This is a genomic window from Mesorhizobium sp. M0317 (assembly GCF_040321555.1).
Lineage (GTDB): Bacteria > Pseudomonadota > Alphaproteobacteria > Rhizobiales > Rhizobiaceae > Mesorhizobium.
Genome location: NZ_JAMYRV010000024.1, coordinates 55,066 through 95,823, shown reverse-complemented (window position 1 = coordinate 95,823; position 40,758 = coordinate 55,066). Strand labels below are relative to the sequence as shown.

Sequence of the window (40,758 nt, the reverse complement as noted above, 5' to 3'; positions counted from 1 at the left end):
CGTTCGGTCGGCTTCCGGTGCCTCGGCCATCGGCAGCATGGTCAGGTGAAAGCGCTCGTGACGTCCGTTCTGCTGTGGCCTGCCGGGTGCGATCCGCTCCAAGGTGATGCCGAGCTTGATGAAGCGCACGACAAGCGGCGTCAGCCCGGTGACGCCGGCCGATGCGAAGGGCGGGCCATTGTCGCTTCTGAAGCGATCCGGCAGGCCATGCTCTTCAAACAGCCGTTCGAACACCGGCCAGGCTTCGCTATCGGCCGTCGACCCCGTCGCTTCGAGCGCCAGAAGATAGCGGCTCGACGCATCCATCACCGTCAAGGGTTCGCAACGCCAGCCGTCGCGGGTCCGGAACCAGCCCTTGTGATCGCCAGTCCACACCGCGTTCGGTTCTTGCGGCTGTGGCCAGGGTCCATTGCCGCAGGCCCGCAGGCGGGGTCGCTTGCGGGCGCGGACAAGCCCATGCCGCGCAAGGATCGCGCCGACCGTCGAGGCTGAAGGCCACATGAACTCGGGAGCCGTGCGCCTGAGCCGTGCCACGATCTTCTTTGGACCCCAAAGCGGATGCAGCTCCTTGGCCGCCACAATCCGCTCAACCAGATCCTGAGCTGTCGCACGGCCATGATTGAGCGGTGCTCGCGGCAGGTCGTGCAAACCCTCAGGCCCAAACGTCCGATAGCGTCCTAGCCATTTGTAGCCGTTCTTGCGTGAGATCCCGTAGGCCGCACAAAGCGCAACCATCGTCTCATCCCCAGAAAGACACTCCACAACAAACCGTAGCCGCTCGTCCATGATGCCAGTCTCTCGCCAAACCATCGCCCGTCCTCCGGCGGACAAGAAAACTGTCACCCATGCTATCGGTCCATTCTGTTACCTATCTATCCGGTTCGGACAGGTCAGCCCTTTCTCCGTCACTATACGGGGAGAAATGCCAGGCAGGGCAATGAGGGGCAGCGCCTGCATCTGTAATTGGCCGATAAGAGCCTCAAACCGGCCGCTTCTTCGGTTTCTTGTTCTTCGGCGGTCCAGCCTTGTCGAATTTCGGTTTCCCGGCCCAAGGCTTTGCATCGCCGGGGGGCCGTTCCCGCTTCTCGAATTTCGGCTTGTGTGCGCTTTGCGGCGCCTCGAACGGTCGCTTGCCGCGATGCGGCTTCTTGTCCGGCTTCGGCGCCTGGTAGCCGGCCCGCGACAGGTCGGGCGTGCCGTCCAGGCGCTTCACCACGATGTTGCCCTGCAGCTTCTTGTCGGGGCCGATGGCGGCGAGGAAGCGATCGGCCCAGTCGGCCGCGATCTGCACGTAGGTCTCATCCTGTTGCATCTTGATGGAGCCGATCTCGCGCTTGGAGATGTTGCCGGTGCGGCACAGCATCGGGATCAGCCAGCGCGGCTCGGCATTCTGCTTGCGCCCGATCGACAGCGAGAACCAGACACTGTCGCCGAAATCGTCGCGCCGGCCTGGCGCTTCATCGCGGCGCTCGAATTTTTCGCCCGCCGGTTTGTCACGCGAAGGCGTGAACGGTGCGACATCCGTAAGCTCCTCGGGCGCCGAGCGGCTGGCGCGGCATTGGCGCACGAAGGCGGCCGCAATCTGTTCGGCGCCATGCCTGGCCAGAAGCGCGTCGATGAAGCCGCGCTCGTCCTCGGCCACCGGCTCGTCGAAGGCTGGATCGGCAAGGATGCGCTCGTCGTCGCGCTTGATGACGTCGTCGGCCGAGGGCGGGCTCGCCCATGTCGCCTTCAGCCCTGCATTCTGCAGCAGGCGCTCGGTGCGCTTGCGGGCGCCGTTGGGCACGATCAGCGCGCTGACACCCTTGCGGCCGGCGCGGCCGGTACGGCCGCTGCGATGCAGCAGCGTTTCGGGATTGGTCGGCAGATCGGCATGGATGACCAGTTCGAGATTGGGCAGGTCGATGCCGCGCGCGGCGACATCCGTGGCGATGCAGACTTTGGCGCGTCCGTCGCGCATCGCCTGCAGCGCGTGGGTGCGTTCGTTCTGGCTGAGCTCGCCCGACAGTGCGACGACGGAAAAATTGCGGTTGTTGAAGCGTGCCGTCAGATGATTGACGGCGGCGCGGGTGTTGCAGAACACCAGCGCGTTCTTCGCCTCGTAAAAGCGCAGCACGTTGATGATGGCGTTCTCGCGGTCGGGATAGGCGACATTCAGCGCCCGGTATTCGATATCGAGATGCTGCTTTTCCTCGCCGCCGGCCGAGATGCGTACGGCGTCGCGCTGATAGCCTTGCGCCAGCGTGGCGATCGAGCGCGGCACGGTGGCCGAAAACATCAGCGTGCGGCGCTGAGCCGGTGCGGCATCGAGGATGAATTCGAGGTCCTCGCGAAAGCCGAGGTCGAGCATCTCGTCGGCCTCGTCCAGCACCACGGCTTTCAGCGCCGACATGTCGAGGGAGTTGCGGGTGATGTGGTCGCGCAGGCGGCCGGGCGTGCCGACGACGATGTGGGCGCCGCGCTCCAGCACGCGCCGTTCGGAGCGCATGTCCATGCCGCCGACGCAGGACGCGACGGTGGCGCCGGTCGGCGCGTAGAGCCATTGCAATTCGCGCATCACCTGCAAAGCGAGCTCGCGCGTCGGCGCTACGGCCAGCGCCAGCGGTGCGCCAGCCTGGTCAAAACGTTCGGCGCTTCCAAGAAGGGTCGGCGCCAAAGCGAGGCCGAAGGCGACGGTCTTGCCTGAGCCGGTCTGCGCCGACACCAGAGCGTCGGACTCGCCGAGCTCCAGCACGGCCTTCTGCACTGGCGTCAGCTCGGTATAGCCGCGTTTTTCCAGCGCCTCTGCCAGCGCAGGAACGATACGTTCGAAATTGGACATCTCACTCTTTCGGAATTCGGGGCATGGGCTCATCATGCAGCATATGCCGGGGCTGGCGCCACGCCAGCCAAACACTATTTGGGCGTTCGTACTTCTTGCGGCCGCTATTGTACAGGGCAAGCGAGTGCCTTGCCGCAATTGACTCCTGACGCAAACCGCGTAAAAGCCGGCATCGAACGGGATCATTTTCGATGCGCGGCCTTCTGATGGCTCTTCTTGCATTCGACTTCCCCGGCCACAATCATGGGGCCGGGCGCGTTGGCGCGTCTTACCGTTCCAGCAAAACTATGGCCAAAACCACCACCAAAACGGTGTGATTCCCTTGGCCTAACCACCCTCTCCCGGGTCCGGCCCGGGGGACGAAACCCGCATTGGCCGGCGGGTTTTCTCCAAAAACCAAGCGGAGAGGGACAGGAGATTTCTGATGAGTTTCAAGGTTGCGGTAGTCGGCGCCACGGGCAATGTGGGTCGCGAAATGCTCAACATACTGGAAGAGCGCGGCTTTCCGGTAAGCGAAGTCGTGGCGCTGGCCTCGCGGCGCAGCCAGGGCACCGAAGTGTCGTTCGGCGACCGTTCGCTGAAGGTCAAGACGCTCGACCAGTATGATTTTTCCGACACCGACATCTGCATCATGTCGGCCGGCGGCAACGTCTCGAAGGAGTGGTCGCCGAAGATCGGCAAGCAGGGCTGCGTCGTCATCGATAACTCGTCGGCCTTCCGCTACGACCAGGACGTGCCGCTGATCGTGCCGGAAGTGAACCCGGATGCGATCTCGCTGTTCACCCGCAAGAACATCATCGCCAATCCGAACTGCTCGACGGCGCAGCTGGTCGTGGCGCTGAAGCCGCTGCACGATGTCGCCACCATCAAGCGCGTCGTCGTCGCCACCTATCAATCGGTATCCGGCGCCGGCAAGGAGGGCATGGACGAACTCTTTACACAGACCCGCGCGGTGTTCGTCGCCGATGGCGTCGAGGTCAAGAAGTTCACCAAGCGCATCGCCTTCAACGTCATTCCGCATATCGACGTCTTCCTCGACGACGGCTCGACCAAGGAAGAGTGGAAGATGGTCGCCGAGACCAAGAAGATGCTCGACCCCAAGATCAAGCTGACGGCGACCTGTGTGCGCGTGCCGGTGTTCATCGGCCATTCCGAAGCCGTCAACATCGAGTTCGAAAAGCCGATCACCGCCGACGAGGCGCGCGACATCCTGCGCGAAGCGCCGGGCTGCCAAGTCTTGGACAAGCGCGAGGATGGCGGCTACATCACGCCGCTGGAATCGGCCGGCGAGGACGCCACCTTCATCTCGCGCATCCGCGAGGATTCGACCATCGACAACGGCCTGTCGATGTGGATTGTCTCCGACAATCTGCGCAAGGGCGCGGCGCTGAACGCGGTGCAGATCGCCGAGCTGCTGGTCGAGCGCGGCCTGATCCAGCCGAAGAAGAAGGCGGCATAGTTTATTCGCTCACGGGCCGTATCGCCGCTGCCGCGGCGGGCCCTCCGCGGGGGCGCCGGAAAGCCGGCGGCCCGCAGTCGCGGGCTCGGCCTTCGGCCGAAGCCTTCCTTCTCCCCGTTCACGGGGAGAAGGTCCCGGCAGGGGGATGAGGGCAGCGCTGACCTTTGTTGAGAAACGCCTTTGAACGATCCCACCAAAATCGTGCTGCGCCCCGCCACGGCTTTGGATGCCGCGACCATCGCCATTGTCATGCGGGCCGCACTTGGCTCGTTCTCCTGGATGCCGGTCATCCACACGCCGGATGAGGATCTTGCCTTCATCCGCGAGATCGTGCTGTCCCGGCAGCAGGTGACGGTCGCCGAGGCCGGCACGGCATTGTCGGCTTCATTGCCCTGAGCGGCGATTGGGTGGAACAGCTCTATCTCGACCCCGCCTGGATGGGGCAAGGCATCGGCAGCCGGCTGCTGGTGCAAGCGACCGCCGCGCTACGGATCGTTAAACTGCATTGCTTCCAGGCCAACACCGGCGCGCGTCGCTTCTACGAGCGCCATGGCTTTCGCCCCGAGGCGTTCGGCGCGGGCACCACCAACGAAGAAGGCCTGCCGGATATTCTCTACGTGCGTCGAGCTTGATATTCAGCCGGCGTTATCCTTGGCCAGTTGGCGCAATAACTCCATCGCTTCCTCGGCCCGCTCAGCGGGCACGAACAGATGGTCATGATAGAAAGCAGAGACCGGATTGACGCCCATGCCGGCGGCGGCCAGCCGGGCGGTGATGGCGGCGAGGAAGCCGACGGCTTCCAGCGAGGAGTGGACGTTCAGGGTGATCATGCGGCAGCGGAAGGCGGACTGCAGCCCGGCGGCCTGGTCTTCGGGCAAGATCAGCGTCGTGCCCTCCTTCTCGCGAAACAGCATCACCGGATTGAGCGTCTCGGGAACCGGTGCACCGGGGACCAGGGTGGCGAAGACATGGACGCCGGGAAGCAGTTCCGGCGTCATCGCCGCCAGCAGCTTTTTCAGATCAGTCTCGCCGGCCATTCGCTCGTCTCTCGCCCAGCCCTATCAATAGCCGTGACTGGTGGATGTCGATAGTCCGTCAAGGTCGAGGGACAGCACCCCCCTCTGCCCTGCCGGGCATCTCCCCCGCAACGAGGGAGATCGGCGGTTTCGATGCTCCGCTCATTCATGGAACATTGCCGAAGCGGTCGAGCGTGTAATCTCCCCCCTTGCGGGGGAGATGGCCGGCAGGCCAGAGGGGGGTGTGAAGGATCGCCACGCAGCGGCTTTTGCTTGCTGCTACCCAAAAAGAATCCGCACCCTGTAGGATCGCCGCCCCATCGCTCGTCCTTGGTCCGAAGCCAGCAAACGGCTCGAACCGCTTAGGAGGGAACACCCGTGAGTATTTCTCAAACCATGCCCGTCTCATCGGGCGCCCTGTGGACCGGCCGCGTGCTCAGCGGCCTCATCATCCTGTTCATGATCTTCGACGGCGTCATCAAGCTGCCGCCGCTCGATGTCGTCACCCAGACCATGGTGCCGCTCGGCTGGCCGGCCGATGTCAATGTCGCGCGCACGCTCGGCATTATCGGGCTGATCTCGACCGCGCTCTATGCGCTGCCCCGCACCTCGGTGCTCGGCGCCATCCTGCTCACCGGCTATCTCGGCGGCGCCATCGCCACAAATATGCGCGTCGGCAGCCCGTTGTTTTCGCACACGCTGTTTAGCGTCTATCTCGGCATCATCCTGTGGGGCGGTCTCTATCTGCGCGACCCAAGCGTGCGCGCCCTGATCCCGTTCAGCCGTTAAGCGAGGAGAAAAACATGCTCAGCACCATTCTCATCCTCCTGGTCGTCATCATCGCCGCCGTGCTCATCTATGCGGCGACGAGGTCGAATGATTTCGTCACCGCCCGCACCGCCAGCATCAAGGCCGCGCCGGAAGCGATCTTTCCGCTGATCAACAATTTCAAGCAGTGGCCGGAATGGTCACCCTACGAAAAGCTCGACCCGCTGATGAAGCGCACGCTGTCGGGCGCTGATGCCGGCAAGGGCGCCGCCTACGCCTGGGAAGGCAATGCCAAGGCCGGCAAGGGACGCATGGAGATCGTCAATTCCGTGCCATCCTCGCTGGTGTCGCTGAAGCTCGACTTCGAGAAGCCGTTCCGGGCCAGCAACAGCGTCGACTTCACCCTGAAGCCCTCGGGCGACACCACCGCAGTCACCTGGGCAATGCGCGGCAGCCGGCCCTTCATTGCCAAGCTGATGGGCCTGTTCATGAGTTTCGATACGCTGATCGGCAAGGATTTCGAGGCTGGCCTCGCCAATCTGAAAAAGGCAGCCGAAAGGTAGAAAAGCCTGGATTTTCAACAAGCTCGGCGGCGGTCGGCACGAATGTGACCGGCGCGGACACCGCGATCTCTCACGTCATCGGGATCAAATCAGCCGTCTGGGAGTTAGAGCCGTGGCGGCGAGGACGGCGATCCGCGTGAGAGAGGAACGATAATGAAAAGAGCGATGATCATTCTGGTACTGGCGACCGCACTGGGTGCGTGCTCGCAAACCGAAAAGGGTGCCGCGGTCGGCGGCCTCGGCGGCGCGGCGGTTGGCGCAGCTGTGGCAAATGATCCGGTTCAGGGCGCCGTCGTCGGCGGCGCCGTCGGCGCCGTGGCCGGCGCGCTGATCGGCCGTGCCAGCGAAAGCGGTCAATGTCGCTACCGCGGCCGCAACGGGCGCACCTACATCGCCAGCTGCCCCGACGGTTATTGAACACAGCCAGGTCCAACATCGGAAACCGGCGGCTATAGATCGCCGGTTTCGCTGTTGCCTAAGGCAGCTGGACCATGGCTGCCTGCGCTACAGCAATCCCCGGATATGCTCCCAAGCCAGGCGGCCCAGGCGCGTGTCGGCGTCGTCATTGCCGCCATGGGCACGCAGCCTCGAGCGCGGCGTGATTTCGCCCGGCAGCAGAATGCGGTGGCCGGCGTCGGGCACTGAGACGAGGCAGGTGGTCATTGCGGTGTCCTGGCGACGCCGAACGATCGACTGGGCAAAATCCAGCGATGGCCATAGCGCGTCGTCGCCGCCCGCAACCAGAACAATGTCCGCTGAAATAGCTTCGGCGGGAATGGCAGCCTTGGCCGCTGCGTCCTCGAAGGTTTGCAAGGCATGCAGGAAGAGCCGCCGGTAGGACACCAGACCATCGACATACTCGGCGTTCCAAGCGGGATTGCTTGGGACAAACGGCAAAGGAATCCCCTCGATCGTCCACGACGATCGTTCCGGCCAGCTGACGCCGTCGCGGCCCGGCCCGATATTGCCCCAGACCACCGATGTCGGGCTGATCGCAACCACGACGCCGATGCGTGGACCGTGAGCCGCCGCAAGCAGGGAGGCCTCGGCGCCTTTCGAGGTCCCGACATAGACGATGCGCCGGCATCCCATCTGGACAAGATAGCCGGTCGCCGCGAAAAACGTTTCGAGCGGGATCTCGCAAATGCCGGGCACCTGACCTTCGCCGCCAAACCATTGCAGCGCGAGAGCGGATGCTCCTTCCTTGGCAAAGAGCCGGGCGCGGGTGACGTCGATGCGGCCGCTCGATCCGCTGAGCACGACGACGCCTGTCGTGGCGCCGGCGCATCGCAACAGCGTTCCGGCTACGCCGCCGAAAAGGGTCTCTTCCGTGACGGTCCGCTCAGTCATCTTTCGTTCGAACGCATATGACATCGCCGCACATAGCAAAACGGCGGGCACAGGCCCGCCGTTTTGTCGATGCGATGACGCGATGCTTATTCGGCGGTGGCGGCTTCCGCTTCGGCCGGGGCTGCAGCAGCGGCGGCAACGGCGGCGGCAGCGTCTTCCTGGGCCTTCTTCAGCAGAGAGGCGCGTTCCTGCGCCTTCTTGCCGGGCTCGGCCTTCTTCGGGTTGGAGCGGGCTTCGCGCTTGAGGAGGCCGGCCTCATCGAGGAAGCGCAGCACGCGGTCGGTCGGCTGAGCGCCGTGCGACAGCCAATGCTTGACGCGGTCGGCGTCGACCTTGACGCGCTCGCCGTCCTTGGGCAGCAGCGGGTTCCACGAGCCGATCGACTCGATGAACCGGCCGTCGCGCGGCGAACGGGCGTCAGCAATGACGACGTGGTAGTAAGGGCGCTTCTTCGAGCCCGCACGGGCCAGTCTGATCTTCAAGGGCATTTCATTTCTCCTAAATTTCTGATTTCAGTGTTGGGTTAATGGCTTTGTCTGGTGCAGGTCGTTGTCCCAAAACCGCTGCGCACTTTTGGGCGACATGCACTTTGTTAGCCGGTTCTGCTTGCGCCGTTGGACGCGGCGATCTGCTCGTGATGGCGGATCACTTCGCGGACGACGAAGTTGAGGAATTTTTCCGCGAAATCGGGGTCGAGATGAGCGTCCTTCGCCAGCTGGCGAAGGCGGGTGATCTGCTCCTGCTCGCGCGCCGGGTCGGCGGGCGGCAGGCCATGCTCGGCCTTGAGCACGCCGACCGCCTTGGTGCAGCGGAAGCGCTCGGCGAGCATATGGATGAGGGCGGCGTCGATGTTGTCGATCGAGGCGCGATAGCCGGCCAGGATGGTGCGTGCGTCGGCCATGTCTTTTTCTTCGTTCATAGCGTCCTCACTTCTTCTTTCCGAGACCGGGCAGACCACCGCCGCCAAGGCCGGGAAGCTTCATGCCGCCGGGCAGACCGGGCAGGCCACCGCCGCTCGGGGTGGGCAGGCCCTTCATGCCGCCAAGGCCGGGCATCTGCTTCTGCAAGGCTTCGAGCTGCTTGGGATCCATCTTGGAGAGGTCGGGCATGCCGCCCATCATGCCCCCGGGGCCGCCCATGCCGCCAGGCATCATGCCGCCGAGGCCCATCTTGGAGGCAAGGCCGCCCATCATGCCGCGCATCAAGCCGCCGCCTTTGCCCTTGCCGCCCATCGCCTTCATCATGTCGGCCATGCCGCGATGCATCTTCAAGAGCTTGTTGATCTCGGCCGCATCGGTGCCGGAGCCGGCGGCGATGCGCTTCTTGCGCGAATGTTTCAGCATGTCCGGATTGGCGCGCTCGGCCTTGGTCATCGACGAGATGATGGCGAGCTGGCGGCCGAACATCTTGTCGTCGAGGCCGGCGGCCGCCATCTGGTCCTTCATTTTGCCCATGCCGGGCATCATGCCCATGATGCCGCCCATGCCGCCCATTTTCGACATCTGCTGAAGCTGGCCGGCAAGGTCGTTCAGGTCGAACTTGCCCGACTGCATCTTTTTGGCCATCGCCGCCGCCTGCTCGGCGTCGATGTTTTCGGCGGCCTTTTCGACCAGCGAGACGATGTCGCCCATGCCGAGGATGCGGTCGGCGATGCGCTTTGGGTGGAATTCCTCCAGCCCGTCCATCTTTTCGCCGGTGCCGATCAGCTTGATCGGCTTGCCGGTGACGGCGCGCATCGAAAGCGCGGCACCGCCACGGCCGTCGCCGTCCATGCGGGTCAGCACCAGACCGGTGATGCCGACGCGCTCGTCGAAGCTTTTGGCGAGGTTGACGGCATCCTGGCCGGTCAGCGAATCCGCGACCAGCAGGATTTCGTGCGGGCTCGACACCTTCTTGATGTCGGCCATCTCCACCATCAGCGGCTCGTCGATATGGGTGCGGCCGGCGGTGTCGAGGATGACGACGTCGTGACCGCCGAGCTTGGCTGCCTGGACGGCGCGCCTGGCGATGTCGACCGGGTTCTGGCCCGCAATGACAGGCAGCGTCGCGACTTTGACCTGCTCGCCGAGCTGGCGCAGCTGCTCTTGTGCCGCGGGCCGCCGCGTGTCGAGCGAGGCCATCAGAACCTTCTTGTTCTGGCGCTCGGTCAGGCGCTTGGCGATCTTGGCCGAGGTCGTCGTCTTGCCGGAGCCCTGCAGGCCGACCATCATGATGACGACCGGCGCCGGCGCATTGAGGTCGATGGCGACGCCCTCGGCGCCGAGCATGTCGACCAGCTCGTCATGGACGATCTTGACGACCATCTGCCCGGGCTTGATCGACTTTACGACAGCCGCGCCGACGGCCTTCTCGCGCACCTTGTCGGTGAAGGAACGCACCACTTCCAGCGCAACGTCGGCTTCGAGCAGCGCACGGCGCACCTCGCGCAACGCCGCCGAGACATCAGCCTCCGACAGCGCGCCGCGGCCGGTCAGGCCGTTCAGGATGGAGCCAAGGCGCTCCTGAAGTGATTCAAACATTGGTCAACCCGCCGCGCGAGAGCGCCTCGGATTCATGGTGATCCCTGTCGGGCCGATGGCCCTCCACGCCTCTTGTGCGCTCCTGCAGCGATTCAAACATTCCGTTTCCTTTTTCTCAGGCACCCCGATGGTGCCCGAGAGGTAGTGCGTTCGCGCCGCTCATCCAAGCAAAGCTCAAAACCAAAAGGCACCCGGGGGCGCTCAGCGCTGCCGGGTGTTGGCCTCCAGGATCTGTTTACAGCACCCACCTCAAAAGGTTTTGGCGTCCTGGTCGGCTTGCTCAGAGGGATACTCGTCGCGGATTTCGGGGCTGTAGACAGGAAATCGGCCGAAGAGTCAAGACAAGGGCGGCCTCCCGGTCTCTGGATCGGTCCCTGTTTAGTTCACCCTGCACCCCGAGGGTCGGCCGTAACCTTCAGCGGCGAGCGCGGGTGCAGAAGCAGCAGGATCGTCAGCAAGGTGCAGACGATACCGATGGCGGCGATGATGACGGCATCCGTCGTCGTCCAGTCCGGACCTTCCAGCGGCTTGGCGTTGAACAGGGCAAAGGAATTGTAGTTCTCCTGATGCGAGATCAGCAGGAAGCCGGTGAGATTGTTGCCGAGATGGGCGCCGAAGGCGGCGCCGAGATTGCCGGTGACATAAACCACCAGCGTCAACAGCAAGGCGAAGGCGGCGATCGAGGCCAGCACGCAGGCGTTGATGGCAGGGGTCGAGCCCGGGCTCCAATGCAAGGAGGTGAACAGCAAAGCGGGCAGTAGCGCCCACACGTAAGGGCTCTCGAAGCGCTTGGCCAGGCCGCGCAGCAGATAGCCGCGAAACAGCATCTCCTCGGACGAGGTCTGCAGCAGGGTAAGCGCCACGATCGGGAGCAGGAACAGCAGCCAGGTCGACAGGTTGATCGTGCCGCGGGCGATTTCGGGCTGTAGCCAATAGAGCAGGAGTTCGGAAAGCGCCGATGTGATCAGCACCGCGATCAGGCCCTTGACGAAGCCCGACAAGGACACGCGGCGGCTGGCGCCGAAAAGCGCCGAGAGCGGCTCGCCATGGACGAAACGCATGGCAAGCCAGAGGCCGAGCCAGATGCCGGCAAACGAGGTGAGTGCGGTGAGTATGCCGATGGGCGAGGCCAGAAAACCCTGAAGCGGCCCGCGCGGATCGCCCGGCAATACATGCCAGATGATGGCGACATAGGTGCCGCCAAGCACCACAACCAGGGTGATCGCCACCCAGAACAGGACGACGACCGCCGTTCCGATTATCAGCCGCGGCAGGTTCGTCTTATCGGTGGCCGTGTTGCGATAGCGCTCGAAGGCGGTTGGATCTGATATCACGCGAGTTCCTCTGCCGAACGCATCGGGTCGCATGATCTATGGGATCGTCGGCTTTCGCGCAATTGCTGCTGTTCAGCGAGCCCTTGTGCCGCCCTCAGCCTCGGCAGGAGGGCGGCACTAGTTCACTTGTCATTCTTTCCAGGCAAAATCAGCGCACGACGTACATGATGCGCCGTGTCTGCGGGTCGACCAGCGCCTGCTGACCATTCACATAGACGTAGCGGTAGCGGTAGTCGGGGATTTCGCGCAGTTCGACCGTGTCGGGCAAGGTAGCACCGGTTACCACCTCGCCCTCGAGATAGACCGGATCGAGCCGGTGCGTGCTGACATAGGTGCCGACTTCCGCCGGTGGCCTGTCGATGGCGTCGACGGGGCCGTCGTCGGACAGAATCGCACCGGTATAGGTATCGGGATAATCATCCTGCGGCGGTGTAACCACGGTGATGGCGGCGTTGGCGGGGCGGCGTGTCAGAACGACCCGGTTGCCGCCGAAATCGGCCGTGACATAGTCGGAATAGACCCAGCCCTGGCCTCCGGCTTCGGCAATGGTGCACCATTTGCTGTTTTCGATGCAGCCATTGAGCGTCGCCGACTGGCCGGCGGCGAGCACGCCGATCACAGGATATTGCGGGCCGGGGCCGGCGCGCACATTAAGATCGGTGACGGCCGAGACGGCGGTATCGGCGAGTGCCGCACCCGACATCGCGACAAGCGCCCCGGCGACGGCCGGAAACAATATGCGTCTCATGGTTTCTCTCCCTTTCATGGTCCCTCGCGACACCAAACGAAACCAGAACGCATGCGTTCCGGCTAAAATACCGACGCCAGCTCACGATTTGTTCCGGTTTCTTTCGGCAAACCGGTCAAAAGCTCATGCACGAAGCTGAGTTTCTGCGCCGTCACGTCCGAAATGACGAAGGGATAAAGGTCGGGCAGGCCCATGCAGCGGTTGATCGAGTTGGAGGCTTCCGAGAGTACCAGCCAGCGGGCGAGAATCTTTTCGAACGGCTCGGGCACGGCGTCAGGTTCTGCGGGCGCCGCCTGCAACCGGCCGCCGGTGTCGCCTTGCGGCAGCACATTGGTCTCCATCGTCTCAAGCTGGCCGAGTGGAAAATTCAGCGCGTGCACCATCTCCAGCGTGTCGGTGATGTGGAGATGGTGCGCCCAGGTCTCGGCCCAGTCTTCCCATGGATGCGACGTCGCATAGGCGGAGATGTGGTTCTGCTGCCAGTCGGGCGCAGCGCCATTGGCGTAATAGGCCTTCAGCGCCTGCTCGTAGTCGGGGCGTTCGTCGCCGAACAGCGCCCGGAAGGCATCGAGCCGTTGCGGCTCGTCGCGGATCAGCCGGTCCCAGTAGTAATGGCCAAGCTCATGACGGAAATGACCGAGCAGCGTGCGGTAATTTTCGCCCATCTCGACGCGACGCCGCTCGCGCTCGGCCGAGTCCGCCTCGGCGACGTTGAGCGTGATCAGGCCGTTGTCGTGGCCGGTAAGGATGCGTTCGCCGCCGGGACCGCCGCCGATCGGATCGGCAATGAAGTCGAAGGCGAGGCCGATTTCGTCGCCGTGCTTGTGCTTGGGCGCGACCGGAAGGCCGAAGGCGAGCAGCGAATAGACGGCGCGCTTCTTGGCCGCCTCGACGCGAATCCAGCGGCGGCGGTTGCCGTCGACGGAGAGGTCGGGGATCAGCTGGTTCAGCACGCAGGCGCGGCAGTAGGTATGACCCGGTTCGGCCATCCAGTTGCAGGCGCATTCATCCGCATTGGTGCAGTGGAAGATGCCGTCGACGTCAGACAAGGCAAAGCGCGCATGCTCGGGATCGTAAAGCACGAGACTCCCGCAATTCAGGCACTGCGCATTCTCGAAGTAGAGGCGGTGGCCGCAATGCGGGCAGTCGAACAGTTTCATGTCGATCTCGATGCGTCAGGCGTTGGCGTATGGCGTCAGAGGAGGAATATGATGCGGAGCGGCGCCTCGCCCAAACGCCCGCCACGGGCCGCCGTTCCATGCCCCCGTCACCTCTTTTTACCCGAGCAGCGAATTCGCCTGCCCGGCACCGGGCGTTTCGGCCACAATAAGCACTTGATCGTAAGCAAATTCCGCTGCATTGGCCAGGGTAGCGCCGGGGGTACGGTGACAATGGCGCGTTTCGCTGGCAAGTTCGCAACCGGGACGTGATTCAGGCAATCAGGAGAAAAAGCATGGCATTGCTTGCCAAGGGAAAGATTATTGCTGCCGCGGTGGTCGCGGTACTTGCGCTGGCGACGGGCGCGCAGGCGGCGGCCAGCTGCGGCAAGACCGGCGCGGGCTTCGAGGCGTGGAAGCAGGACTTTGCCGCGCAGGCCAGGTCCGAAGGTGTCGGCGGGAAGGGTCTGGCTGCTCTGGCCGGTGCCAGCTACGCGACAAAGACAATCTCCGTCGACCGCGCCATCCACAAGGCGTTCAGCGGTTCGGTGGACGCCTTCATGAAGCGTCGTGGCGGAGCTGCGATCATTTCCAGGGGCCGTGCGCTGAAGAAGTCGAATGCAGCGATGTTCGACAGGATCGAGAGCAATTACGGGGTGTCGCCGGGCGTGTTGCTGGCCATCTGGGGCATGGAAACCGGCTTCGGAGCCTCCCTGGGCAACCAGAACACGGTCTCCGCCATTCTGACGCTTGCCTATGATTGCCGTCGCCCGGGCTTCTTTTACCCGCATGCCATTGCGGCGCTGAAGCTGGTCGATCGCGGCGCGCTGAGCGCCTCGTCGGTCGGCGCTGCGCATGGCGAGATCGGCCATACGCAGTTCCTGCCCGGCAATGTCCTGAAGTATGGCGTCGGCAACGGAAATCTGCGCGACAAGGCGACGGCCTTGGCTTCGACGGCCAACTTTCTCAAGGCTCATGGCTGGCGGGCGGGTGCGAGCGCGAGTGCGAATATGGGGGCCATCGCCGGCTGGAATTCCGCCAGCGTCTACCAGCAGGCCATCGCCCAGATCGCCGACGCGATCGACGGCGGCTGATAGAAACCTCTATTCGATGGAGAGCCCGGCCATGTGCCGGGCTCTTTGTTAATGAGAACGTCAGAATCCAATCGCTCGAAACGACTCCTGCACACTGCTCTCAATAATGCGCGTAGCCGCTCAACGGGCATTTTTGGGAGATGGGAACCTGGAAGGCGCCATCGACACCGCTGCAGTTGCGGTACTTGGACGTTCGCGGCGCGGTGGCTTTCGCCCTTGACCTGCCCTTAATGTCCACTCCTGTCGGTTGGTCCGCGTGCGCGTAGCCGCTTAACGGGCATTTCTGGGACGCGGGAATCTGGAAGGGGCCGTCAAAACCATTGCAGCTACGCAAGTTGGACGCCCGTGTCGTCTTGGCGCGCGTGGCAGCCTTTGGCCTGCCTTTAATGTCCACCGAGGTCGGTTGGTCGGAATGCGCGTAGCCGCTTAACGGGCATTTCTGGGACGCGGGAATCTGGAAGGGGCCGTCAAAACTTTTGCAGGTGCGCAACTGCGGTGCTGCCAGGGCCTGCGATCCGTCAAAGACGATTGCGGCCGAAAGCAAGAGAAAAATACTGGTCTTCATTGTCGAACTTCCTCTGTCCAGCACGTAATTTAGATCGGACCGCTGTCAATCGCCTTTGATGACCTTCCAGATGTCCGTGGACTGGTCGAACTGGAGGCGGTTTATGTCGGAGAAGGTCAGCCGGCCGCTCTTCATGGCATCGACAAGGCGCCGGCATAGCAAAGGCGGCATGCGTTCCAGGGAAACGCCCATGAAAGCGGCGATCTCGTGTTTGGCCGATATGTTCGATATGGCCACCTTGCTGATGCAGCGCTCGTACGCCGCCTTGGGATACTCACTCACTTGCTCCTGTCCGGTTTGGCAACCGGCAAGCATGGCGGCCATTGCAGGCAACACTAAAAACCACGGCTTCATGTCAAATGCCCCCATCGATCATGATGAGAGGCTAGATACGGCTGCGCAAATATCAAGCATTAAAAGGCGGGTACGTCTTTTGCAATAGTTGGCGCAAATAAAACCAGGCATCTCCGCCGGGTTTTCCTGGAATAGTAGTTGGGCTCAACCCTTGCGGTTGCGCGCGGCCAGCGTTCTCAGCCGCAGCGCGTTGAGGCGGATGAAGCCGGCGGCGTCCTTCTGGTCGTAGGCGCCGCGGTCATCCTCGAAGGTGACCAGCGCGTCGGAATAGAGCGTCTTCTTGGACTTCCGGCCGGTGACCATGACATTGCCCTTGTAGAGTTTCAGGCGCACCGTGCCTTCGACGTCTTCCTGGCTCTTGTCGATCATCGCCTGCAGCATCAGCCGCTCGGGCGAGAACCAGAAGCCGTTGTAGATCAGCTCGGCGTAGCGCGGCATGAACTCGTCCTTGAGGTGGCCGGCGCCGCGGTCGAGCGTGATCGATTCGATGGCTCGGTGGGCGACGATCAGGATGGCGCCGCCGGGGGTCTCGTAGACGCCGCGCGATTTCATGCCGACGAAGCGGTTCTCGACCAGATCGAGCCGGCCGATGCCATTGTCGCGGCCAAGATCGTTAAGCGCCGTCAGCATCTCGGCCGGCGACAGTTTCTTGCCGTTCAGCGCGATCGGGTCGCCCTTCAAGAATTCGATCTCGATCTCGGTGACCTTGTCCGGCGCGTCCATTGGCGAGACGGTGCGCTGATGGACGAATTCCGGCGGCTCGTTCCACGGGTCTTCCAGCACCTTGCCCTCGGAAGAGGAGTGCAGAAGGTTGGCGTCGACCGAGAACGGCGCCTCCCCCCGCTTGTCCTTGGCCACCGGGATCTGGTGCTGCTCGGCGAAGTTGATCAGGTCGGTGCGCGACTTGAACGACCAGTCGCGCCACGGCGCGATGACCTTGATGTCGGGATTCAGCGCATAGGCCGACAGCTCGAAACGCACCTGGTCGTTGCCCTTGCCGGTGGCGCCGTGCGCAATGGCATCGGCGCCGACCTCCTGGGCGATCTCGACCAGGTGCTTGGAAATCAACGGGCGGGCGATCGAGGTGCCGAGCAGGTAGGTGCCTTCATAGACGGCGTTGGCGCGAAACATCGGGAAGACGAAATCCGAGACGAATTCCTCGCGCACATCGACGACGCGGATATCCTTGATGCCCATCATCTCAGCCTTCTGGCGCGCCGGCTCCAGCTCGCCACCCTGGCCGAGATCGGCGGTGAAGGTGACGACTTCGGCGCCGAGCTCGGTCTGCAGCCATTTCAGGATGATGGAGGTGTCGAGACCGCCGGAATAGGCGAGCACGACCTTCTTGACGTCTTTTGTCTTGGGCATTGCTGGGGACATTTTGGCGGTTCCGCGCGTGAGTTTCGCGGGCGAGGTATCACGGCATTTCCGGCCAGCGCAAGGGATGAACGGGCGCCGGCCGCCGCAGCCGCTGGACCAGATGCGACGCCAGTCAGTTGCTGGCGTGAGCGGGGAGGCTGCGTTATAGACCGACGATCATTCGCCAGGGGCCACCGATGTCCTTCATTCCCGACACCACAATACTGATCCAGTTCGCCATCGCCACCATGATCCTGGCGATCACGCCGGGGCCGGATATGACGCTGTTCGTCTCGCGAACACTGAGCCAGGGCCGCGCCGCCGGCTTTGCCTCGCTGGCGGGTGCTCTGTTCGGCACGCTGATCCATACAACTTTGGTGGCGGTCGGCATCTCGGCGCTGATCGTCGCCTCGCCGATGGCCTTCCTGGTGCTGAAAATCTTCGGCGCCGCCTATCTGGTGTTCCTGGCCTGGCAGGCGATGACCAAGGGCTCGGCGTTTTCACCGCAGAAGAAGAACGGGCCGCAGATTTCGCTGTTCCGCAGCTGGGCCGCCGGACTCGGCGTCAATTTGCTCAACCCGAAGATCATCCTGTTCTTCATGACGTTTCTGCCGCAGTTCGTCTCGGCTCACGATCCGAACGCGCCGGGAAAACTGTTCTCCCTCGGCCTCATGTTCATCGTGCTGTCGATCCCTGTGACGGCGCCGATGGTGTTTGCCGCGGAAAGGTTTTCGGCGGCGATGAAGGCCAGCCCGCGCGTAACGCGGGTCGTCGACTATCTCTTTGCCGGTGTGTTTTCGGCCTTCGCGCTCAAGATCCTGACCGCTCAGGCGAAGTAGCGGCCTGCCACCAGCTTCCGGCCCAGCGGCCGGCGCTTAGCCAGTAGAAGATGCCGCCGACCATGCCGCAGCCGATCACCGCGGCGATGGCGCGCGGTTCGGTGACGTCGAAATCCACGTTCTGGTGGACGAAGCCGAGGAAGGCCGCGGCCACCAAGCCGCCCGCGAGTGCATAGAACAGCCAGTCGCGGCGGCTGAGGACCTCGGAGATCAGGATTGCGACCACCGCCGGTATGAAAGCGAAATAGGCGACAAACAGCGCCACGAACGGGATCGAAAAATACAGCGCCGCGGCCGCCGCTGGGTGCGCATCGTCCGGCATATAACCGACGGAAGCCAGGAACAGCACGTTGAGAAAGGCGCTCGCCGCCAATGAGGCGACGACATAGCCGAACAGGATGACAGCGAAACGGAGGATATAGGCGAAGAGGCGGCTCACGCCTCGCCATGCCCCGCAATCATCATGGCTTCCAGCGCCAGGCGGTCGACCTTGCGCATGCGTTCGGATTCGGATTTGAGCTGCCCGCAGGCGGCCAGGATGTCGCGGCCGCGCGGCGTGCGGATCGGCGAGGCATAGCCGGCATTGTTGATGTAGTCGGCAAACTTCTCGATCGTCTCCCAGTCCGAGCTCTGGTAGTTGGTGCCCGGCCACGGGTTGAACGGGATCAAATTGATCTTGGCCGGAATGCCCTTGAGCAGCTTGATCAGGCCCTTGGCGTCCTCGATGGAATCGTTGACGTCCTTCAGCATCACATATTCGAAGGTGATGCGCCTGGCGTTGGACAGGCCCGGGTAGGCGCGGCAGGCCTCGATCAGTTCCTTCAGCGGATACTTCTTGTTGATCGGCACAAGCAGGTCGCGCAGATCGTCATTGGTGGCGTGCAGCGAGATCGCCAGCATGACGCCGATCTCCTCGCCGGCGCGGAAGATCTCGGGCACGACGCCGGAGGTCGACAGCGTGATGCGGCGCTTCGACAGCGAAAGCCCATCACCGTCGGAGGCGATCAGCAGCGCCTTCTTCACCGCCTCGAAATTGTAGAGCGGCTCGCCCATGCCCATCATGACGACGTTGGAAACTTTGCGGCCCTCGGCCGGGACGATGGCGCCGTCGGGTGTGTCGCGGTCGGGGAAGTCACCCAGCCGGTCGCGGGCGGTGAGCAATTGCGCCAGGATCTCTTCCGCCGTCAAATTGCGCACCAGCTTCTGTGTGCCGGTGTGGCAGAACGAACAGGTCAGCGTGCAGCCGACCTGCGAGGAGATGCAGAGCGTGCCGCGGCCTTCTTCGGGAATGTAGACGGTCTCGATCTCGACCGGACGGCCGGCACCGCGCGGCGGAAAGCGGAACAGCCACTTGCGCGTGCCGTCGGAGGAAATCTGCTCCTCGACGATTTCGGGCCGGGCGACGGTAAAATGCTTGTCGAGTTCGGCGCGCAGATCCTTGGAGATGTTGAACATGCCGGCAAAATCGGAGACGCCGCGCACATACATCCAGTGCCAGAGCTGTTGGGCGCGCATTTTCGCCTGGCGCTCGGGCACGATGCCGGCACTGATGAGGGCCTCGCCGAGCTCGGTCCGGGTCAGGCCGATCAGCGACGGCTTCTCGGGCGTGGCGCGAGTGCGCAACGCGTCGCGTGCGCCCTCATTGGTGAGATCGAAGGAAAGGGTCATATCAGCGCCAATATAAGCGAATTGCGGCCGATTTCATCATCGTGCCGAAAAGAAGCGCGGCGCATAGCACAGGTTGCGGCGAGAGTCATGCGGCGGGAACCGCGCTAGCCTACTTGCACTTGGCGATCGACGTCAGCGCGGCCGAGATGCCTTTCAGCGAAAACACATAGGTCGTCGGATTGCCGCGGCCAGACTTCGCCGAGACCTTCATGTCGGTGCCAGTCTTCATGGCGGCGATCAGCACAGGCTCTTCGGCGGCGTTCTCGACCCAGGCCGACTTGCCGCGGGTGAACATCGAGAACGTCTTCTTGTCGATGGTGACGGTGGCCTTGGAGCCTTCCTGGAATGTGTAGCCGGCGATGAATTGCGGCTCGTAGGACACTTGCTGGCCCGGGCGCTGGCTGACGAAGAAGAACATGTCGCCGTGATCGAGCGTCGGCGGCTGCTTGTCGGTCGGCACGGTGAGCACATAGCAGACCTTGCCGCCCTGCGCCTGGTAGCTGTAGGTGCCCCAGGCATTGTGCTGGCCGATCTTGGTCGCCTGCTGCGCCAGCGCCGGCGCGGCAAAGGCCACCAGGACCAGGCTCGAGACTAGTGCAATCAATCCGCGCATCGCTTTTCCCGTATTCCAAATGGTGCGGGGCAGGCCGGCTTGGCGTCCTGCCCGTCGCTTCATTTTGATTTAATCTGGGTTACCAAACGGTGAATTTCCCTCGGAAAAGGACATTCACCCATGGAAACCGCCGCCATTTCCGCGCCACTTCTTGAAAAAACGGCTTTTCGCAATGTCCCTGCGGCGACTTGGAGGCCACGAAAGCGGCAAGAGTTTGACTTTTTGAACGGCCGCAGCGGAACCCGAAGCCAAGCCGCTATCGTCCTGTTTGAGCGGAGGATTTCTTCTGAACCCAGTTGTTAACGCGACCGCCGATTCAGCTCTTGTCGGCGATCGCCTCCTTGGCGGCCTTGCGGTGCGCAGGGGTGATATGGGCGCTTACGGCGGTGATCGCGGCGGTCAGCACGGCGATGTCGTCGGTGAAGCCGAGGCCGAAGACGAAATCGGGGATGACATCGACCGGCAGCACGAAATAGCCAAGCGCTGCCATCAATATGCCCTTGGCACGCAAAGGCGTCTTCCTGTCGAGCGCGCAGTAATAGCCGGCCACGACCTCTTCCATGAACGGAATCTGTCGGGCGGCCTTCTTGGCCGTGCGCCAGAATTTGGCGCGCACTTCACTTTCGTCGCCGAGCTTGCTGCCGAAGCCGAAGAAATCAAAACCGGGCTGCTGCGCCATCAATCCTCTCCTTGCCGGCCGTCGCGCTACGCGTTGCGCGCGGCCGCCACAGAAAATGTGGTGAAAGTCCCGGTCCACTGCAAGAGGATGGCGCCGATTTGGCGTTGCCGCCCCAGCGTTCAGCCGCCTGCATACCCATTCATCTTCTTGGCGAGCGCGATGTCGAGCGCGGTGACACCGCCAGCATCATGGGTGTTGAGCGTCACGTCGACAGTCTTGTAGACGTTCGACCAGTCGGGATGATGGTCCATCTTCTCGGCGGCCAGCGCGACGCGGGTCATGAAGGTAAAGGCTTCGGAAAAATTCTTGAAGACAAAGCTGCGCTTGATAGAGGCGCCATCGGCTGCCTGCGACCAGCCAGGCAGTTCGGCCAGTGCGGCGGCGATGGCGTCCTTGCTGAGTTTCTCTCTCTTCATGATGATTTCCCGTGCTATCCCAGATATCGACCCTCACCATAATGCAAGTCGCCCAAAAGTCCTTTGCGTTTTGGGCTTCCAAATGCACGAACGGCGCATATCGAATGAGCGTAAAGCCGATAAATTCCATACTCTTCGTCTGCCTCGGCAACATCTGCCGTTCACCCCTGGCCGAAGGCGTGTTTCGCGCCGTGCTGGCGGAGCGCGGCCGCGACATGGTGCTGGACGATATTGTGCTGGACTCTGCGGCGACCGGCGGCTGGAACCTCGGCGAAGCGCCCGACCCGCGCTCGATCGCGATTGCGGCCCGCCACGGCATCGACATATCAGGGCAGCGGGCACGCAAGGTCAGGCCGGGGGATTTTTCGCGCTTCGACCTGATCCTCGGCATGGATCGGCAGAATGTCCGCGACCTCAAGGCGTTGGCGCCGGCCGGTGGGCGCGAACGTATTCATCTCTTGGCAGAGTTTGCGCAGGGCAAAACCCGCGACGTGCCGGATCCCTATTATGACGGGGCCGAAGCGTTCGCTTCGGTCTACCGCATGATCCGCGAAGCGTCGGAGGCGCTGGCGACGAGATTGGTGGCGCGGGCGTCGACGCCGGAGAGCGGCCACGCCTCCTCGACAATGTAGGGACCGCCGCCGACCGAATCGCGCGACGACATCAGCACGAAGCGGCCGACGCGAAACGGTAGCGTCGCAAAATTGCCGCGCGCCGACAGGTACTGGGCGACGTCGAGCGGGCTCGAATTGCGCAAGCGTGCCAGCGTAACATGCGGGGTGAACTTGCGCGGGTCGGCGGGCAGGCCGAGCCGCTGGCAGATGCGGTCGATTTCGCTCTGCAGCGCCGAAAGGTCGGGCGAGGCGAAGACGCCGGCCCAGACGGCGTGCGGCTTCTTCTGGCCGAAAGCGCCAACTCCGGACAGGGTGAGCGAGAAGGATGGGCGGTGCACCCGGTCGAGCGCGTTGGCGATTTCGTCGGCGATATGGCCTTCGACGTCGCCGATGAAGCGCAGCGTCAGATGGTAGTTTTCGACATCGATCCAGCGGGCTCCGGGCAGGCCGCCCCTGAGCAGGGACAGCGAAAGAGCGGCGTCACGCGGTATTTCGAGGGCGGTGAAAAGACGCGGCATGGTGAGCCTCCCTTCCTCGAATCGAACTGTGCCCCTAGCGAATCATCGATAGTCAAACGGGGCAAGTGGTTTGTTGGTTGCAGGCATTTTTACGAACAGGCGCCTCCAAGCGATGAATAAGCACTATTGCCGTGCCGCTTCGGCGCTTGCATTACCCAGATGCTGCATATGCTCTTCGAGCGCAGCATGAATGACTCGGGTCATCGGCAGCCCGGTCTTTTGTTTCAAAGTTCGCGCGAGGCGAACGCCGCGTTATTCTCGTCAGGCCGGCGTTCAACCGCCACCCTGAACTGCCGCAACAGCCTTCTCCACGGCGGGCAGGATGCGCTCGACCATCACTGCGACGCCCTTCGGATTGGGATGCAGGCCGTCCTCCAACTGCAGGCCGGACTGTCCGGCGACGCCATCGAGAAAGAACGGATAGAGCGGCACATCGTATTTCGCGGCCAGCTTTGGATAGATCGCATCGAAGGCGTTCTGGTAGTCGGCGCCGAGATTGGGAGCGGCGCGCATGCCGGCCAAAAGCACCGCGATCTTGCGCGCTTTCAGCTTCGCCAGCATGTCGTCCAGGTTCTTTTCCGTGATGCTGGGCGAGACGCCGCGCAGCATGTCGTTGGCGCCGAGTTCGAGGATAACCAGCCTTGTACCATCCGGTACCGACCAGTCAAGCCGTGCCAAGCCGCCGCTCGAGGTGTCGCCTGAAACGCCGGCGTTGGCTACGGTGACGTCATGGCCTTTGGCCCGCAGCGCAGCTTGCAATTTGTCGGTAAAGCCATCGCCAGGCCCGAGGCCGAAACCGGCCATCAGGCTGTCGCCGAACCCGACGATGGTGAACGTCTCGGCGCGAACCGACGAAATGGCGCCGCAAAGGGTGACGAAAAGGACTAGCCCCGCGGCATTCAAGCGTTTGAAAGATATCTTGCGTTTGAAAGACATGTGGCAGGCCCCATATACCCGAGGAATTCTTCCGGCGACGGCTTCCGGCAAGCAGAGCCTTCATCCTGATATAGGACGCTTTAATTGTGACAGAAGCCGTCATCGAGCTGAAAGACGTATCCCTGACCCTTGGCCAAGGCGCTTCCTCAGTGCATGTGCTGAAACGCGTCAGCCTGGACGTGACGCGCGGCGAGGCGACCGGCATCGTCGGCCCTTCGGGGTCCGGCAAGTCGACCTTGCTGATGGTGCTGGCCGGGCTGGAGCGGGCCGATTCGGGGACGGTGCGGATCGCCGGCGAATTGCTGAACGGCAAAAGCGAGGACGAGACCGCATCGTTTCGGGGCCGAAACATCGGCATCGTCTTCCAGTCGTTCCATCTCATTCCCAACATGACGGCGCTCGAAAATGTCGCGGTGCCGCTGGAACTGGCCGGCCATGCCGATCCGTTCGGTGTCGCGGCGCGCGAGCTGGCAGCGGTGGGCTTGAGCGACCGCGTCACCCACTATCCGGGCGAGCTGTCCGGCGGCGAACAGCAGCGCGTGGCGATCGCCCGCGCGCTGGCGCCGTCGCCGCGCATTCTCATCGCCGACGAGCCGACCGGCAATCTCGACCAGGCGACGGGGCGGCAGGTTGCCGACCTTTTGTTCGCCAAGGCGGCCGAGCGCGGCATGACCTTGGTGCTGGTCACGCACGATCCGGCCCTTGCGGCGCGCTGCTCGCGCCAGGTGTCGATGCGCTCGGGCCGCATCGAGGATGCGCCGGTAGCGCAGGTCAAGGTGCCGGCCTGATGCCACTGTCGCAGACGCTGAAGCTCGCGTTCCGCTTCTCGCTGCGCGAGATGCGCGGCGGGTTGTCGGGTTTCCTGATCTTCCTTGCCTGCATTGCGCTCGGCGTCGCTGCAATCGGCGGGGTCAATTCGGTGGCGCAGGCGATCACCGCAGGCGTTGCAGACCAGGGCCAGACGCTGCTTGGCGGCGACTTGCGCTTCCAGCTCAACCAGCGCGATGCGACGCCAGCCGAAAACACCTTCCTCGACCGCCTCGGCACTGTGTCGCACAGCGCCAATATGCGCTCGATGGCGCGGCTGGATGACGGCTCCGACCAGGCGTTGGTTGAGGCCAAGGCCGTCGACGACGCCTATCCGCTCTATGGCGCGCTCGATACCGCGCCGCAGCTTGGCAGAAAGGATTTGTTCGACGAGAAATCAGGCGTCTTTGGCGCCGCCGCGCCCGACCTGTTGTTCGACCGGCTGAATGTGAAGATCGGTGACCGGCTGAAGGTCGGCAGCGCGACATTCGAATTGCGGGCCAGGCTGGTGAGCGAACCGGATGCGGTGTCGGACGGTTTCGGCTTCGCGCCACGGCTGATGGTCTCGACCGCGGGGCTTGCCGCGTCCGGCCTGATCCAGCCGGGCAGCCTGGTCGAGAATGCCTACAAGGTTCGGCTGCCGGCCGGCGCCAGCGAGGCCGATCTCAAGACCATCCAGGATCGGGCGGCGAGCGATTTCCCTGAAGCCGGCTGGTCGATCCGCACGCGTTCCAATGCGGCGCCGGCGCTGTCGGCCAACATCGAGCGCTTCTCGCAATTCCTGACGCTGGTCGGGCTGACGGCGCTGGTGGTCGGCGGCGTCGGCGTTGCCAATGCGGTGCGCGCCTATCTCGACGGCAAGCGCGGCGTCATCGCCACCTTCAAGAGCCTTGGCGCCTCGGGCGGCTTCGTCTTCACCGTCTATCTCGTGCAAATCCTGATGATCGCCGGCCTCGGCATCGCGCTTGGCCTCATCCTCGGCGCCGCCATGCCGTTTGCGGCGAGTGCGGCGCTTCAGTCGGTCATTCCGGTGCCGGCGCAAGGCGGTCTCTATCCGGACGCGCTGGCTATGGCGGCGCTGTTCGGGCTGCTGGTGACGCTTGCCTTCGCGCTGTTGCCGCTCGGCCGCGCCCGCGATGTGCCGGCGACCGCGCTGTTTCGCGAAATGGGTTTTGAGGGCCGCGGCTTTCCACGCCTGCCCTATCTTGCCACGGCGGTCGGCATCGCGCTCGCTTTGGCGGCGCTCGCCATCCTGTTTTCCGGCGACCGGCGCATCGCCTTGATCTTCGTCGGCGCGACGATCTTTGCCTTTCTGGTGTTGCGCCTGGTCGGTGCGCTGGTGCAGTGGGTGGCGCGCAAAAGCCCGCGTGTGCGCTCGGTCGCGCTCAGGCTCGCCATCGGCAATATCCACCGGCCCGGCGCGCTGACGCCGTCCGTCGTGCTGTCGCTGGGCCTCGGGCTGACGCTTTTGGTGACGCTGGCGCTGATCGACGGCAATCTCAGGCAGCAGATCTCCGGCAGTCTGCCGGAACGGGCGCCGAATTTCTTCTTCGTCGACATCCAGAATAGCGAGGTCGATGCCTTCTCGACACTGATCGGCAGAGAGGCGCCGAAGGGAACGCTGGTCAAGGTGCCGATGCTGCGCGGCCGGGTGATGGCGCTGAACGGCGTTAGTGTCGACAAGGCCAATGTGCCATCGGAAGGCGCCTGGGTGCTGCGCGGCGATCGCGGCCTGACCTACCACGCCAAACAGCCGGCCAATGCGACATTGACAGAGGGCAGCTGGTGGCCGGAGAACTACAGCGGCGAACCGCTGGTCTCGTTCTCCAACGATGAAGGCAAGGCGCTCGGCCTGAAGCTCGGCGATACCGTCACCGTCAATGTGCTCGGACGCAATGTGACGGCCAGGATCGCCAATTTCCGAGAGGTGCAATGGGAGACGATGGGCATCAACTTCGTCATGGTGTTCTCGCCTAATACTTTTGCAGGCGCGCCCCATGGCTGGCTGGCGACGCTGACCGAAAAGGATGCCACGGCAGCAGAGGATGCCCGCCTGCTTAACGCCGTCACCCGCGCCCTCCCGGCGGTGACGACAGTTCGGGTCAAGGACGCGCTCGATGTCGTCAACCGGCTGGTCGGCCAGCTCGGCACGGCGATCCGGGCGGCGGCCGGCGTGGCGCTGATCGCTTCGGTGCTGGTGCTGGCCGGCGCGCTCGCCGCGGGAAATCGCGCCCGCATCCACGATGCCGTGGTGCTGAAGACGCTGGGCGCCACGAGGCGCACGCTGATCGCGGCGTTTTCGCTGGAATACATGCTGATCGGCCTGGCCACCGCGGTGTTTGCGTTGGCTGCCGGCGGCATCGCCGCCTGGTACATCGTTGCCCGCATCATGACGTTGCCGTCGCATTTCATGCCGGAGGTGGCAGTGGCGACCTTGGTGTTTGCGCTGGTGATCACGGTCGGCATCGGCCTTGCCGGCACCTGGGGGGTGCTCGGGCACAAGGCGGCGCCGGTGCTGCGCGACCTCTAGGCCCCAAACGGCAAGGTTGGCCGAATCTGCCGTTTCCGATTAAATCTTGGTAATGTGCAGTCATGGAAGCCCAAGAAAACCGGCTTCCGGAGATTCACCAAGCGTTGCAGCCCGTTACGGTCTTGTTCTTGACGTCAAGAACCATCATATTTCGCCACAGGCATGCTGGAGCCCCGCCAGCGGCGCCCAGGTCCAAAAGGGCCTGACACCGTATGGGGCAGAAGCAACAGAGGATTCCAATGGCTGAGCCCATTCGCAACTACCAGACTTCGGCCGTGCCGGGCGCGCGCGCCGACATTGACCAAGGCCTGCGCACTTACATGCTCAAGGTCTACAATTTGATGGGGCTTGGCCTCCTCATCACCGGCGTCGCCGCCTGGGGCGCTTTCCAGCTCGCCGTCACCGGCGACGGACAGCTGACCGCTTTCGGCACGCTGATCTATGCCAGCGCCTTCCGCTGGGTGGTCATCCTGGCTCCGCTCGCCGCCGTCTTCTTCCTGTCGTTCAGGATCCAGTCGATGAGCGTGGCCGCGGCGCAAACCACCTTCTGGGTCTATTCGGGCCTGGTCGGCCTGTCGTTGTCGACCATCTTCCTGGTCTACACCGGCGCGTCGATCACCCAGACCTTCTTCGCCACGGCGGCCGCCTTCGGCGCGCTGTCGCTCTACGGCTACACGACCAAGCGCGACCTTTCGGCCTTCGGCTCGTTCCTGGTCATGGGCGTGGTCGGCCTGGTGATCGCCATGCTGATCAACATTTTCCTGCAGTCGTCGGCGCTCGGCTTCGCCATCTCGGCGATCGGCGTGCTGATCTTCGCCGGGCTCACCGCCTATGACACGCAGACCATCAAGGAAATGTACTACGAAGGCGATCAGGCCGACGTTGCCGGCCGCAAGGCGATCATGGGCGCGTTGAGGCTATATCTCGACTTCATCAACCTGTTCATGTTCGTGCTGCAGTTCATGGGCGATCGCCGCTAGGCGGTCTTCCCATCAGGCAACTGGACCAGCTGATATCAAGAGGGCGGCCAACGGCCGCCCTTTTCTTTTGTGCCGGCCTTTGCTGTCATGGAGGCAGATGAATCGTCTGCATAAACATGAGCACTATTTCCATCCGCGCGGCCTTGGAAGGCGACCTCGGCCGAATCACCGAGATCTACGGCGATGCCGTGACGCATGGCACCGCGAGCTATGAGCTGGAGCCGCCCAGCCGCACTGAGATGGGTGGGCGCTTCGACAGCCTGACGGCGGGGGGCTTTCCCTATCTGGTGGCGGAACGAGATGGCGCGCTGCTCGGCTACGCCTATGCCGGCGCGTTCCGGCCGCGCCCGGCCTACCGCTTCATCGTAGAGGATTCCGTCTATGTCGCGCCTGATGCGAAGGGCCAGGGCGTCGGGCTGCTGCTGATGCAGGCGCTGATTGAAGCCTGCCGTATGGCGGGCTTTCGCCAGATCGTCGCGGTGATCGGCGACGGCAATCCAGACAGCGCCTCGGTGCGGCTGCATGAAAAGCTCGGCTTTCGCCATTCCGGTCGCCTGGAAGGCTCCGGCTACAAGCATGGGCGCTGGCTTGACACGGTGTTCATGCAGCTGTCGCTCAATGGCGGCGTAACGGTTCCGCCCGATCCACATTCGCTGCCGGAGCGGAAGTTTCGTGAGAGCCTGAGGAGGGGAATTGAGGAGAACTGAAGAGAACTGAAGAATTGAGGATCCGAATAGCTGAGAACAAACCCGGCGGTATTTCGACCGTTACATCCTCTTTTTTCAATTCTTCAGCTCTTCAATTCCCCAATTTTCAATTAGGCCTGGACAATCTTCAGCTTAGCATCGAAGACGTTGAGCACGCGACCGAGTTCCTGGCCGCGCTTGAGGATTCGGCCACCGGCGGCGATGACGGCGAAGGCGCCTTGCCGGCGTGCCAGTTTCGGATCCTTGACGATCTGGAACAGCGGCACTTCGCTGGCCCGGCGGAAGACTGAAAACACAGCCCGATCAGACAGATGATCGATGGCATAGTCGCGCCATTCGTTGGCGGCGACCATGCGTCCGTACAGCCTCAGGATCTCGTCGAGTTCACGCCGGTCGAAACGGACCGGCTGGTCGAGGCGTTCGCGTCGCGCCTCGTGCAGCGGGATCAATATTGCGGATGCGTCCCCATCCTCCGTCCCACCGCTGCGATCGGTCATCCCGCGATCCCTTTGAAAATGAATCTCGCTTGCAGAAGTTGGCGTGTTCGCCGTGGAATTGCAAGGCCCGGCTAACCATCCCGGGACCGCGCTGTTTTCGCAACGTCCAGTCACTTTTATAAAACGCGGTGTTTGAATTGGTGATGCCTCGCCACATTTCCGCCTTTTTTTATCCGCGCTCATGCCCCAATGTCCGACGAATTTACCGGCGTTGCCTGAGACGGTTCGGTCCGGCACCGGCTCGTAAACCCCAAGCCCCCCGCCCACGGGTCTGCGTCGGATCGAACCAACCTCGGACTTTCCTCAGGGAGAGACCGGGTGCGACGATCCCAAAACCTAAATGACCGACGTCAGAAGCAAGCTGACGTCGGTTTTTTTGTTTTTGGCTGCTTGAAGAATTTGCCGGAGGCTGCGGTGCCCAGTTTGCGGGCGCATCCCCTCACCCGGATTGCCAGCCGAATTGCAACAGCAATTCGGGCCAATCCGACCTCCCCCGAGCGGAGAGGAGTTCGCGCCAGCGCTGATTCAGCCCCTTCTCCCCTCGGGGAGAAGGTGGCCGAGAGCGGCCGGATGAGGGGGCCTCTTAAGGCTTGTGAATAAACGCAGCGCCCAAAATAGGCCCCGGCAGGCCGTCCTTGCCGACCGACTGCAGCAGCACGGCGCAGCCGCCTTTCTTGGCGATCTCGGTCATCGGCAATTCGTAGCGCTGCGCCTTGCCGTGCCACATGCCGGCGGTCTGGATGCCGGTGACGGCGTTCCAGTAGGTCATGCTGCGGCCGGTGTTCTCGCCCTTGGCGATGGTCACCGTCTGCGGTGGTTCGAAATAGACGATGACGACATGGGCGTCGCTCGGGCCGCTACCGGCGTCGCCGGCATCGATCATGACGCGATCGCTGGTGCGGCTGACCTTGACGCTGACCCGCATGCCTTCACCGGATTTCTCCATGCGGGCAAGCGCGCCGTCGACCTCCTTGCGGCTGGCGCCGTTAACATGGCTGCGACCATTGATGACGGCTTGCGGCGTGTAGACGGAGCGGGTGCCGAAGGCGCGCATATAGTCATATTGCCGGTCGGTATTGTCCTTGCTGCTCAGCGTGTCCTGCCAGCCGAGATAGTCCCAGTAATTGACGTGGTAGGCGAGCGCGACGACGTTGTCCTTGGCCGCGAGCTCGGCAAAGAAAGCGTCCGCCGGCGGGCAGGAATTGCAGCCCTGGCTGGTGAACAGCTCGACCACGCCCAAAGGCCTGTCAATCTGCGGTTTGTCGGTCTGGGTCGTTCCCGATTCCTCGGCGAACCCGGTCCCGGCAAGCGCCGAGAAGGCCAGCGCAAAAGCCGCAAGCCGCAGAGGGTGTCGAGGTGCCATGATCGTTCCGATTCCCGCCGGTGACGCCGACCTTGTTCTGGTTGCCCAGATTTGTGGCAGAAGCGACAGTCAACGGGAAGTCACGTTGCGGTGAAATTTTTGCTGCCGCAACCATGGGTATGGCCCCTACAGGCGGAGCACTTCACCGCCCGGTTCGATCGGGAGCATGGCATCATGAGCGTGGGGCAGATCTTGCTGAGCCCAGCCGGTTTTTACTCCTGTCGTACAGGGCGGAGCTTCGATCGGGTCGGGCAATGCTTTCGAAAGACTGGGAGTAGGGAGTAGGGAGTAGGGAGTAGGGAGTAGGGAGTAGGGAGTAGGGAGTAGGGAGTAGGGAGTAGGGAGTAGGGAGTAGGGGATGTCGTTCCCCGCTACCGCCCAATCCCTACTGCCTAAGCCCTGGCCGCTACGCGGCCAGATCGCGCAGCACGTATTGCAAAATGCCGCCATTCTTGAAGTAGTCGAGCTCGTCCAGCGTATCGATGCGGCAGATGATCGGCACGTTCTTCACGGTACCGTCGCCATAAGTCACCTTGGCGATCATTGTCTGGCGTGGCTTGATGGTGCTTATGCCGTCGATCTCGACCAGCTCGTCACCCTTGAGGTTGAGCGAGGCCCATGAGGTGCCTTCCTCGAAGACGAAGGGGATGACGCCCATGCCGACCAGGTTGGAGCGATGGATGCGCTCGAAGGACTGGGCGATGACGGCACGGACACCGAGGAGATTCGTTCCTTTAGCTGCCCAGTCGCGCGAGGAGCCGTTGCCGTATTCGACGCCGGCGAAGATGACCAGCGGCACGCCTTCCTTTTTGTATCTCATCGCCGCGTCGTAGATCGATTCCTCTTCCTTCGACGGGTAGTGGATGGTGTAGCCGCCCTCGCGGCCGTTCTCGCCCAGCATGTGGTTGCGGATGCGGATGTTGGCGAAGGTGCCGCGCATCATCACCTCATGGTTGCCGCGCCTTGTGCCGTACTGGTTGAAGTCGGCAACGCCGACGCCATGGTCGGTGAGGTATTTGCCGGCCGGGGAAGCGGCCTTGATCGAACCCGCCGGTGAGATGTGATCGGTGGTGATCTTGTCGCCGAACAGGCCGAGCACGCGCGCGCCCTTGATGTCGCCGATCTTGCCGAAACCGGAGGTCATGCCGGCGAAATAGGGCGGGTTCTGCACATAGGTCGAGTTGTCGTCCCAGGCATAGGTCTGGCCTTCCGGCGCCTTGACGTTCTGCCAGTATTCGTCGCCCTTGAAGACGTCGGCATATTTGCGGGCGAATAGCTCACGTGTGACGTTCTTCTCGATGAACTCCTGGATCTCGGCCGAACTCGGCCAGATATCCCTGAGATAGACCGGCTTGCCGTCGCGGCCTTCGCCGAGTGGCTCGGTGGTCAGGTCCTTGGTGACGGTGCCGGCCAAAGCATGGGCTACCACCAGCGGCGGCGACGCCAGATAGTTCGCCTGCACGTCAGGTGAAACACGGCCTTCGAAGTTGCGGTTGCCGGAGAGCACTGCGGCGGCGATCAGGCCCTTATCGTTGATGGTCTTGGAGATCGGCGCCGGCAGCGGGCCGGAATTGCCGATGCAGGTGGTGCAGCCGAAACCAACCAGGTTGAAGCCGATCTGGTCGAGCTCCTTCTGCAGGCCGGACTTTTCCAGATATTCGGCGACCACCTGGCTGCCCGGCGCCAGCGAGGTCTTCACCCACGGCTTCTGCTTGAGGCCGAGCCGGTTGGCGTTGCGCGCCAAGAGGCCGGCGCCGATCAGCACGCTCGGGTTGGAGGTGTTGGTACAGGACGTGATGGCGGCAATGACGACATCGCCATGGCCGAGATCATGGTCGGTGCCTTCGACGGCATAGCGCTTGTGGATTTCGACAGCCTTCTTGTACTCGGTCTCCATCGCCTTGGCGAAGCCGGCCGGAATGCCTTCGAGCGGAACGCGGCCTTCGGGGCGCTTGGGACCTGCCATCGACGGCACCACGCTGTCGAGCTCGAGTTCGAGCAGGTCAGTGAAGACAGGGTCGGCCGAGCCGGCGTCACGCCACATGCCTTGCGCCTTCGAATAGGCCTCGACCAGTGCGATGCGGCTTTCGTCGCGGCCCGACATTGTGAGGTAGCGGATGGTTTCGCCGTCGACCGGGAAGAAGCCGCAGGTGGCGCCATATTCTGGCGCCATGTTGCCGATGGTGGCGCGGTCGGCCAGCGTCATGTTGGACAGGCCCGGGCCGAAGAACTCGACGAACTTGCCGACGACGCCCTTCTTGCGCAGCATCTGGGTGACGGTCAGCACCAGGTCAGTGGCGGTGATGCCTTCCCTGAGTTTGCCGGTGAGGCGGAAGCCGATGACTTCGGGCAACAGCATGGAAACCGGCTGGCCGAGCATCGCCGCCTCGGCCTCGATGCCGCCGACGCCCCAGCCGAGCACGCCAAGGCCGTTGATCATGGTGGTGTGCGAATCGGTGCCGACGCAGGTGTCGGGATAAGCGGTGGTTTCGCCGTCTTCCGTGTTGGTCCAGACGACCTGACCGAGATATTCGAGGTTGACCTGATGGCAGATGCCGGTGCCGGGCGGCACGACGCGAAAATTGCGGAACGCCTGCTGGCCCCATTTCAGGAATTTATAGCGCTCTTCGTTGCGCTCATATTCGAGCTCGACATTCCTGGCAAAGGCCAGTGGCGTGCCGAATTCGTCGACGATGACGGAGTGGTCGATGACGAGGTCGACCGGCACCAGCGGATTGATCTTCTGCGGATCGCCGCCGAGCGCCTTGAGGCCGTCGCGCATGGCGGCCAGGTCGACCACCGCCGGGACGCCGGTGAAATCCTGCATCAGGACACGCGCGGGGCGATAGGCGATCTCGACGCCGGCGGTGCCCTTGTCGGTCAGCCAGCCGGCCACAGCCTGGATAGAGTCCTTGGTGACCGAGCGGCCGTCTTCATTGCGCAAAAGGTTTTCCAGCAGCACCTTCATCGAATAAGGCAGCTGGGCAATGCCGGTGAGGCCGTTCCTCTCGGCCTCGACCAGATTGTAATAGACATAGTCCGCGCCACCCACGGTGAGGGTGCGGCGGCAATTGAAACTGTCGAGGGATTTTGACACGTGCGGTCCGTCCTTGTCTGTTCAGCCTGAAAGGGAACGGACGCCGATGGGCATGCAATCACGCGCAAAGGTGCGGGTACGGCCATTTCCGCTGTCCGTTCCCAGCCAACCCGAGCCGTTCAAGGCGGCGCGTGCGCTGGTTCGGCGCAAATTCTGTTCCCGTGCCGACCGCTGGCACGGATGTCCCGCATATAGAGAATTTTCTGGAATAGTTCTAGACAGTTGCGGAGCAAATTTGTGCGATGCGGCAGCTATCGCGCGGTAAAGTTTTCGGGACGAGCAGGCATGCGGCTGATTGCCGAAAATCTGGGCGGCGAACGCGGCGGCGAGACGGTCTTTTCCGGCATCGGTTTTGCGCTCGACAAGGGCCAGTTGCTGGTCGTCACCGGGCCGAACGGTTCAGGCAAATCGACGCTGCTCAGGGTCATCGCCGGGCTGCTGCCGAAGGCGCAAGGCGATGTGCGCATCGAGGGCGGCGGCGAGACGTTTCCGACGGTCGCTTCGGCGGTCCACTATCTCGGCCACCTCAATGCAATGAAGACGGCGCTCAGCGTGGCGGAGAATCTGCGCTTCTGGCGCGATTTCAACGGCGATGGGCAGTCGGGTGTCGGAGAGGCGCTGGAGACGGTTGGTCTCGGCGGCATCGGCCATCTGCCTTTCGGCTATCTGTCGACCGGGCAAAGGCGGCGGGCGGCGATTGCGAAATTGCTGGTCAGTCATAAGCCGCTGTGGCTGCTGGATGAGCCGACGGCTGGGCTGGACAAGGCTTCGGAGGGGCGGTTTGCGGGGCTGATGACGAGGCATTGCGCGGAGGGCGGGATTATTGTCGCGGCGACGCACCTGCCGCTGGGATTGGATGGGGCGAAGGAATTGAGGATGGGAGCAATAGGGTGATGTCGGCATTCCCGCCCACCCCCCTCTGCCCTACCGGGCATCTCCCCCGCAGGGGGGGAGATCAGATGTCATGCCGGCTTTCGCCAATCACCGGCATTGAAAAAGAGGCGTCAGCAACGGAACTGCCAATCTCCCCCCTTGCGGGGGAGATGTCCGGGAGGACAGAGGGGGGTGTGAAGGAACGCCACCTTCGGCAAGATGGCGATCAAACCGCAGGCGCGGCTCGCCAATGCTAGCCCTTTTCCTGCGCGACATCCGTCTCTCAATCCGTGCCGGGGGCGGGGCGCTCACCGGCGTCATCTTCTTCCTCGCCGTCATCGCCACCATCCCCTTCGGTGTCGGGCCGGACCTGAAGCTGCTCGCCCGCATCGGTCCGGCGATCCTTTGGATCGGCGCTCTGCTCGCCTGTCTGCTTGGGCTCGACCGGCTGTTTCAGGCCGATCGCGAAGACGGTTCTCTCGATCTTCTGGTGCTGGGCAATGACCGCCACATGCTGGCGCTGACGGTGCTGGTGAAGTGCCTGGCGCACTGGATGGGCAGCGTTCTGCCGCTGGTGGTCGCCGCTCCTCTGCTCGGTCTGTTCATGAACATGGAGCCGCTCAGCATCGGCGCCACCGCGCTGACGCTGCTGGTCGGCACGCCGGCGATCACTTTCATCGGCGCGGTCGGGGCGGCGGTGGCGGTGGCGCTGCCGCGTGGCGGGCTGCTGATCTCGGTGCTGGTGCTGCCGCTGACCATCCCGGTGCTGATCTTCGGGATGTCGGCGAGCTACGGCGCGGTGGCCGACCCTGATCCGTTCCTGCAGCCCTTCCTCATTCTTGCCGCGCTGACGCTGTTTCTTGCCGTGCTGGGTCCGGTGGCGGCGGCGCTGGCGCTGCGGCATGGAACGGATTGATATGACCGCTCCGGCGCGACGATCAATTGCGAAGCCCCAGCCGCAAAGCTAAGAAGGCCGCAAAGCTATGGGAAGGCCATGATCGAGCACGACGAAGGGACGGTGGAAGGGGAGCGAAGCGCATGAGTGCACACGCACTCTATGTCGCGGCCGCCTATGGCATCACGGCGATCGTGCTGGCCGGGCTGATCGGCTGGATCCTGTTCGACCAGCGGACCCGCAAGCGCGAACTGGCAGACCTCGAAGCGGCCGGCGTGCGGCGTCGCTCGGACAAAGCCGGTACTGGGGCCAGCACTGGGGCCGGCAGCGGGGCCAGCAAGCCATGAGCACGGAAAGCGAAACGCCGGCGTCGCCGCGCCGCCGCCTTATCGTGCTGATGCCGCTGCTGGTTTTTCTCGGCCTCGCCGGATTGTTCCTGTCGCAGCTTTTGTCGGGACGCGACGAGGCGGCAGTGCCGTCGGCGCTGATCGGCCTGCCGGCGCCGCAGACCAACCTGCCGGCACTGGAAGGGTCAAACCTGCCCGGGCTGGATTCAAAAGCCTTCGCCGGCAAGGTAACGCTGGTCAACGTCTTTGCATCGTGGTGCGCGCCGTGCCGGGAAGAGCATCCGGTGCTCTTGCAGCTGTCGCAGGACAAGCGCTTCGTCATGGCCGCGCTAAACTACAAGGACCAAGCGCAAAACGCGCGCCGGTTCCTTGGTGATCTCGGCAATCCGTTCCAGGCGATAGGTGTCGACGAGGCCGGCCGCACGGCCATCGACTGGGGCGTCTACGGCGTGCCGGAAACGTTCGTCATCGGCAAGGACGGCAAGATTGCCTACAAGCATGTCGGGCCGCTGACCGGGGAGTCGGCGAGGGATCTGCTGTTGCCGCAGATTGAAAAGGCGCTCGCGGCGCCGGGCTGACGGCGGCGCCATGCCCCCTCATCCGGCCGCTACGCGGCCACCTTCTCCCCGAGGGGAGAAGAGGGAAGGCGTCGGCGCTGGCTCCTCTCCCCTCGGGGAGAGGTCGGATTGCCCGAATTGCTTTTGCAATTCGGTTTGGCAATCCGGGTGAGGGGGTCGTGCCGTCGAACAGTCGTCTGAAATGCTCAGCCGTAGATCTGCCTGTGGACCTGGTAGAGCATTTCCGAGCGGTCGGCGCGTAGGTCGGCCAGATCGCGGCTCGTCAGGTTTTCGATTTCCGCGACGAGGCGGTTGTAGTGGCGGCGCTTGGCCATCGAGGTGCGCGCGCGGGCGAAGAGGTTGTCAAAAGCCATAGCAAGGGTCCTTTCGTGCCGCATATCAGCGGTGAATTTGTTCCTCCCTTGGTCGTTCGCACCATGACATAGGAATGGTGCGATGCAAAAAGAAGATGTTGCAATGCACCATTGCGCAGGGCGCATAGCGGGTTAATACAGCGCTACAGCACCAAATTGCGGCTGCGCCACCTTGCCATCGCGCCCGCAGGCTGGCTTGATCCGCGCGTCACGTGATGCCTGGAGGAAATGCATGGCGACCGCAGACTATTACGAAATTCTCGATCCGCGTTTCGCGCGGCTGTTCAACGGCAACGCCCAGGTGGAAAAGCTGTTCACCGGATGTCAGTGGGCGGAAGGGCCGGCCTGGTTCGCCGCCGGCCGCTATGTCGTCTGGTCCGACATCCCCAACAACCGCATGCTGCGCTATGACGAGACCGACGGCAATGTCAGCGTCTTCCGTCAGCCCTCCGGCAATTCCAACGGCAACACCGTCGACCGCCAGGGCCGACTGGTGACGTGCGAGCATTCCGGCCGCCGCGTCAGCCGCACCGAGCATGACGGTTCCGTCACCACCATCGCGGCCGAATGGAAAGGCAAGCGGCTGAATTCGCCCAATGACGCGGTCGTGAAATCCGACGGCTCGATCTGGTTCACCGATCCGAGCTACGGCATCGACACCGACTATGAGGGCGACAAGGCCGAAAGCGAGATCGGCGCTTGCAATGTCTACCGGGTCGATCCGGATACGGGCGAGGTCGAAGCCGTCATCACCGACATGGTCCGGCCGAACGGGCTTGCCTTTTCGCTCGATGAAAGCCAGCTCTATGTCGTCGACACCGGCCGCACCCATGGCGCGCAGAACCCGGCGCATATGCGGGTCTTCAACGTCGGCAAGCACGGCAAGAAGGTGTCGGGCGGCAAGGTGTTCGCCGACTGCACGGCCGGCCTGTTCGACGGCTTCCGGCTCGACGAGGCCGGCCGCATCTGGACCAGTGCCGCCGACGGCATCCATTGCTACGACCCCGACGGCACGCTGATCGGCAAGGTCAAGGTGCCGGAAGTGACCGCCAATTGCGTGTTCGGCGGCAACAAGCTGAACTGCCTCTACATCGCCGGCACCACGTCGCTCTACATGGTGCGGCTGATGGTGAACGGGGCGAAGACGTATTGAGGCTGCTGCAAACGCTTCTCTGGCGGCCCTTGATGGCGTTTCTGCGCATGTCCGCGGCGCCTGTTGCGCGGCGGCCGCCGGAACCGCCGCCAAGCGGTTCGCCGGAGCGGATTTCGAAGCCGCCCAGCGGCGGCGGTATCAGACACAATTCAAGGGGAGGACGTCATGCCATTCGTCAACATCCGCATCGTCAAGGAAGTGATCGCCGCTGATCCCGCTGGCAAGAAGGCCGACATCGCCAAAAAGGTCACGGCGGCCATCATGGACGCCACCGGGCTTAGCAATGACGACGTCTGGGTGGTGTTCGAAGAGGTCAACGCGCGCGACTGGTATGTCGGTGTGACCGATGTCGAGACGTTGCGGAAGGGGTAGCACAGCGGCACGTTGGGATGCGCCGCACCCTTTCGTTCGTCATCCTAGGGTCTGCGCCGCGTCGCTTCGCTCCTTGCTCCGCCCTAGGACGAGGCAACGTCTGCGCCTATAAAACTCGCGAAAACCTGCACCGCTTCGCGCATGGCCCGCAGGTTCTCGTCCTCTCCCAGGATCGCTTCCATCTCCGGCGGTTTCTTGCCGAGCAAGGCAATCTCCAGAACCGCGTCCTCACAAAGCGCAAACGACATCGTCCGCATGATCTCCGCAAGCGCTGCGCGGGCGTAGAGCGAGCGCGCGGAGGCGTGGGCCAGCATGGCGGGCTTGCCGACGGCGGCGTCGCGTGAGACCAGCCAGTCGAGCGCGTTTTTCATGCCGCCCGGCACGCCATGGGCATATTCGGGGCAGGAGACGATGATGCCGTCGGCGCCGGTGACGGCCTCGATCAGCCGCGTGGCCTCGGCCGGTGTGCGCTCGCCTTCGTCATCCGGGTTGAAGATCGGCAGCAGGCCAAGCCCGTCATAGACAGTTACGCGGCAATCCGAAGGCGCGTTCGCGGACAGCGCCGCCAGCAGCGCCGAATTGGTCGAGGCGGCGCGCAGGCTGCCGGAGATGGCGAGGAGTTCGATCACGGGGAAACAGGGCTAGGGAAACCGGCAAAGGACTGCAATGGCGAATCGTACCCCGAAATCTACCACAGGGTCGTGCTGTAGGCCTCGTCCAGCGAGCGGTCGAAATCGTCGGCAGTTTCGGTATGCGCCATCTGATCGGACAGGATCTTACCCAGCGTCGGCAATGTGGCGCGGTTGTGCCAGCTGTCCGGCTTCCACAATTCGGAGCGCATGAACGCCTTGGCGCAGTGCATGTAGGCGGCCTTGACGCTGACCACGACGACGCTTTGCGGTTGCCTGCCGTCGACGGCGAGGCGATCGCGCAAACCGGCGTCGACGGTGATGCGGGCATCGCCATTGATGCGCAGCGTCTCGTTCATGCCGGGGATGAGGAAAAGCAGGCCGACCGAAGGATTGAGCAGGATGTTCTCCAGCGTGTCCAGCCGGTTGTTGCCGGGCCGGTCGGGAATGGCGATGGCCTTGTCGTCAAGGACAAGGGCGAAGCCGGGCCTGTCGCCTTTAGGCGTCACGTCGGCATTGCCGGCGCCGTCGGAAGAACCGATCAGCACGAAAGGGCTCTTGCCGATGAAGGAGCGGCAGTGGCCGTCAAGCGCCTTGAGCTCCTTGCGCATCGATGCGTCGGTCGGCCGCGGCGTTTTGTAGATCGCCCTCAGTTCATCGCGCGTGGTAACGAATTCCATGGCCGTCTCCGTTTATTCGGACGCAATTCCGGACGGAAAACCGCTTCATACTTTTCCTGGAATTGCTCTACTTGCCGGCTTCTTCCACCTTCTCGGTCTTATCCTCGATCGAATGGTGCAGGATCAGCGGCATCTGGCTGAAGGTGAACAACAGGGTGATCGGCATGATGCCCCAGACCTTGAAGGTAACCCAGAAGTCGGTGGAAAAATTCCGCCACACCACTTCATTGGCAAGAGCCAGGAACAGGAAGAACAGGCCCCAGCGGAAAGTCAGCTTGCGCCAGCCTTCGGCATCGAGGCGAAAGGCCGAATCGAAGACATAGCCGAGCAGCGATCGGCCGAAATACAGACCGCCGAGCAGCACGCCGCCGAACAGGGTGTTGACGATGGTCGGCTTCATCTTGATGAACACGTCGTCCTGCAGATAGAGCGTCAGCGCGCCGAAGATGAAGACGACGACGCCCGAGACCATCGGCATGATCGGCAAGGTGCGCAGCAGCAGCCAAGAGGCGATCAGCGCGATCGCCGTCGCCGCCATGAACAGGCCGGTGGCGACGAAGATCGGCCCGCCGAATTCGGCCAGGACAGGAAATTTCTGCACCAGCCAGGCGCCGCGTGCATTGGCGAAGAAGAACACCATCAGCGGCCCGAGTTCCAGCACCAGCTTGAGCAGCGGATTGACGCTTTCTTTCTTCTTTCGCGGGTCGGACGGGTCGCGTTCGAGGATGGGTGGGTTCATGACTTCCTTCTGACGCATGATCTTGTCCAAAAAGCCGTCAGCTCTTCGGGATCATTGCCTGTTACGCTACGCCGGCGATCGCCCTGGCGAATTCGCCGGCCGAGAATGGTTCGAGGTCGTCGACCTGTTCGCCGACGCCGATGAAATAGACCGGCAGTTTGTGCTTTGCCGCGATCGCGACCAGAATACCGCCGCGCGCCGTGCCGTCCAGCTTGGTCATCACCAGGCCGTTGACGCCGGCGACATTGCGGAAGATCTCGACCTGATTGAGCGCATTCTGGCCGGTGGTGGCGTCGACCGTCTGCAGCACGGTATGCGGCGCTTCCGGATCGAGCTTGCCCAGCACGCGCACGATCTTTTCCAGCTCCGCCATCAGTTCGGTCTTGTTTTGCAGCCGGCCGGCGGTGTCGATGATCAGTACGTCGGAGCCGGCCTCCTTGGCGCGTTCGAAAGCGTCGTAGGCGAGGCCGGCGGCATCCGCGCCGATCTTCGAGGCGATGACCGGAGACTTCGTCCTCTCGCCCCAGATCTTCAGCTGCTCGATGGCTGCAGCGCGAAAGGTATCGCCGGCGGCCAGCATCACCGACAGGCCACCATCGGTCAGTTTGGCGGCGAGCTTGCCGATGGTCGTGGTCTTGCCGGTGCCGTTGACGCCGACCACCAGAATGACATGCGGCTTGTGCGAGAGGTCGAGCTCCAGCGGCTTGGCGACATGGGCCAGCACCTTCTCCACCTCGGCCGCCATGATGGTGCGGACATCCGCGTCGG

Annotated in this window: 47 protein-coding genes (1 of these 47 only partly in view); 19 read left to right on the top strand and 28 right to left on the bottom strand. The window is 63.2% G+C overall.

The genetic code is table 11. The features are described from left to right. Together NKI88_RS18085 and NKI88_RS18080 are read right to left on the bottom strand one after the other, a co-directional pair. The coding region (locus NKI88_RS18085) for a helix-turn-helix domain-containing protein (protein ID WP_352656423.1) at positions 1-810 on the bottom strand (810 nt) is incomplete at its 3' end. Positions 811-979: 169 nt separating this feature from the next. Further along, positions 980-2,821 (bottom strand): DEAD/DEAH box helicase, encoded by a 1,842-nt coding sequence (locus tag NKI88_RS18080; protein ID WP_352656421.1) that lies wholly within the window; start codon positions 2,819-2,821, stop codon positions 980-982. A gap of 424 nt (positions 2,822-3,245) precedes the next feature. On the opposite strand from NKI88_RS18080, the gene NKI88_RS18075 reads away from it, so the two are divergent. From NKI88_RS18075 to NKI88_RS18065, 3 genes are all read left to right on the top strand, one after another. Beyond that, positions 3,246-4,280 carry an aspartate-semialdehyde dehydrogenase gene (locus NKI88_RS18075; RefSeq protein WP_023671698.1) on the top strand — a complete coding sequence of 345 codons (1,035 nt, stop codon included), beginning with the start codon at positions 3,246-3,248 and terminating at the stop codon, positions 4,278-4,280. Positions 4,281-4,460: 180 nt separating this feature from the next. After that, positions 4,461-4,676: a GNAT family N-acetyltransferase gene (locus NKI88_RS18070; RefSeq protein WP_023706770.1), complete on the top strand. Its 216-nt coding sequence runs from the start codon at positions 4,461-4,463 to the stop codon at positions 4,674-4,676. An 11-nt stretch (positions 4,677-4,687) separates the two neighbouring features. Next, positions 4,688-4,912, top strand: coding sequence for a GNAT family N-acetyltransferase (locus NKI88_RS18065; protein ID WP_352652303.1), 225 nt, complete (start codon positions 4,688-4,690; stop codon positions 4,910-4,912). A 3-nt stretch (positions 4,913-4,915) separates the two neighbouring features. Here NKI88_RS18065 and NKI88_RS18060 read toward each other — a convergent pair whose 3' ends face one another. Next, positions 4,916-5,317 (bottom strand): ACT domain-containing protein, encoded by a 402-nt coding sequence (locus NKI88_RS18060; protein WP_023694551.1) that lies wholly within the window; start codon positions 5,315-5,317, stop codon positions 4,916-4,918. A 357-nt stretch (positions 5,318-5,674) separates the two neighbouring features. Between NKI88_RS18060 and NKI88_RS18055 the strand changes: the two genes are divergently transcribed. The 3 genes from NKI88_RS18055 to NKI88_RS18045 all read left to right on the top strand — a co-directional run bounded on the left by NKI88_RS18055 (position 5,675) and on the right by NKI88_RS18045 (position 7,044). Beyond that, positions 5,675-6,085 carry a DoxX family protein gene (locus tag NKI88_RS18055; protein ID WP_023687655.1) on the top strand — a complete coding sequence of 137 codons (411 nt, stop codon included), beginning with the start codon at positions 5,675-5,677 and terminating at the stop codon, positions 6,083-6,085. 14 nt (positions 6,086-6,099) lie between these two features. Continuing rightward, positions 6,100-6,627, top strand: coding sequence for an SRPBCC family protein (locus NKI88_RS18050; RefSeq protein ID WP_023706768.1), 528 nt, complete (start codon positions 6,100-6,102; stop codon positions 6,625-6,627). Between the two features lie 153 nt (positions 6,628-6,780). Then, a complete protein-coding gene (locus NKI88_RS18045) occupies positions 6,781-7,044 on the top strand; it encodes a YMGG-like glycine zipper-containing protein (RefSeq protein WP_023687657.1) in 264 nt (87 codons plus the stop codon). Between the two features lie 87 nt (positions 7,045-7,131). Here the strand turns inward: NKI88_RS18045 and NKI88_RS18040 are convergent, their stop codons facing one another. The 7 genes from NKI88_RS18040 to NKI88_RS18010 all read right to left on the bottom strand — a co-directional run bounded on the left by NKI88_RS18040 (position 7,132) and on the right by NKI88_RS18010 (position 13,738). Beyond that, entirely contained in the window at positions 7,132-7,977 is an 846-nt protein-coding gene (locus tag NKI88_RS18040) for an acyl-CoA thioester hydrolase/BAAT C-terminal domain-containing protein (protein ID WP_352656418.1), read from the bottom strand. An 86-nt stretch (positions 7,978-8,063) separates the two neighbouring features. Continuing rightward, complete coding sequence (gene rpsP / locus NKI88_RS18035) at positions 8,064-8,465, bottom strand: 30S ribosomal protein S16 (RefSeq protein WP_023671705.1); 402 nt, start codon at positions 8,463-8,465, stop codon at positions 8,064-8,066. Positions 8,466-8,569: 104 nt separating this feature from the next. Beyond that, positions 8,570-8,896: a chorismate mutase gene (locus NKI88_RS18030; protein WP_352656416.1), complete on the bottom strand. Its 327-nt coding sequence runs from the start codon at positions 8,894-8,896 to the stop codon at positions 8,570-8,572. Between the two features lie 7 nt (positions 8,897-8,903). Further along, complete coding sequence (gene ffh / locus NKI88_RS18025; RefSeq protein WP_352656414.1) at positions 8,904-10,496, bottom strand: signal recognition particle protein; 1,593 nt, start codon at positions 10,494-10,496, stop codon at positions 8,904-8,906. A gap of 383 nt (positions 10,497-10,879) precedes the next feature. After that, on the bottom strand, positions 10,880-11,830 hold the full coding sequence (locus tag NKI88_RS18020; protein WP_352656412.1) for a CPBP family intramembrane glutamic endopeptidase: 951 nt from the start codon (positions 11,828-11,830) through the stop codon (positions 10,880-10,882). A 148-nt stretch (positions 11,831-11,978) separates the two neighbouring features. Next, positions 11,979-12,578 carry a DUF1236 domain-containing protein gene (locus NKI88_RS18015; protein ID WP_023671709.1) on the bottom strand — a complete coding sequence of 200 codons (600 nt, stop codon included), beginning with the start codon at positions 12,576-12,578 and terminating at the stop codon, positions 11,979-11,981. 62 nt (positions 12,579-12,640) lie between these two features. Then, entirely contained in the window at positions 12,641-13,738 is a 1,098-nt protein-coding gene (locus tag NKI88_RS18010) for a zinc-binding metallopeptidase family protein (protein WP_023730269.1), read from the bottom strand. A 293-nt stretch (positions 13,739-14,031) separates the two neighbouring features. Here NKI88_RS18010 and NKI88_RS18005 point away from each other — a divergent pair, with 293 nt between their 5' ends. After that, entirely contained in the window at positions 14,032-14,829 is a 798-nt protein-coding gene (locus tag NKI88_RS18005; protein WP_023671711.1) for a lytic murein transglycosylase, read from the top strand. Between the two features lie 100 nt (positions 14,830-14,929). Here NKI88_RS18005 and NKI88_RS18000 read toward each other — a convergent pair whose 3' ends face one another. The 3 genes from NKI88_RS18000 to NKI88_RS17990 all read right to left on the bottom strand — a co-directional run bounded on the left by NKI88_RS18000 (position 14,930) and on the right by NKI88_RS17990 (position 17,116). Next, a complete protein-coding gene (locus NKI88_RS18000) occupies positions 14,930-15,394 on the bottom strand; it encodes a hypothetical protein (RefSeq protein WP_352656409.1) in 465 nt (154 codons plus the stop codon). A 45-nt stretch (positions 15,395-15,439) separates the two neighbouring features. Then, on the bottom strand, positions 15,440-15,748 hold the full coding sequence (locus NKI88_RS17995; RefSeq protein WP_352460998.1) for a hypothetical protein: 309 nt from the start codon (positions 15,746-15,748) through the stop codon (positions 15,440-15,442). 144 nt (positions 15,749-15,892) lie between these two features. After that, complete coding sequence (locus NKI88_RS17990; RefSeq protein WP_352656428.1) at positions 15,893-17,116, bottom strand: argininosuccinate synthase; 1,224 nt, start codon at positions 17,114-17,116, stop codon at positions 15,893-15,895. Positions 17,117-17,304: 188 nt separating this feature from the next. On the opposite strand from NKI88_RS17990, the gene NKI88_RS17985 reads away from it, so the two are divergent. After that, positions 17,305-17,946: a LysE family translocator gene (locus NKI88_RS17985; RefSeq protein ID WP_352656407.1), complete on the top strand. Its 642-nt coding sequence runs from the start codon at positions 17,305-17,307 to the stop codon at positions 17,944-17,946. Here NKI88_RS17985 and NKI88_RS17980 read toward each other — a convergent pair. The 5 genes from NKI88_RS17980 to NKI88_RS17960 all read right to left on the bottom strand — a co-directional run bounded on the left by NKI88_RS17980 (position 17,918) and on the right by NKI88_RS17960 (position 21,322). Beyond that, positions 17,918-18,385 (bottom strand): hypothetical protein, encoded by a 468-nt coding sequence (locus NKI88_RS17980; RefSeq protein ID WP_023694539.1) that lies wholly within the window; start codon positions 18,383-18,385, stop codon positions 17,918-17,920. The genes NKI88_RS17985 and NKI88_RS17980 overlap by 29 nt on opposite strands. Further along, positions 18,382-19,614 carry a dual-specificity RNA methyltransferase RlmN gene (gene rlmN / locus NKI88_RS17975; protein WP_352656405.1) on the bottom strand — a complete coding sequence of 411 codons (1,233 nt, stop codon included), beginning with the start codon at positions 19,612-19,614 and terminating at the stop codon, positions 18,382-18,384. The genes NKI88_RS17980 and rlmN overlap by 4 nt, the downstream gene beginning before the upstream one ends. Before the next feature lie 109 nt (positions 19,615-19,723). Beyond that, complete coding sequence (locus tag NKI88_RS17970; protein ID WP_023671718.1) at positions 19,724-20,227, bottom strand: invasion associated locus B family protein; 504 nt, start codon at positions 20,225-20,227, stop codon at positions 19,724-19,726. A 316-nt stretch (positions 20,228-20,543) separates the two neighbouring features. Then, positions 20,544-20,906 carry a YkvA family protein gene (locus NKI88_RS17965; RefSeq protein ID WP_023805922.1) on the bottom strand — a complete coding sequence of 121 codons (363 nt, stop codon included), beginning with the start codon at positions 20,904-20,906 and terminating at the stop codon, positions 20,544-20,546. Between the two features lie 119 nt (positions 20,907-21,025). Beyond that, positions 21,026-21,322: a 4a-hydroxytetrahydrobiopterin dehydratase gene (locus tag NKI88_RS17960; RefSeq protein WP_023698863.1), complete on the bottom strand. Its 297-nt coding sequence runs from the start codon at positions 21,320-21,322 to the stop codon at positions 21,026-21,028. Positions 21,323-21,426: 104 nt separating this feature from the next. Between NKI88_RS17960 and NKI88_RS17955 the strand changes: the two genes are divergently transcribed. Continuing rightward, positions 21,427-21,954: a low molecular weight protein-tyrosine-phosphatase gene (locus NKI88_RS17955; protein WP_352656403.1), complete on the top strand. Its 528-nt coding sequence runs from the start codon at positions 21,427-21,429 to the stop codon at positions 21,952-21,954. On the opposite strand, the gene thpR is transcribed toward NKI88_RS17955, so the two are convergent. Both thpR and NKI88_RS17945 read right to left on the bottom strand, forming a co-directional pair. Beyond that, a complete protein-coding gene (gene thpR, locus NKI88_RS17950; RefSeq protein WP_023671722.1) occupies positions 21,858-22,454 on the bottom strand; it encodes an RNA 2',3'-cyclic phosphodiesterase in 597 nt (198 codons plus the stop codon). The genes NKI88_RS17955 and thpR overlap by 97 nt on opposite strands. A gap of 273 nt (positions 22,455-22,727) precedes the next feature. Then, the gene (locus NKI88_RS17945; protein WP_488505155.1) at positions 22,728-23,390 is read right to left on the bottom strand and encodes an arylesterase; all 663 of its coding nucleotides are present in this window, start codon (positions 23,388-23,390) and stop codon (positions 22,728-22,730) included. An 86-nt stretch (positions 23,391-23,476) separates the two neighbouring features. Between NKI88_RS17945 and NKI88_RS17940 the strand changes: the two genes are divergently transcribed. The 4 genes from NKI88_RS17940 to NKI88_RS17925 all read left to right on the top strand — a co-directional run bounded on the left by NKI88_RS17940 (position 23,477) and on the right by NKI88_RS17925 (position 28,414). After that, positions 23,477-24,178, top strand: a complete 702-nt coding sequence (locus NKI88_RS17940; RefSeq protein ID WP_352656401.1) for an ABC transporter ATP-binding protein — start codon at positions 23,477-23,479, stop codon at positions 24,176-24,178. Beyond that, positions 24,178-26,727, top strand: coding sequence for an ABC transporter permease (locus NKI88_RS17935; RefSeq protein ID WP_352656399.1), 2,550 nt, complete (start codon positions 24,178-24,180; stop codon positions 26,725-26,727). Before NKI88_RS17940 ends, NKI88_RS17935 begins: the two co-directional genes overlap by 1 nt. A gap of 239 nt (positions 26,728-26,966) precedes the next feature. Then, positions 26,967-27,707 (top strand): Bax inhibitor-1/YccA family protein, encoded by a 741-nt coding sequence (locus tag NKI88_RS17930; RefSeq protein ID WP_352656397.1) that lies wholly within the window; start codon positions 26,967-26,969, stop codon positions 27,705-27,707. Between the two features lie 116 nt (positions 27,708-27,823). Further along, positions 27,824-28,414, top strand: a complete 591-nt coding sequence (locus NKI88_RS17925; protein WP_352656395.1) for a GNAT family N-acetyltransferase — start codon at positions 27,824-27,826, stop codon at positions 28,412-28,414. Between the two features lie 110 nt (positions 28,415-28,524). On the opposite strand, the gene NKI88_RS17920 is transcribed toward NKI88_RS17925, so the two are convergent. From NKI88_RS17920 to acnA, 3 genes are all read right to left on the bottom strand, one after another. Further along, the gene (locus NKI88_RS17920; RefSeq protein ID WP_023683844.1) at positions 28,525-28,911 is read right to left on the bottom strand and encodes a DUF2794 domain-containing protein; all 387 of its coding nucleotides are present in this window, start codon (positions 28,909-28,911) and stop codon (positions 28,525-28,527) included. A gap of 583 nt (positions 28,912-29,494) precedes the next feature. Beyond that, positions 29,495-30,274: a DUF1223 domain-containing protein gene (locus NKI88_RS17915; protein ID WP_023683845.1), complete on the bottom strand. Its 780-nt coding sequence runs from the start codon at positions 30,272-30,274 to the stop codon at positions 29,495-29,497. A 406-nt stretch (positions 30,275-30,680) separates the two neighbouring features. Further along, positions 30,681-33,371: an aconitate hydratase AcnA gene (acnA, locus tag NKI88_RS17910; protein WP_352656393.1), complete on the bottom strand. Its 2,691-nt coding sequence runs from the start codon at positions 33,369-33,371 to the stop codon at positions 30,681-30,683. A gap of 285 nt (positions 33,372-33,656) precedes the next feature. Between acnA and ccmA the strand changes: the two genes are divergently transcribed. The 4 genes from ccmA to NKI88_RS17890 all read left to right on the top strand — a co-directional run bounded on the left by ccmA (position 33,657) and on the right by NKI88_RS17890 (position 36,064). Then, entirely contained in the window at positions 33,657-34,265 is a 609-nt protein-coding gene (gene ccmA, locus NKI88_RS17905; RefSeq protein WP_352656391.1) for a heme ABC exporter ATP-binding protein CcmA, read from the top strand. A gap of 229 nt (positions 34,266-34,494) precedes the next feature. Beyond that, a complete protein-coding gene (gene ccmB / locus NKI88_RS17900) occupies positions 34,495-35,160 on the top strand; it encodes a heme exporter protein CcmB (protein WP_352656389.1) in 666 nt (221 codons plus the stop codon). A 122-nt stretch (positions 35,161-35,282) separates the two neighbouring features. Then, complete coding sequence (ccmD, locus tag NKI88_RS17895; protein WP_352656387.1) at positions 35,283-35,486, top strand: heme exporter protein CcmD; 204 nt, start codon at positions 35,283-35,285, stop codon at positions 35,484-35,486. Further along, complete coding sequence (locus tag NKI88_RS17890; RefSeq protein ID WP_352656385.1) at positions 35,483-36,064, top strand: DsbE family thiol:disulfide interchange protein; 582 nt, start codon at positions 35,483-35,485, stop codon at positions 36,062-36,064. The genes ccmD and NKI88_RS17890 overlap by 4 nt, the downstream gene beginning before the upstream one ends. A gap of 185 nt (positions 36,065-36,249) precedes the next feature. On the opposite strand, the gene NKI88_RS17885 is transcribed toward NKI88_RS17890, so the two are convergent. After that, positions 36,250-36,417 (bottom strand): hypothetical protein, encoded by a 168-nt coding sequence (locus tag NKI88_RS17885; protein WP_352656383.1) that lies wholly within the window; start codon positions 36,415-36,417, stop codon positions 36,250-36,252. Positions 36,418-36,649: 232 nt separating this feature from the next. On the opposite strand from NKI88_RS17885, the gene NKI88_RS17880 reads away from it, so the two are divergent. Both NKI88_RS17880 and NKI88_RS17875 read left to right on the top strand, forming a co-directional pair. Continuing rightward, on the top strand, positions 36,650-37,570 hold the full coding sequence (locus NKI88_RS17880; protein ID WP_023671738.1) for an SMP-30/gluconolactonase/LRE family protein: 921 nt from the start codon (positions 36,650-36,652) through the stop codon (positions 37,568-37,570). A 165-nt stretch (positions 37,571-37,735) separates the two neighbouring features. Further along, positions 37,736-37,942 (top strand): tautomerase family protein, encoded by a 207-nt coding sequence (locus NKI88_RS17875; protein WP_023683852.1) that lies wholly within the window; start codon positions 37,736-37,738, stop codon positions 37,940-37,942. Between the two features lie 83 nt (positions 37,943-38,025). Here NKI88_RS17875 and NKI88_RS17870 read toward each other — a convergent pair whose 3' ends face one another. The 4 genes from NKI88_RS17870 to ftsY form a co-directional block, all read right to left on the bottom strand. Then, positions 38,026-38,571 (bottom strand): NADPH-dependent FMN reductase, encoded by a 546-nt coding sequence (locus NKI88_RS17870; protein ID WP_352656381.1) that lies wholly within the window; start codon positions 38,569-38,571, stop codon positions 38,026-38,028. Positions 38,572-38,630: 59 nt separating this feature from the next. Next, the gene (locus NKI88_RS17865) at positions 38,631-39,251 is read right to left on the bottom strand and encodes a pyridoxamine 5'-phosphate oxidase family protein (protein ID WP_352656379.1); all 621 of its coding nucleotides are present in this window, start codon (positions 39,249-39,251) and stop codon (positions 38,631-38,633) included. A gap of 67 nt (positions 39,252-39,318) precedes the next feature. Beyond that, the gene (locus tag NKI88_RS17860; RefSeq protein WP_023715760.1) at positions 39,319-39,990 is read right to left on the bottom strand and encodes a septation protein A; all 672 of its coding nucleotides are present in this window, start codon (positions 39,988-39,990) and stop codon (positions 39,319-39,321) included. Between the two features lie 61 nt (positions 39,991-40,051). After that, positions 40,052-40,758, bottom strand: the 3' end of a protein-coding gene (gene ftsY / locus NKI88_RS17855) for a signal recognition particle-docking protein FtsY (protein WP_352656377.1). It continues 1,273 nt past the right edge of the window; the window shows 707 of its 1,980 coding nt (coding positions 1,274-1,980); the start codon falls outside the window, past its right edge — the gene reads right to left on this strand; it ends in the stop codon at positions 40,052-40,054.

Coding starts and splice junctions, on each gene's coding strand:
- NKI88_RS18080 (WP_352656421.1), bottom strand. CDS start 2,821: ATGTCCAATTTCGAACGTATCGTTCCTGCGCTGGCAGAGGCGCTGGAA.
- NKI88_RS18075 (WP_023671698.1), top strand. CDS start 3,246: ATGAGTTTCAAGGTTGCGGTAGTCGGCGCCACGGGCAATGTGGGTCGC.
- NKI88_RS18060 (WP_023694551.1), bottom strand. CDS start 5,317: ATGGCCGGCGAGACTGATCTGAAAAAGCTGCTGGCGGCGATGACGCCG.
- NKI88_RS18050 (WP_023706768.1), top strand. CDS start 6,100: ATGCTCAGCACCATTCTCATCCTCCTGGTCGTCATCATCGCCGCCGTG.
- NKI88_RS18045 (WP_023687657.1), top strand. CDS start 6,781: ATGAAAAGAGCGATGATCATTCTGGTACTGGCGACCGCACTGGGTGCG.
- NKI88_RS18040 (WP_352656418.1), bottom strand. CDS start 7,977: ATGACTGAGCGGACCGTCACGGAAGAGACCCTTTTCGGCGGCGTAGCC.
- rpsP (WP_023671705.1), bottom strand. CDS start 8,465: ATGCCCTTGAAGATCAGACTGGCCCGTGCGGGCTCGAAGAAGCGCCCT.
- NKI88_RS18030 (WP_352656416.1), bottom strand. CDS start 8,896: ATGAACGAAGAAAAAGACATGGCCGACGCACGCACCATCCTGGCCGGC.
- ffh (WP_352656414.1), bottom strand. CDS start 10,496: ATGTTTGAATCACTTCAGGAGCGCCTTGGCTCCATCCTGAACGGCCTG.
- NKI88_RS18015 (WP_023671709.1), bottom strand. CDS start 12,578: ATGAGACGCATATTGTTTCCGGCCGTCGCCGGGGCGCTTGTCGCGATG.
- NKI88_RS18010 (WP_023730269.1), bottom strand. CDS start 13,738: ATGAAACTGTTCGACTGCCCGCATTGCGGCCACCGCCTCTACTTCGAG.
- NKI88_RS18005 (WP_023671711.1), top strand. CDS start 14,032: ATGGCATTGCTTGCCAAGGGAAAGATTATTGCTGCCGCGGTGGTCGCG.
- NKI88_RS18000 (WP_352656409.1), bottom strand. CDS start 15,394: ATGAAGACCAGTATTTTTCTCTTGCTTTCGGCCGCAATCGTCTTTGAC.
- NKI88_RS17995 (WP_352460998.1), bottom strand. CDS start 15,748: ATGAAGCCGTGGTTTTTAGTGTTGCCTGCAATGGCCGCCATGCTTGCC.
- NKI88_RS17990 (WP_352656428.1), bottom strand. CDS start 17,116: ATGCCCAAGACAAAAGACGTCAAGAAGGTCGTGCTCGCCTATTCCGGC.
- NKI88_RS17985 (WP_352656407.1), top strand. CDS start 17,305: ATGTCCTTCATTCCCGACACCACAATACTGATCCAGTTCGCCATCGCC.
- rlmN (WP_352656405.1), bottom strand. CDS start 19,614: ATGACCCTTTCCTTCGATCTCACCAATGAGGGCGCACGCGACGCGTTG.
- NKI88_RS17970 (WP_023671718.1), bottom strand. CDS start 20,227: ATGCGCGGATTGATTGCACTAGTCTCGAGCCTGGTCCTGGTGGCCTTT.
- NKI88_RS17965 (WP_023805922.1), bottom strand. CDS start 20,906: ATGGCGCAGCAGCCCGGTTTTGATTTCTTCGGCTTCGGCAGCAAGCTC.
- NKI88_RS17960 (WP_023698863.1), bottom strand. CDS start 21,322: ATGAAGAGAGAGAAACTCAGCAAGGACGCCATCGCCGCCGCACTGGCC.
- NKI88_RS17955 (WP_352656403.1), top strand. CDS start 21,427: ATGAGCGTAAAGCCGATAAATTCCATACTCTTCGTCTGCCTCGGCAAC.
- thpR (WP_023671722.1), bottom strand. CDS start 22,454: ATGCCGCGTCTTTTCACCGCCCTCGAAATACCGCGTGACGCCGCTCTT.
- NKI88_RS17945 (WP_488505155.1), bottom strand. CDS start 23,390: ATGTCTTTCAAACGCAAGATATCTTTCAAACGCTTGAATGCCGCGGGG.
- NKI88_RS17935 (WP_352656399.1), top strand. CDS start 24,178: ATGCCACTGTCGCAGACGCTGAAGCTCGCGTTCCGCTTCTCGCTGCGC.
- NKI88_RS17930 (WP_352656397.1), top strand. CDS start 26,967: ATGGCTGAGCCCATTCGCAACTACCAGACTTCGGCCGTGCCGGGCGCG.
- NKI88_RS17925 (WP_352656395.1), top strand. CDS start 27,824: ATGAGCACTATTTCCATCCGCGCGGCCTTGGAAGGCGACCTCGGCCGA.
- NKI88_RS17920 (WP_023683844.1), bottom strand. CDS start 28,911: ATGACCGATCGCAGCGGTGGGACGGAGGATGGGGACGCATCCGCAATA.
- NKI88_RS17915 (WP_023683845.1), bottom strand. CDS start 30,274: ATGGCACCTCGACACCCTCTGCGGCTTGCGGCTTTTGCGCTGGCCTTC.
- ccmA (WP_352656391.1), top strand. CDS start 33,657: ATGCGGCTGATTGCCGAAAATCTGGGCGGCGAACGCGGCGGCGAGACG.
- ccmB (WP_352656389.1), top strand. CDS start 34,495: ATGCTAGCCCTTTTCCTGCGCGACATCCGTCTCTCAATCCGTGCCGGG.
- ccmD (WP_352656387.1), top strand. CDS start 35,283: ATGAGTGCACACGCACTCTATGTCGCGGCCGCCTATGGCATCACGGCG.
- NKI88_RS17890 (WP_352656385.1), top strand. CDS start 35,483: ATGAGCACGGAAAGCGAAACGCCGGCGTCGCCGCGCCGCCGCCTTATC.
- NKI88_RS17885 (WP_352656383.1), bottom strand. CDS start 36,417: ATGGCTTTTGACAACCTCTTCGCCCGCGCGCGCACCTCGATGGCCAAG.
- NKI88_RS17880 (WP_023671738.1), top strand. CDS start 36,650: ATGGCGACCGCAGACTATTACGAAATTCTCGATCCGCGTTTCGCGCGG.
- NKI88_RS17875 (WP_023683852.1), top strand. CDS start 37,736: ATGCCATTCGTCAACATCCGCATCGTCAAGGAAGTGATCGCCGCTGAT.
- NKI88_RS17865 (WP_352656379.1), bottom strand. CDS start 39,251: ATGGAATTCGTTACCACGCGCGATGAACTGAGGGCGATCTACAAAACG.
- NKI88_RS17860 (WP_023715760.1), bottom strand. CDS start 39,990: ATGAACCCACCCATCCTCGAACGCGACCCGTCCGACCCGCGAAAGAAG.